Genomic DNA, 57,671 nt, shown 5'->3' on the forward strand with positions numbered 1-57,671 from the left:
CCCCAGGCAAATCCTGGGCTGTCTGAGTATCTATCTTTTTAACCAGGGCATGCGGAACTTGGCTTCTTAATATTTTCGCCTCCAGCATTCCGTGCATCTTTATATCTGCACTAAATAACGTTCGGCCTAATACCTTGTCCACAGCATCCTTACGCCTGAACGGTCTACCCACGACACTCATCTGATCCATCCTGCTCAACTCCTTTTAGGGTTGCTCTGCCTGATCACGTTCTCAACGGCATTGACAATTTTAGTATAGCCGGTACATCTGCACAGATTACCTGAAAGGGAATCAATGATCTCCGCTTTGTCAGGATTAGGATTGTGATCCAAGAGTGCCTTGGCTGATAGAATCATGCCGGGCGTACAAAATCCGCATTGAACCGCCCCCTCTTCAATGAACGCTTCTTGGAGGGGATGAAGGTGGTCATGGTCTCCCAATCCTTCAATCGTGGTGATTTCTGTGCCGTCAACCTGGGCAGCCAAAACTAAACAGGAATTTGCAGTCTGACCGTTGATGATCACCGTACAGGCTCCACATTCCCCTTCACCGCAGCCAAGCTTGACCCCTGTGAGTCCTAAGTCGTCACGCAGTAAATCGACCAGGCGCCTGTTTGAATCAACTTCAACCGCTTTCTCTTGTCCGTTTAGAACAAAGTTTATGGCTACTTTATTCATGTTCTCACCCCAAGAAAGATGCTTTGTTCCAAGCTTCTTCAACCGCCCTTTTAACTAATTCCCCGGCTACGCCCCGGCGATATTCAGCTTTTGAACGGATATCGTCAATGGGTTTAATTTCACTCGCAACCGCACTCGCTACGTCTTTGAGCAGGGCCGGTGAGAGAATCTTACCCAGTAAAAGATTTTCAGCTGTTTTAATGCGAATTGGAGTCGGGGCCACTGAACCTAAAACAATTTTGGCTTCATTTATTGCTCTCGTTTTGGGATCCACCTCGATAAAAACTCCCGTATTGACAACGGAAATGGCCAGGGCTTTGCGCTTTCCAAGCTTTTCAAAGCCGGAACCTTGATTAGGTCTCAGCGCCTTAAATAAAATCTTGGTAAGGATTTCTCCCGTTTGTAATACCGTGCGCCCAGGACCCAGAAATAGATCCTCAAGGGGAATAACTCTTACCTGCTTTTCATTGGCCAGCTCAACTTGAGCACCCAGAGCGATAAGAGCCGGTACGGCATCAGCCGCAGGAGAAGCATTGCAAATATTTCCTCCGATGGTGCCCCTGTTACGAATTTGCGGCGAACCGACCATGCTTGAAGCCTTAACCAAAGCAGGAGCAAATTTTTGAAGAATTTTCGAATCCATAACCTGGGTATGTGTGACTAAGGAACCGATCGTTACTTGACCATTGTCTTCGAAATGAATTTCTCGCATGTCTTTGATCAAGCTTAAATCAAGCACAACCTTCGGATTCATGATTTTTTCATTCATTTTAACTAATAAATCAGTGCCCCCCGCTAAAAGGGTGTAGTTTGCTTTGTCCCTCATCAAATCAAACGCTTCAACTAAAGTGGCGGCTCTGTAATAATCGAAGGTATTCATTTGTTGCACCCCAGCTTCATACTTGCCAGTTCAAAACCTTGTGAAAAGAGTTAATATAGTTACATTTCTGAATATATTGGACGTACATTTCATTTAAATTGGATGAATCAGATCTGAAGGAAATTGACGCATTTCTCCTTGCAGGAAGAGCGCAGCCCCATAAATTATTTTTCTCTCCACCAGCTCCCGGGCCTTCATTAGTCCGTGCTCAAGGGCTTCTTGCTTTAAGCTCTGCGGCAGCGAAGGGACAGCGCATGTCACCAGGAGTTCAGGGATATCTGTTGCCGGATCGAGATCCCTGGCTACTTTTCTCTCAATGAAAGGGGAGTCCACGTTAACTGCATTGCCCAAAACAGTTGCACAAGCGTCTGCGATGGAGGAAGTGGCCGCAATCGCTACGGCGGCATCGGCAATTCCTAAGGTAAAACTGCGCCCCCCTCTTCCACTCGTTGCTATTCCACCGATCTTTTTTCCCTCAACATCCAGGTAATGAGATGGCTTGACCCCAAGTCGGGGAACTATACCGACCCTGGTTTTCTCGCCCGACCCGAGGTGCATGGCAATATCGCCACCGTTATTGACCAATACCTTGCTTGCTCCCCGTTTCGCCAGGTGTTCACAGACCAGCTCTGATATCGAACCTGCCACGGCAGCCATGGGTGTTAAGTTAAGCTCTCCGGCCAAACTTACTGCGCTTAACATCTTACTTAAGATTTTTGGATATTCAATGTCATCCGGGAGTTCTGGCCACGCCTTTTTAGCGAAGGGAAGATAGCGCCTTAAATCATCAAGCCAGTTGTTCACCAGTTCTTCCAGCTTGCGTAATTCTCGGGCTATTGGCTCACCCCTCCGTTCAGCGGTTACACTCATCTGTACAGGTCCGGAATCTATTACTACTTGGTACGGATTTACTAATGTAAGCATAGCCAACCTACTCAAGAACTTCTGCAAGTTGACGTATCTGAGCAATGTGACCTCCAATTCGCTCGTAGGTACTACGGAGCATTGTGTACTCAACTGGGGCCACCGTTGCCGGAGTCGGCACCCAAGAGAAGGCGTTGAAAGCAATCACCTTTTCCACGTCAGCCATAAAGTTTATGCCACCGCCCGGCAAAAGCATAGCAGGAGCTCCTCCGATGGTTAAGCGGACTTCGCCACGATGGACCGCACGCGTAAGTTCTATTGGAAGCATGGTTACCCCCGCTCTGGCAGAGCCTCCAGTACCACCAGTGTAAAGAGCGGAAACTCGTGCCGGTTCACAATTATTGTGAATTAACGCTACAACTTGTTTTACTGGCTCAGTCAAGTCTATTTCGCACACATCACCATTAGGCAACACTTCAAAGAGAGCTGCTTGCCGCGCTGTGGTCTCCGTTACTAGGATTTTCATCCCCGGTTTGGCCAAATTCATATCTACGGCTTTTATCGCTTGACGAGGCTCTATAATGTCAGTTCCTCCCCAGCCGTGTCCGTGTTCGCCAAAGTAACGGCCCCGCGTACTTTTACGCCCGTTTGGAATGACACCACTATAAGTCATACCCACTTCCTGTCCGGCCCGGTGTTCAGATAAGAGCCCGATAACATGGTGATCCAAAATAATAGCCTCATCAACTACGTCTTTCAAATGGTGGGCGAAAAGTCCTACCGTGGCACTGCCACACCCTACCCTCATCGTTATGTCTGTCTGCCCGTCTATAACAGGATGATGCCCAACCTGTAATTCCAATTCACTGCCGCTGTCAATTTTTAATGAAACTCTTTGCCTGTTAGCAATATCTACAATTGTACGGGCTACGATAAAGCCGGTTTTCCCGGTAAGAAGGTTAGCCCCCCCAAGGCTTAAAATTTTAGAACCGTACTCTTCGGTATCTACTATACCAACCACGCGCCCGTCGCGTCGGACCTTAGTTCCTTCTTCCCCGATATGAAAATTAGTGTCTATTTTTACCTTTACTCCGCTATAACTTAACGGAGCTTCCGTGACAACGGTCACAACTTCGATTCCTCCCCTGTTGCCTTGCACGATATAGGGAGCAGGCCGCGGGTCAGGATACTCCGTTCCTGCCCCTATAGCCGTAATTAAGGGCCAACTTATTTCGGGTGGCTGTTTTACGGGCTCCGGCACGTCAGACACCAGGGATCGATTGCGTATTAATTTTCCGTTTTCATTAGTATACCTGCGACAGGCTCCGGTAAATCCCTCTTGAATTTCACATTGAACAGGGCAGGAGCCGCAAGTTACGACTCCAACTACCTGTTGTTCCACTTTTTTAGCCGCTGTACGGGGACAGACTTGAGTGCAAACCCCACAGGATGAACATCCTTCTCCGATAACGGCCTTCTTTTCTTGCAACGTAATGCATTGCAGAGGGCAGTCCTTGATACAGAGACCGCAGCCGGAACACAATTCTGATTCAATCTGTACCATCGAACTAAGCCTCCAGACAATTATATTTTTTACCTGATCCCGGTGAAAAAGTCCTACAGCATTCGGTATTTGCAAGCGAATCCCTTCGCAACGAGAATTAAGGAATTTTTTTACCGAACACTATTTAATAACCGGCTTATGTGTCGGGGGAGGAGTATTTCTGCTAATTCCGGCTTTGATCTCTCCATCAACAATTACCATAGCCACACCAGGAATATCCCCAACCTTTAATCCTTCGAGTGCATCCTGCCCGAATGAACCCATGGGAGCATCCACTAAGACTAAATCTGCTTCCCTGCCAATTTCGATGATCCCTGTATTCAAGCCGAAAACTCTGGCCGTATTTCCGGTAGCGGCGGCAATCGCTTGGGCAGGGTCTAAACCCCCGACGGAAGCAAGAAGAGCCAAATTCCTTAACATTCCCAACGGAATTACTCCTGTTCCTGAGGGAGCATCATTGCCCATAATTAACCTTGAGAGTTCGTTGCGCTCAGACAAGATTTCCACAGCTTGCAGAGCAGCTTTGGGATTACCACACTGCACAACTTCAATCGCAAAATCACTGAGCTCAATGATCTTTCTCACTTCCGCTGGAGCAACAGCGGTTGTTCCGCCGTTAATATGGGATACCACATCTGGCTTAATCGCCAGGACATCATCAGCAGTCACGGTTGAACTACCGGGGATTGAAGTTCCACCCGTATGCATCGCTACTTTGAATCCGTACTTGTGTGCCCAAGCCACCATCGGTGCGGCATCTTCCGGTTTGCGGACGCTGCCGAGCCCAACCTCACCGACTAACCAAACTCCCCCTGCTTTCAGTTCAGCGAAATCTTCTTCTTTTAATCCCTGTTCGAGAATCAGCGCGCCCGCATGCACTTTCACTCCCCCAGGACGAGCATTCCGGAAAGAACGGGATGCTAGAATGGCCAGCGCTTTAACTCCCACTGGATCTTTGGGACGTCCCGGAAGATGAGGTTCCCCTGCTGAGATCATGGTCGTGACCCCGCCATGCAAAGAGCTATCGATATAATCCATCATTTTTTGACGAGGAGTAAAATCCCCGAAGACCGGGTGAACGTGAGAATCAAGCATTCCAGGCATAAGGGTGATCCCCTGAGCATCAACTGTTCTGTCAATAGCTTCACCGCTTAGGATACCGGCATCCCCTATCGCAGCAATTTTCCCATCCCGTACAAGCACGGTATTTCCTGATAGTACCGGATTCTTAATATCACCGCTCACAATTGTTCCAATGTTGGTTATCGCTAAATTAGCCATTAAAATCCCTCCCCGACCTGCTATTAACGAAGACCGTCTTCCCCTTTAATCTCTTCTTTCTGAAGTCCACCAATTCGAGGTAATGGCCTTCCTGAGTCAGTCACCACCAAAACAACTAAGATTTCGTCAGAACGGGGCGCATCTGGGACCCGGACCTCCATCGCGTCATAATGTGTCCGTACAAAAGCCGCATCCTTGTAATGAAGAGGCACATCGATACCAGTACCAAGTCCACCCATTTTTTTAGCCGAGGGTATAATAGCCTTGCCTCCGCCCACTGCTTCGCGGAAAGGTTTGCCCAGCTTGGGGTGAAGAATAGCCGCTGCGTGTTCGAGTTCACCGGCTGCTCCGACAACAGCTGCTTTTCCGTAGCTCTCAATTAGACTTTTATCGCCCCCCAGTGCTGCAACTGCCCTGTTTCCGAGAATTTCACCCAGCTTTTCACCAACATCCGTCAGTTCGCTTAAGTCTTCTTGGTACTTTCCGGCAAAAGGGTTCTTAATCACGGCAATAGCCGCCGCCTTGCGCGTGCGCTTTGGTAAGTCCTGCCCCGCCTCTTGGAGAGTCTCTTCAACCACAGTCAATAGTTTGCGGATTTTCATTCTTTCCCCTCCTTAAAAATTACCAGTTAACAGGAACACCTGTACTTTTGCCTGCTTCTTTAACTTTACGCTTCAACCACCGCGTAACGACTACTTTCTTATCTGTATAGAAATCGATAGCATCATTGGCGCGTCCGCGAGTCGAACCATACATCGAGAGTTTACGTCCACCTACCGGATAAAAAGCAATTGGTGCCGGAGTTCCGACATTGACGCCCACTTGCCCCACTTCACATTGTTGGATGAAGTCTCTGGCGTATGCGCCGGTCTCAGTGTAAATCACTGCGGTATGCCCATAACGACTTTGGTTAATAATCTCTATCGCTTCATCAAGGTCTTTTACCTTCTTAAGGCATCGTACCGGGCCAAAAAGCTCTTCCTGGAAAATGTGCATCTCAGGTTCTGCCTCAAAGACAGTCGGTCCTAAGAAATACCCATTGGGATAACCCTCTACTTTCACTCCTCGCCCGTCAAGAAGTAACTTTCCACCTTCTTTGACCCCGGTTTCAATCTCTTCAAGCAACTTGTTCAGATGCTTTCTACTGACTACAGGCCCTAAATTAGTTGTTTCGTCTGTTCCGGGACCGACTTTTAGGGCTTTAGTCGCTGCCAAGAACTTTTCTTTGAATTCGTCATAAACAGCTTCCGCCACCAGAACATTGGAAACTGCGAAACATCTTTCACCGATATGTCCAAAGCAGGAACTGACAACATTTTTTATCGTCTCGTCCATCACAGCGTCATCCATGACCAAGGCATGATTCTTTGCGCCGCCTTGCACCTGAGCCCTTTTGCCGTGAGCAGTAGCGCCCTTGTAGATCTCCAAGCCCACTTGAGAAGAACCGACAAAGCTTACCCCGACAATGTCCGGATGGCTGATAAGGTAATTGCCCATTTCGCTGCCGCTCCCGTGAATTAAGTTCAAAACTCCTTTAGGCAAACCCGTTTCCTGAACGAGTTCGACAATTTTCTGAACTGTCATCGGGCAAATACTACTGGATTTAATGACAACAGGATTTCCTGCTGCTACGGCCCACACAAAATAAGTAGGAATCATGGCCGGGAAATTGAACGGAGGAAGAACTAAGAATACCCCCAGAGGCTCCCGGACAAAATACTCATCAACTCCATGGGCAATATCCTCGGTATAGGCTCCTTTCATCAGTTGGGGCATCGCACATGCATCTTCTACATACTGCAAAGTACGGGTCAGCTCATCCAACCCTTCTTTATAAGTCTTACCATGCTCGGCGCTAATGATCTTGGCCAGTTCACTCTTGTTTTCTTCCATCTTTTGTTTAAGGGCAAACATGTACTCTATCCTCTCGGGAATAGGGGTAGTACGCCATTCCCAGAAAGCATCTTTTCCCGCCTGAACCGCTTGATCTGCGTCAGATTGCAAAGACATCGGACACAGGGCAATTACTTCGTCCGTTGCTGAATTTCTTACTTCTGCAAACTCCTGAGTTCTAGACTCTATCCATTCTCCGTTAATAAAGTTCTTCAATACCATAGCCTTTTCTGCCAATGTAAGTCACTCCTCTTTTTCGATTAATTAGTTTTTTTAGCCCATTGGGTCTATTGCCATTTTTCTGATTATTCTTGTCTTAGCTTCACCCCTTTCATAAATCAACATCCCGCTGTTTTATGACCGTACTGGCTACCTCCCACGATTTTTGTATATGAAGGGTAGCAGCAGTTCGGGCTTCCTCAGGTTTCCGCCTTTCAATAGCATCTATTATTGCTTGATGCTCATGGTGAGTGTTTACCGGGCGGCGTGGTATAGTCCAGGTAGAGACGCGCAGGACGGAAATACATCCATGGAGATTCAGGAGCATTTCGGCCAACATGGTGTTGTGATGGCCGGTTGCAATAATGGCATGAAAATCATTATTAAGTTGAGCCACCCTTCCTAGGTCTTCTTCACTTAGAGCCTGCCCTGCAAGAGCAAATGTTTGCTTTAGTTTTTCAAGTATTTCCGGGCTGGATGTCTCAGCAAGCAGATAAGCACCCAACCCTTCCAGCACAGCCCTAACTTGATAAATGTTTTCCGCTTCCTGATAAGTAAACTTCCGGACCATAACCCCCTTATAAGGGTCTTTTCTTAAGAAACCCTCTCGTTCCAGACGGCGTAAGGCTTCTCTCACTGGAGTCCGGCTAATTCCCAGTTTGTCACCAAGCTCTTGCTCCCGCAAACGCTCTCCGGCCTTAAAATACCCGCTTACAATAGCACCTCGAATTTTTTTGTAGGCAACCTCATCAGAAGTAATAGACTCTTTTAATCCGAGATCCATTGAACCGTACCCCCAAATTGTGTTTATCAACGAGACGAAGAATTTAGTATACTAAATCGTATACAATTTTATGATTGATAATATTCTCCGTTTTAACGCAAAATCCTCCTACTTTTAAGAAAATTTTTTCTCCATATTCCTGGGTCTTACCGACCGTATTGGTTCCGACTGGATACCCTCGCTTATATGCACATAAAAATTGCTGACAAATCAATATGGGTAGTTTGTCAGCAACCAGTTATCCATCTATTTAATTGCGGTTCACTATTCAGGTATTCAGAATTCAGGAGTCAGAATTCATAAAGAAGTGTCCAAATCTATTATTTAATGCCCGTTCTTATCCTCTGCGAGGAGAATAACTCTGGGAAAATATATACGCCCATTGACGAATTAAGATAATGTCATTACTATCCTGTTGTTTTCTTATTCTGACTCCTGTCTACTGACTACTGACTCCTGAATAGTTACAATCCCTCTTCTTGCTACGCCATAACCCAGCCACCATCAACATTGATCACTGCCCCGGTAATATAAGATGCCTTATCACTGACTAAAAACTCAATCACCCCAGCAACATCTTCCACTTCTCCAAACTTACCGGAAGCTATTTGGATTAAAATAGATTCATTATCTTTTGAACTTACCCCTTCCATCATTTCAGTTCTTATTCTTCCCGGGGCAATGGCATTGACAGTTATCCCATACGGAGCCAACTCTCCTGCCGAGGCTTTCGTCAGCCCGATTAACCCCGCTTTTGTTGCTGCATAGTGACTCCCTGTAACATCGATATAGCTTTTTGCAGCAATTGAGGACATGTTAATAATACGCCCAAATTTTTGTTCAATCATGAGTGGGGAAACTAACCTCGTCATATAGAACGCCCCATTCAGGTTAATCTCTACAACGCGTTGCCACTCACTCGGGTCCATCTCATATATTGGAACTTTATTCCCCATTTTTTTCGGAGATATCCCCGCATTATTCACGACTATATCAATCTGACCGTAAATTGTCTTCACATCTGAAATAAACCTAGAAACCAAATTATAATCAGAAACATCACATACATAGTAAGAAGAAGATTGTCCAATCTCATCTACAGCCTGCCGTGCCAGGTTTTCATCGAAGTCATTAACAATAACATGGATCCCCTGTCTAACTAACCCTTTAGCGATTGCTTTGCCAATGCCTCTGCCAGCGCCCGTAACAATCGCTATCGAATTTCTCATTGGCATATCCCCCCACAGAATCAAATCCTATTCTAAGGTAAATCCTTTGTCTTCTAAGAATTTCTTCATATGCATTCTTCTGTTTTCGCTATAAAAATCTGCCATAGTTTGAGACCAACTGCTATTCTTGTTATTGCTTAAGCGAGACTTATAATATTGCTCCATTATTTCATCATATTTGTTAATAATGACTGGATATTGTTTCTCATCATATTCGTCTACTTGAAAAACACCTTCAATTGGTAACCTGGGTTTTACGATCTGTTCTTCGGCCGGTATGCCTAAAGCCATACCGAATACCGGGAACACTTTATCTGGGAGACCGACAATCTCGCTGATTAATTCAGGATTATTGCGCACTCCACCAATATAGCAACCTCCATAACCCAAAGATTCAGCAGCTGTCAAAACATTTTGGGCAATCAAAGATACGTCAATGATACCTACAATAAAATTTTCCATCGTATCATATCGCATCTCGACACCTTGCTTAGCACATGCGACTTCCAATCTCTTCATATCAACACAGAAAAGCAAAAACACTGCACTCCCGATAATAGGATCGAGATTATTTGACAAAGCCCCGACTTTTTGCTTTTTATCTTCATTGGTGATTTGAATTACTGAATACGCTTGGACGAAATTCGATGAAGGCGCTCCTTGACCGGCCTTGACTATTTCCAACAAATGTTTTGCCGGAATTGGATCTTTTGTAAACTTTCTAATTGAACGATGACTCTGCATTATTTTTATTGTCTCTGAAATGTAATGACTGTCCAAGACTTCCACCTCAACTTTAGTAATCTAAAACACCAGAATAGGCTTAAGCACTTTCTGTTCCATTGCATCTTCAAAGGCGTCTTTAGCATTAGGCAATTGATAAGGGGATATAATATTTTCCAGCTGCGAACTGAACATGTTTAAGATCTCAAATGCCCGTGTATAATCCTCTGGCTTTGAACCATAACTTGTAAGTAACGCCCATTCATTCCGTACCGCTTTCGTTAGGAAAAGGTCAGTGGAACTTTCATATAACGCTACAAACACCGCCTTTCCTCCTTTTTTCAGACTCTGTAATCCGAGATTTACTGCTTTTGAAGATCCCGAACATTCAAACAGAATGTCCGCTTGTTCTCTGAGATTTTCGCCCTCATCTACTATAATTGTCTCAATTCGAAAATCTCTCGCATAGCTTAAGCGGGCTTCGTAATCTCGTTTCAGTCCAGACAATATCACTTTTGCCCCCAGGGCTTTAGAAACTAATGCCACAAAGAAACCAATAATACCCGGTCCCTGTACGAGCACAACATCTCCTTGGTTAACCATACCGACAGCTTCTACTGCATGCACAGCAATCGTCATTGGCTCAGTAAGCACTGCAATCGAATCCGACATATTGGCCGGAATTTCTTTTAAGTATTTGATTTTGCACTTCACATATTCGGCCATACCCCCGTCAAAGTGCAATCCCATAACTTCAGTGTGCTCGCATATATTTGTTCGCTTCTCTTGGCAACATTTGCACATTCCACAATGTTGGATTGATTCTGCCACTACTTTCTTGTTTAAAAAAAGACTTGAATCCTCTCCTACGGCAGCGACAACTGTCCCGACGATTTCATGACCTAAGATACGAGGCATTTCCACAAATTCATATCCAGGGGCGTGATTGTATGCATGCAAATCACTTCCACAAACCCCGCAGTACTCAACTTTTATCAGGGCTTCCCCTAGAGCCGGCTTAGGCAATGCTACATCCTTGATTATTAATTCCTTAACATTTTTTGTTTTAACTAGTGCCTGCATGCTATGACCTACTTTCCTAAATAAGCCTGTTGCAAATGCGGATCGTTTAGTAGATCTGACGCTTTTCCGGATAAAGCAAGACGGCCATTTTTTAGAACAAAGGCTGAGTCTGAAATAGCAAGGGAGTGCTTGACATTTTGCTCTACGAGCAAAATGGTAATTCCTCTTTGCGAGATCTGTTTTAATACTTCAAACAATTGCTTAACTACCATTGGTGCTAAACCCAATGACAGTTCATCTATCATTAAAAACTTGGGATTTCCCATTAAACCCCTGGCAACAGCACACATTTGTTGTTGCCCACCACTCATTGAACCTGCCAGTTGTTTTCTTCTTTCTTTTAAGATCGGGAAAAGTTCAAAAACCGTCTCTAAATTCTTCTTAAAACTTGCCCTCGCCCTTTTGGAATAGGCACCTAACTCTAAATTTTCTTCAATTGTCATATAAGAAAATAATTTTCGTCCCTCTGGAACCTGAATGATTCCCATCTCAACGATTTCATGGGGGTCTTTTTTTTGTATTTCAGTTCCTTCAAAGAGAATCTTGCCGGATGATATTTTTTCGAGTCCCGAAATTGCATTGATTGTGGTTGACTTCCCCGCTGCATTGGCTCCCAAGAGTGCTACTATTTCCCCTTGTTTTACCTCAAGATCGACATCCCAGAGCGCTTGAACTTCACCATAGAATAAATTAACCAATTTACACTTAAGCAATGGTTATCTCCTCCCCGAGGTAAGCTTCGATTACTCTCTTATCATTTATAACTTCCGTTGGAGTTCCTTCGGCAATCTTTTCTCCATGCTGAATAACAATGACTCGATGAGACAATTGAATAATTACTTCCATAATGTGCTCAATTACAATTAACGTAATTCCTTCCCCCGCCAAGCTTCTGATTAAGGGAATTATCTCTTGAATTTCGCTAGGATTAAGGCCTGCCATCACTTCGTCTAATAGAAGAAGCTCTGGTTTTGTTGCCAATGCCCTAGCAACTTCTAATCTCTTCTTATCTGCGATAGTTAGACTTCTTGCGGTAACATCCTTTCGGTGGATTAACTTGACTTTTTCCAAAACGTGTTCTGCGAATTCTCTGGCTTCTTTCCTTTTAGAAAGACGATTATAAGCTCCGGTCTGAACATTTTCCAAGACGCTAATATTTCCGAAAGGTTTAACCTCTTGAAATGTCCTGCCAACCCCTTTCTTACAGATTAGATCAGGCTTTTGACTCGTAATATCCTCACCCTTAAATAATATCTTGCCGGCAGAGAGAGGAAGGGCACCGGAAATGAGATTAAACAGTGTGGTTTTTCCTGCTCCGTTAGGTCCTATGATGCCAACGATTTCTTGCTGTTTCACGTCGAAACTAACATTATTAACAGCAGTAACTCCTCCAAAATCTTTTCTAGCACTGTTAACTTGCAGAATCAATTTTCGGCCCCCTTTCTGTCTGTGTTCACTTTTAATCGGCGTCTTTTGACCTGATCAGTGATTGTCGGCAGAATACCGTTTGGCATCCATGAAACAACGACTATTAATACGATACCGTAGATAAAAAAGTTTAGTCCATTTAAACCGGAAAATGTTGACCTGACGATTTCATTTAATGGAACTAAAAGTACCGCTCCCACAATAGGCCCAAATATCGTGCCCATGCCACCGATTATAGACATCAAGGCGATTTGGCTTGAAAAGTTGATGTTAAATACAGCTTCCGGCTCGATAAACAGAATATATTGAGCATAAAAAACACCGGTCATCGCTGCTAAACCAGAGCTGATCAGTATGGCATATAGCTTGTAACGAGTTATAGGAATACCCAGAACTTCAGCTGCATCTTCATTTTCCCGGATTGCTATAAAATATGATCCGACTTTTGAACGATCGATTAAATACGTGATTATAATAATTAGTAGCAACATCCCCAGAGCTATGAAATAGTAAGGTTCTTTCGTACGAAACATCATCGTAGATAAACCTGGCTTAAACGGTATGTTGATACCCATTGCTCCGTTAGTCAACTCTTTCCAAAAAGAGGCTACATAACGAATGACTTCCGAAAAAGCGAGAGTCGCCAGCGTAAAGAACGGCCCCTTCAATCTAAAAGCGGGATAACCGATAAGAGCACCAATGCCCATGCTTACTATTAAAGCAACAAATAGTCCTAACCAAGGTGAGACTCCCATTTTTACTAACAACAAGGTGGATGTATATGCACCTAAACCGAAGAAAATTGTATGGCCTAAAGATAATTGACCGGCATAACCCGCTAAAATGTTCCAAGAGCTACTGAGTGCAGCATAAAAAATCACCATAATTACAATATTCATATAAAACTTATTCTTGAGAAAACTAGGTAGAGCTAATGCTGCAATTAGTAAGATAAAGAGAAAGATTGACTTTTTAGATAATAACTCTCTCATTTCAACCCTACCTCCTCTGAACCTTTCCCTAAGCTAAATAACCCTGAGGGTCGAAACAGAAGGACTAAAATAAAGATAATAAAATACACTGCCTCTTTGAGCCCCGGAGCAATTAGAACGCCTGCTACTGCTTCTACCAGACCAATGATTAACCCTCCGAGAAATGCTCCTAACATGCTGCCCATTCCACCTAAGACAACGACAACAAACGATATTAAGACAAACAAAGTTCCGACTGTTGGGAAAACATAGTAAATCGGTATTAATAAAGCGCCAGCTAAGCCTACGATTGCAGAACCTAGGCCAAAAGCAAGCAGATAAATTCTCTTTACATTTATGCCCATTAATGCTGCCGCTCTTTTTTCCATTGCTACAGCCCGAATGGCTTTTCCAACCAGTGTTTTATTCAAAAACAGATACATTCCGACTGCAACTAAAATAGCCACGACAAACGCGATTAACCTAGGTATGCTAATTGCCACTGACCCTACATTAATTACTGCAGTCTGATACGCCGTATGCACACTGCGAAAATCAGCACGCCAGAGCATTAACGCAAAGTTTTGTAAAGTTATTGAGAGTCCCAGGGTGACGAAAATCTTGACGGTTGCTGAAGTATTTAAAATAGGCTGGATTACAATTCTCTGGATAAGCAATCCGAAAACAAATAAAATAAGCGCCACGAGTAGGGCAGACACATAAGGATCAAGACCCCAAACACTATATAGGAAGAAACTAATGTACATCGCCAACATCAAGAATTCTCCATGAGCAAAATTGATAATTCTTACTACTCCTAGAATAAGATTTAGGCCCATGCTAATTAGCGCATAAATGCCCCCAACCAGGATGCCGGAAATTACAACTTGTATAATCTGGTCCATCTTATACCTCCCTTTATGATGTCCTTGTTGTGATGGAGACTTTAATTTTTAGTGCGGAACTAACTGCTTACCAATATCTACTCTCCTTGTCCAGGAAATGCTTTTAGCAGACAGGGGAGGGCTACTCCCCTGTCTTAGTTGAAAACACTATTTTCTTTCGCTCCATTTTAGCAACGGAAGTTTGGACTCTTGTACTGCCGCTTCTTTCGGCCATACCGTGACAAGTTTTCCGTCAACCCATTGCGTAACATAAGCCTTACCTAATTTGTTCTGGCCCTTGTCGTTAAATTCTACTCCCCACCCGGTTTCAGATTTTCCGGGTTCCAATTTGTAATTCTTGGCTGCTTCCTGAATTTTGTTAGGATCTAAACTTCCAACCTTGTCTATGATATTTAAGAGAACATTCATACCCATGAAGTTGGTGACTGAGTGACCAGAACGGGGTGCTGTTCCATAAGTATCTTTATATAACTTTATAAACTCATCAAGCCCAGGAGTAAAGGATTTATTAATTTCATACTGCGGGAAGTCAGCATCAAGTATGCCATTGGCATCCGCGCCTAGTGCTTTCTGGAAGTCTGTCATTGTGTGACCTCCACCCGATCCGATAAACACGGGAACATCAAAACCTAACTCCTTTGACTGCCGTGTCAACAATATAGCATCATTAAGATAAGAAACGGCGATCAATACGTCCGGTTGAGCTTTCTTTAGGTTCAGTACTACAGAAGAAAGGTCAACAGAATTCATGTTATAAGCCTGATTAGTAACAACATTTAACTTTTCTTCTTTAGCATACTTTTCAATAAATCCTGCAACAGTTGTGCCATAGAGTGAATCTTCATGAGCTAGGGCTATCTTTAAATCGCTAAGATTCTTACCTAGCTTTGCCGGTAAAACTTCTTTAATGTAATCGATTTCTGAGCGTGCGAATTGTGAAGATGTGGGATTTGTTCTGAATACATATTTATATCCCCGGTCTGTAATGGGGTCAGATATAGCCCCAAGCTCCCAGTATACAACTCCGTTTCTTTCGGCCACCTCACTTGCAGACATGGAAATAGCACTTGAATAGGAGCCAATAATTAATTGTATGTTTTCCTGAGAAATTAAGCGATTAGCTTGGGACTGCGCAGCGTTGGCATCAGGTGCATCAGCTTTACTTAACTCAATCGTTTTTCCGCCAGCTACGCCACCTTTTTGATTCCTTAGTTTTACCGCAAGTTCGGCACCCCGAAAGCTTTCATCTCCCAGAAGGGCGGCCCCTCCTGTAAAGGGGTAGATCGCGCCAATTTTTAGCTTTTCCCCCGCTCCGTTTGATGCCTGCGATCCGCCGCTTGAACACCCGCTAACGAAAACCAAGGCACCTACCAACGCCAGAGCCAACATTTTTTTAATTTTTTTCATTAATATTCCCCCTCTTTTATTTATGGATAAGCTGTCTTTAGGAAGCCAGCCAACCACCATCAACATAAATTGTTTGACCTGTGATATAGTCCGAGGCATTTGATGCCAAAAAGATGGAAACTCCAGCCAGATCATGGTCTTCACCCGTTCTGCGCATAGGTATTCTTGATATAAGCCACTGCCTTCTGGCCTCATCGTCGAATACGGGCTTAGTCATGTTGGTGCTGAAGTAGCCGGGACCGATTGCATTCACTTGAATGCCGGCCTCTGCGAATTCAACAGCCATTGCTTTCGTAATTTGGGCTACTCCGCCTTTACTTGCTCCGTAAATCGCCATGTCTTTTAATCCGATTTGACTTGTTAACGAAGCAAAGTTTATGATTTTTCCTTTCCCCATCTTGACCATATGCGGCATCACAAGTTGACTGGTTAATAACACACTCCTCAAGTTGATGTCCATCACAAAGTCCCAATCTTCCGCTGTAATCTCCAAAAACGGGCGGCGTATATTTACCCCTGCAGCATTTACAAGAATATCAATGTGTCCCTGTTCCTCCACGATTCGTTCTACGAACGATCTCATAGAATTAGCATCTCTGACATCAAGTTCCTGGTAAAAACTCCTTCTTGAGAAACTTTCTATTTCCTTGCTAACGACCTTAAGTTCCTCTTCTGTACGGCTGGTTACGGCTACATCTGCACCCGCTTCCGCTAGGGCAAGCGCAATCCCGCGGCCTAAACCCCGACCTCCCCCGGTAACCAGGGCTGTTTTACCTGTTAAATCAAATATCTTCACTATTTCTATCTCCCCTACATCGCACGTTCATATAACTTGATGATATCTTCGATCTGGGTCTTTCTCGGGTTCACGGCTATGTTCCCGCTCTTCATAGCGTCACGCGCCATTTCTTCAATTCTGTTACGCTCGACCTTGGAATCAGAGAGACGCTGTGGAATGCCCACGTCGATCGAAAGTTGTTTGAAAGACTCTACCGCCTTCCATGCTTGCTCGATCACTGTTAAATTCCCAACAACTTCTCCCATGTCTTCCGCAATGTCTGCAAATAATTCGGGAACTGACAAGGCATTGAATTCCATGATGTGCGGCATAAGAATCGAATTTGCAACCCCATGGGGCACTCCGAACATAGCGCTGACAGGATGGCTCATAGCATGGCAATTGCCCAGTCTTGTATTGCTAAATGCCAAGCCTGCCAGCAAGCTTCCCATCAGCATATTGTCCCTAGCCTCTAGGTTATCCCCGTTGTATACCGCTTGGCGTAAATTGGCACTGATACGGCGAATGGCTTCTCTGGCTAAGGCTTTTGAAAGGGGAAAGGCCATTTGCGATGTATATGATTCAATTGCATGAACTAACGCATCCAGTCCGGTTGATGCGGTTACTTGTTTAGGCATGGTGGTTGTCATTAACGGATCGACCAATGCCCACCGGGGAGCCAGCTTATATCCTGCAACCGTAAGCTTATATTCTCTGTCTACGTCAGTAATCACAGTGAAAACAGTCACTTCACTGGCCGTGCCGGCTGTCGTAGGAATAGCAATTAATGGAAGTATCGGCTGAGCAAACTTGTCAGCACCCTCATACTCCGCTATGTTACCCCCGTTTGTTGCCAACACTCCTACTGCTTTTGCTACATCAATTGCACTTCCACCGCCAACTGCAACAATGGCTTCAGCCTTGATCCCTTTAAGCACCGCTAAAGCCTTTTCGCACGTTGCGATTGAGGGATTTGCTTCAACTTGATCATACACTGCAATTTCCAAGCCCTCTGGTATCCGTTTTTTTACTTCCTCCAGAAGTCCTGCTTTAAGAATCCCTGGGTCAGTTATAATCATGATCCGTTTGAATCCCTGTTGAGTGATAATCGAAGTTAATTGATTAACCGCATTAAATCCGTAAATTACTTCTGTTGGATTTTTAAATGATGCTAAAGAAAATGCCATTTTTTCCAACACTCCTTCTACTTTTTATAGATATTTGTAAGAACGACTCGTGTCCTGCCCAACCGCCTCACGAAAACTTATCACGGGCGTTTCCCAGAGTGCAATATCAATATGAATAACTGATGAATTATCGTCCTTCTTCGCGTTTGCTAAGGCATCGGCCAGTTCTGCTTTGTTTCTGACATGATATCCCTTCAAGCCAAATCCTTCAGCTATTTTGGCAAATTCGATTGCCGGTAAACCGAAATACTCCTTCTGATAATTTAACTTATTTAACCACTCGATCCAGCCCCAACTCCTGTTGTCCAGAACAAAAGTAATTACTTTCAATCCGTATTGTTTCAAGGTAGCAAGCTCGCCGATACTGTATCCAAATCCACCATCGCCGGCCAACAAGTATACTTCTCCGTTTTTGGCTGCAGCCGCGGCTCCAATGGCTGCCGGTAATCCAAACCCTAACCCGGCAAGACCTCTGGGTGCCAGAACTTTCCTCCCGGTTGATTTCAGATTGTAATAGACTGCTCCCCAGCCGCTGGAGAAACTCGCATCACACACTAAAATATCTTCTTGACCTGATACCTGATTTAGAACATCAATGACTTGTTGAGGTTTAAGTTCTGAATTATTCTCAGTCAGTTCTTTTTGGATGAAGCTCGCCCAATCTTTTTTCGCATTTTGAATCCACTGCTCACGGTCCTGATGCGGGGGACGCTCAAACTTTTCCTTAGCGAGCTTAGTCATCTCCGCCAGCGTTGTCTTGACATCTCCAACCAGCCCTACCTCAGCATGAAACGCTCTGCCAATCTCCGACTCGTCAAGATCCAAATGAATTACATGTTGGCCATCGTTAGGAAGCTTCCAGTTAAACGTAGAGTTTTGACTGGATTTAAAACCTGCAAAAAAGATGACATCCGCTTCTTCTATAAGCTTTTTAGCAGATAATGTCCCCACACCGCCCATCATCCCAATGCCTAGCGGATGATCATCCGGAATAACTCCTCTTCCCGTAAACGTTTGCAACACCGGCATTGTCATGTGTTCCGCCAAGGCTGTAACTTCCGCTTCGGCTTGCGATAACATCGCTCCGCCGCCTACAACCAAAACAGGCCTTTTTGCTCGCACTAATAATGTTAAGGCTTTTTCAATTTGTTCCCTAGAAGCAACTGTGCGATAACGGGGAAACATTGAAAGATCAGCGGGCATCTGCGGCAACTCTCCTGCCCATTCCTCCTGAAAAACATCTTCAGGTATGGATAAGGCAGTCGGACCAGGCCGACCCGACACTGCTTTGATAAATGCGTTGCGAAGCATATCCGGAAGAGCTTTTTGAGTTGTTACACTTCCAGTCCATTTGGTAAATGGCTTTACCATATCCAGTTGGTAGAAACCTTGCGAAGCGTTCCCATGATCTCTTAAATGCTCCCAACCCAGCGGCAAATCACTAAACAACGCAAATATCGGAGTAGAGGAATTATACGCCTCTCCTAATCCGGACGTAAATTCAGCAGCTCCTGGCCCCACAGTTGCATCACAAACTCCAACCCTATTCATCACCCTTGCATACGCGACAGCAGCATAAGCTGCACTTCTCTCTGCTCTTAAAGTGATATGCTTAATTTTCCCTGCAGTATTATCTATGCCATCATAAAATGGAAGAGTTTGGGCACCAGGGACTCCAAACACTGTGTCTACTCCCATTTGTTGCAGCAAATTTACCAATAAATCGCCTACATGCACTTTTCACGCCTCCATTTATTTGCGAAATTTTGATTGCTTTCAATATCCTAACTGGAGTTATCTTTTAACATCTACTGGCCTCCTTAAAAAATCTATCCACCATCCATTGCCGGGTAAACCGCGATCCGGTCCCCTTGTTTAAGCATAGTATCTGCGTCAATTCCCTTGCCATTAAGAACAAACATATATTCGCCAACGGTATGGACACCTATACTCCTGAGTAATTCCCTAACTGTAGTCCCTGCCCTTATTGCGATACGTTCAGTTTTATTCCAACCTGGGATTTTCTCCCTTAACTCTGAGTACAATTGTACTTCGATCAAAATGGTCGCCATTAATACTTAGTCACTCCTGCTTCCTGCCAAGGGTTCCTTAAGCGATGAATATTTCCATCTCATCCCCATCAGCTACCAAATGCCCCCAGCTGACAACATTACCATTAATTCTGACTTTGGTTTTGTTATTAGCCTCAACCCCGATTAGTTCAAAAATATCCAAAACAGTTTTTCCTACATTAACCACAAGGGAAAAGTCCTTTGGGTAGTGGTACCAAGATACAGATTTGTGCATCTTAATTGAAATAAACATTATAACTCTATCCTTTTACCCCCAATTTCTTAGACATTAAACATCACGTCTAAGATTATCCAACTTGATATCAATTTCCTCATATGGTACATCAAAAATGAGATCATTAGGCGAGAGTTGTTCATTGCTCATATACAAGGGCAATGTGTCTTGAGCTGAAGTAAATCCGGCTTTTTTGTTAAAGGCCCATTCTACGTGCAATACGCTTTTTCCCAAGTCGGTAATATAATCAGAAGGTAATTCCGAGCCGATTTTGGCCATTACAAGCTGCCTAACATAATCTAATTTCTGATTAAGAACAGCTCCAAGGAAAATACATAAACCCAAGCTATCATACGCAGCCATTAATATCTGCGCGTTTAACGAATTTTCCACCTGTCCTTCCGCTAAATGTTGATTTTTTCCCCGCACAAGATTGCCGGCAGTATGATCTGCACCCATTGGAGATGTAGCATAAGTTACACCATTACCTTTTATTCCGCGCGGGTCATAGGAAGGCATTGCTTGACCTTTTACGGCGGGAATTCTACTTATACCAAGAATACGACCGGTTAAAGCTGCACCATTCCCCAACAAACGCCCTAACACTGTTCCCTGCGAAATTTCCTCAACAACCTTTTCAGCCCTTTTCGCATCTCCAAAAGGAATCAGACCTGCTTCCATTGCTACGCCTAATGCAGCTCCAATTTCAATCGTGTCGATTCCCTGATCGTTGCAGAGATAGTTAAGGCGAGCGATTGCATCGAGATCATCAATCTCACAATTAGAACCTAACAGCCCGATAGTTTCGTATTCCAAAGGAGCTACAACTACCTCTCCCTTCTCATCCGGATATACATTGGAACATTTGATTAAGCATCCAGGCATACAGGCATGTGTAGGTTTTCCTTTGCCACCTCTTTGGGTAATTGTTTGGTATAATGCCTCGCCGTTGATTTTCGCCGCACCGTCAAAACGTCCTTGGCTAAAGTTTTTTGTCGGTAAAGCGCCCAACTCATTAACCAGATCAAGCAGTCCGGCAGTACCATATTTGCCGTAGCCTTGAATGGTTGTATTTCCCTTTAATTCATTATGAATTTCACGGGCAAGCTGCGTAAATTTTTCTTCATCTTCGAGCGGAGGTTTACGCCCGCCTCCATCATTGATAATTACCGCTTTAAGTCCTTTTGACCCCATAACAGCGCCTAACCCACCACGTCCACTAAAACGACTTGGTTCCCCGTCCATGTCGGTTACTGCTACACCGGCAGCAGCAAGCCCCAACTCTCCTGCCGGCCCAATTGAAATGATCCCTGTTTTATCACCATACTGACCACGAAGGTTTTTAATAAGCTGGTAATTGCCTAGACCTTTTAAGTCATTAGCTTGAACAAGTTTGATTTCCTCATGGTTAATAATCAAAATGAAAATATTCCCATTGTCCGGGCGTTGCTCAACCGTAATCGCCGCAATATCTAAACGAGCCAGTTTGGCAGCCGCATTTCCTCCAGCGTTACTCTCTTTTATACCGCCGGTCAAAGGACTCTTCGCACCTACCGAAAGCCTTCCTGAACTCGAAAGACTTGTCCCCCCGAGTATCCCAGGTGCCATGATCAATTTATTGAGCGGGCCGAGCGGATCACAATCGGGAGGAACCTCGTCAAATATGATTTTGGAAGTGAGCCCCCTTCCACCTAGCCCTATGTAGCTCTCCGGTAAAGGTCTTTCTGTTATCTCTTGCGTTTTCATATTTACCCGTACTAACTTAGCCATACACGCACCTCCACCCACGTTATCCTTATTAGCAGTTATGCAACATTGAGTAATTTCCTCAAATTGCTTCCAACTTGCCTGCCATAGAACAATGCAAAAATCGTTCCAAGTCTAAAATACGTATCAAAACAACTTTTTAGCCAATATTCAGATAATAATGGCATATTTTGTTAATATTTTCTGAACATTAATTCATTTCTAAATTGCGAATAAAAAATAAGCTCGATTAACCCTGATCAAGCTTAGTACAAGTGTTTAATTCATTTATGAATTGTTATTATCCGAGATGAATTAATCTACTTCTTTATCTGTTACATACTGCCTTATTTTTCTATAAGCCGTAGGCTGACTTATGCCTAGCACCTCAGCAACTTTATACGTATTGCCGTATCTCTGGAAAGCTAACGTTACTAAATTTTTTTCTACTTCTTCTAAAGCATTCTTAAGCGGTATCAGATCCGGGATAATTATTTGGGTAAGGTCTGTATTAAAATTTTTAATATTATCGGGTAAATTCTCTTCTGTAATAACGTTTTGCGTTGGCGTCACTAACATTCTTTCCACTATGTGTTCCAATTCTCTAACATTACCGGGCCAGTTATATTTCTTAAATATTTCTAAGACTTCATGTGAAAAACTCTTTTTAACACCATAACGATCAGCAAATTTGTTTAGAAAATGCTGCAACAGGGGAATGATATCCTCTTTTCTGTCTCTCAGTGGTGGAATCAGAATTGGCACGACATTTAGACGGTAATATAAATCTTCTCTAAACTTACCTTCTGCAACAAACTTTTTAATATCTCTGTTTGTTGCAGAAATTATACGAACGTCCACTTTGATCGTCTTCGTCCCACCAACCCGTATGAACTCTTTTTCTTGTAGTGCCTGCAATAATTTTACCTGTAAACCCAACGGCAGTTCACTAATCTCATCAAGGAATATTGTACCTCGATGTGCTAACTCAAACATACCTGGTTTACCTTGTTTTTTGGCACCACTAAATGCGCCCTCTTCGTAACCAAATAATTCTGATTCTAATAAAGCTTCAGGAATAGCGCCACAATTAACTTTAACGAACGGTTCATCGTGCCTGAAACTAAGATAGTGGATAGCCTTGGCAATTTCCCCTTTACCCACTCCCGATTCACCTAACATAAGAACTGTCGCATCGACACTGGCTACCGCCTTAACTAAATCCAATAGTTCTTTCATCTTGGGACTTTGAGTAATAAATTCCGGAAGTTTTGAACGTTCCGTTCGTAAAAGTTCCACTTCTCTTTGATAGCGCTCAGTAAGGGCAGTCTTCTCTTTCAACTGCTCCTTTAATAAATGAACCTCCGTTATATCACGAACATTGAATACAATTTTGGCAATCTCTCCCGTTTTATTTAAAACAGGGCTACCGATAAGAATAGCACTCTGCCCATTTTTATAATGTTGAACCACTGCCACAGGTCCTTTGGCTTCAATAACACGGTCAGTCAAGTACTCGGACAGTACTCCTTGTGCTACTAAATCTTTTCCTCTCTTGCCGACTATCTCATGTTTCTTGATTCCGGTAATTCTTTCATATGATGCATTGACTCTTTCGATTGTGCCGTCCTTTCTAGCAATCACAATGCCATCATACGAAGACTCAATTACAAATCTTAATTCATCAATTTCATCTGAACCGAGGGAATAGCTCATAATTCCACCTCAATATTCCGATTATTAAGAAGGTTCAAGTCGGCTTACCTGAAGGTCTCGGATATTACGTTAACCCTATTATAAGATTTTTTTTGTCATTATGTAAGGAAGTAATCGACTAGATTTAATAAAAAAGCTTAAGGCAAATTACGAAGGAACCCTGTAAGATCGCAAAGAGCAGGAAGATAAAATTCAAATCTTTAGCATGGATAAAAGCGTCAGAAATGCAGAAAATACTTTAGCGAAAAATTTTAAAAGGAGATGTGAGAAATGGCTTTAGGTGAACAAGTTTTCGGTTACTTCATGCCCGCCATAAATTTAATGGGCATAGGAGCATCAAAAGAGATTACCAATCAGGTAAAAAACTTAGGAGGGACCAAAGTTCTAATCGTCACTGATAAAGGATTGGTTTTAGGCGGGATAGCTGATCAAATTTCCAAACTAGTAATTGGTGCCGGAGCACAGGTTTTCCTTTTCGATAAGGTACAGCCCAACCCTACTGATAAGAATGTTGAGGACGGACTAAAAGCCTACCAAGAAAATTCCTGCGACATGATTATTTCCCTAGGGGGAGGTAGTTCGCACGATTGCGGTAAAGGGATAGGCATCGTAGCTGCCAATGGTGGAAATATCCGCAACTATGAGGGGATCGATAAGTCGACCAAGCCAATGCCGCCATTTATTGCTGTGAATACCACTGCAGGAACTGCCAGTGAAATGACCCGTTTCTGCATAATAACGGATACTGCCCGCCATGTTAAGATGGCAATCGTCGATTGGCGTGTCACTCCCAATATTGCGATTAACGATCCGGTGCTGATGGCAGGAATGCCTCCGGCTCTGACCGCAGCCACCGGAATGGATGCCCTAACTCACGCCGTTGAAGCCTATGTTTCTACGATTGCGACTCCGGTTACGGATTCAGCTGCTTTAATGGCCATTGAGCTTATCTCCGACAACTTGAGAAACGCTGTCGCCAACGGCCATAATATGGAGGCCAGGGACAACATGGCTTATGCCGAGTTTTTAGCAGGGATGGCTTTTAACAATGCCAGTTTGGGATATGTACATGCAATGGCTCACCAGTTGGGAGGATTTTATGACCTGCCACATGGTGTTTGCAACGCAATTTTGCTCCCTCATATAGAAAACTATAATATAATTGCAAACCCCCAACGTTTTGCCGATATTGCGAGAGTTATGGGGGAAGATCTTCAAGGTCTTTCTGTGCGGGAGGCGGCAGATGTTGCGATCGACGCGATTCAAAACCTGGCAATGGATGTCGGAATTCCTTCCGGGCTGCGAGAGCTGGGTGTTAAAGAAGAGGACTTTGAAGTCATGGCCCAGAATGCTATGAAAGATGCAACTTCTTTTACAAACCCCAGAATATTGACTTTACAAGAGGTCATTGAGCTCTACCGTCAGGCAATGTAACTTCTATCCCCTGACCGTATATTACCCAGAATCAAAAAGAGTTGCCTAGGGCTAAAACCCTGACAACTCTTTTATTTCGTAAATAATACACTCCCGTTAATCCATTGCACAAACTCTTGCAGCTCTTGTAACTCTTACTCCACATACTCCCGCGGTACCCGTTTGGAAAGGTCGCATACTATCTCATAGTTAATCGTGTTAAGCCATTCGGCCATCTCCGTCGCATCAATCTGTTCCTGGCCATCTTGCCCCAGGAGAGTGACCACATCCCCGACCTCGACTCCGGGAATTTTCGTTACTTCGAGCATCGTCTGGTCCATGCACACCCGCCCAATGATCGTAGAGCGCTCCCCGCGCACCAAGGCCTCGCCGCAGTTGGACAGAGCCCGCCTCAGCCCGTCCGCATACCCGACAGGAATGGTCGCCACTCTGGTCTGATAAGCTGCCCGGAAAGTACGGCCATAGCTCACAGTCTCCCCAGCTTCGATCGTCTTAACATGCGTTACTCTGGCTTTCCAGGACATTACCGGTTCCAGACCCGAATCCTTGCCAACGTGCTGGGAAGGGGGCAAACCATACAGAATTATCCCCGGGCGCACCAGATTAAAGTGGGCTTCCGGAAAATGGAGAATAGCCGCACTGTTAGCCGCATGTTTGAAAGGAATTTGCAGGCCTTTCCTTTCCAGCTTGTCAATTACTTGTTGGAAGAACTCCAACTGCTTACGGGCGAAAGTAAGGTCCGCATGGTCTGCAGTGGCAAAATGGGTATAAACCCCTTCTACCATCACATTAGGCAGTTCCGCGATCTTAAGGATTTCTTTCCATTCATCAGGTCGAACCCCAATCCGGCCCATACCTGTGTCTACCTTAACGTGCAGGCGCGCAGTCTTCCCTTGCTCAACACCAGCCTTGGACAAGGCCTGAGCCTGACTTAGGCGGAAAATACCCGGGATTATGTTTTCCCGGACAATCGTGTCGGAATGTTCCTCCGGGGAAGCCCCGATCACCATCAGCTCAAGATCCGGAAATTCTTGCTTTATCTCTAAGGCTTCCTCCAAGAGCGCGACCCCAAATCGCTTGGCACCCAATTCCTTAAGCGCACGCACGACCGGTATAGCCCCATGTCCGTAAGCATCCGCCTTAACGATGGGCATAAGTTCACTCTGTGTATAAGACTGAATGCGGGCATAGTTTCTTTTAAGCGCTCCCAGATCAACTTCAGCCCACACCGGGCGAAATCTTTCCATTCTCACCGGCCCTCTTTCCTTAATACGTCCTTAAAAAGTCTCTCTCCTAAATAATAATCCTATGCAGGAGTACAGTAAACATTAGCGGACACAAAGCGAACCCAGCGCTCCTATTTCACCCCTGTCTCGAGTTTCTGCCGCACAAACGGAATCATCATCGCCACTTCGGATGCCTTAAACCCCGCCTGGCCGTAAGCGCGGGCAAGCTCATCCGCCGCAAGTCCGTGCAAGTACACGCCCAAACAGGCAGCAGCCACCGGTTCTACTCCTTGAGCCAAAAAGCCCAGGATGCTTCCGGTAAGGACATCCCCTGTACCTCCTGTCCCCAAGCCGGGGTTGCCGGTCGGATTGAGAAAAGCCCTGCCGTCCGGAGTCGCAACAATCGTGACCGCTCCTTTTAAGACCACAACCGCTTCCCATTCCACCGCTTTGCTCACAACCAGTTCTAACCGGTTTTCCTGAACTTCGGCAGAGGTGCATTCGCACAAACGCGCCATTTCCCCCGGATGGGGCGTGAAAATCAAAGGCCCCCTCCCTTGCCGCCAGCCCAGAATGCCTGGATCAAGTGCAACCAGATTAAGCGCATCGGCATCAAGCACCACCGGCAACGGCACGGTCCGCAGAATCTCTTCCAAGACCGGCGCAAAATCAGGGTTTTGCCCTAACCCCGGGCCCACAGCCAGAGCCTGTGCTCCCTCACACCTCGCGCCAATCACAGACCATGCTTCCTGCCCTAGGCTGTTCTCCCCCGGCGCAGGCCAGACCGTAGCTTCTGTAACAGCTTGATCAAGCAGATTGGCCAAGGCTATAGGGGTAACGATTTGCAAAAGCCCAAGCCCGCTGCGCAATGCCCCTTCGCCTGCTAAAACCGCCGCTCCGCTCATTCCCTGAGAACCGGCCACTAAAACTCCGCGCCCATGGGTTCCTTTATGTCCCTGCCACTGCCTTTTTGGCAAAATACTTCTTATGTAATCCTCAGTGAGGATAAAATTCGCAATCCTTTCAGTTACCAGATAGCGTGCCGGAATTGAGATTGGATCAACCACTACCCGTCCCGCATACTCCGGCCCTGCACCTAAAAAATGTCCGAGCTTGGGCAGGCCAAAAGTCACGGTGGTGTGAGCCCTTACTGCCACGCGGTAAACCTTGCCTGTATCAGCTTCCAAGCCGCTCGGAATATCGGCCGCCACGATCCAGGCCTTAGAAGCATTAACCTCATCGATATACTCTTCCACCAGGCTCGGGAGCGCCCCGCGCAGCCCTGTTCCATAGATGGCGTCGATCACCACTTCTGCTTGGTTTAAAGCAAAGCGGGCCACCCGCTTTTTGTTTTCCCCGTCCACAATAAAGTACTTGCCCTCGGTCCCCAGATACAGCTTCAAGTTTAGAGCAGCATCTCCTTTGAATTCCTCCGGCTTAGCAAACAAAATAACTGTTACGTCCATGCCTAGGATTAGCAGGTGCCTGGCCACTGCCAGTCCATCCCCGCCGTTGTTCCCCTTTCCGGCAAGCACCACCGCTTTGTACCCTTTAAGCTCGGAAATCCCCTCGTTCATAAAATGCTGCCTGATCTCCTGCACCACAGCCAAGGCAGCGTTTTCCATAAGAATGATACTGGGAATCCCGTAATCGTTGATCGCTGCCTGCTCAATCGTGCGCATCTGCTCAGCAGTCACAACTCTCATCATACACCATCCCCGTCCACTCAGGATAAGATCGCCATCGCCACCGCCTGGCTCGTATTATGGGCAAGGCTTAAGCGCATCCTGGTTCCCCCGCGTGCGTGCATTAGAACAGAAGCCCGTTCACTGCACACAACGACAGGCTCCCCGCTATTTTCCGTGAGAATCTCAATATCATGCCAGGACAAACCGCTCAGACCCGTTCCCAGAGCTTTGAAGACTGCCTCTTTGCCGGCAAAACGGGCGGCCCAGCTTTGTACTCCCTTGCCTTGTAACCGTTCCCGCTCGCGCGCGGTAAATAGGCGCTCATAAAGGCGGGGCCTGCGTGCGCAGGCCTGGCGGAAACGCTCGATCTCAATAATATCGACACCGGGAAACATTCGTAGTCACCTTCCAACTCATGTCTATCGAACAATTAAAAGTCTAATGCTGAAATGCGTCTATCCTATTTTACCCTGAGAGATTTACACCTCAGCTGCTCCTCCACTTCCACTTCGACTTCGATATCCTTATCCGCTGCGGGTGTAAAGAAAAACCCTCCAGCCGGAGCTCCGGTGGCTGCCACCTCCTCACGTACGCTGTTTAACGGAATACGCATCAGAACCGTAGTACCCACCTTAGGTTCGCTCTGGATTTTCAGCCCATACTCTTCCCCATACAGCCCGCGCAGCCGTTCATGCACATTGGCTAAGCCCACGCCGTTGCCGGAACCCACGCCGGGCCTGAACACATCGCGCGAGCGGTCTAACGGGATCCCGACCCCATCATCATGCACCGTAATATGCAACTCCGTATCGATCTCCTCAGCCCGGATCAAAACGGTTCCTTTATCCATCTTGGGCGTAATCCCGTGTTTGACCGCATTTTCCACTAAGGGCTGAATACTAAGGCGCGGAATCATAACATCCCAAAGGTCAGGCGAAATCTCTTCCTTGACAGCAAGCTTGCGGCCAAAACGCGCTTTCTCCAGAATAAGATAGGTATTAACAACCTCCATCTCTTCCCTGAGTGAGATAACCGTACCTTTGGATTTAAGGGCGTGGCGGAAAAACTCGGCCAAATGGATCAGGAGCCTGCGGGTACGGTTGGGGTTGGAACGGCTGGTGGCAATAATTGTATTAATAACATTAAAGAAAAAGTGCGGATTGATCTGAGCCTGCAGTGCGTCCAACTTAGCTTCCGCAACCAATTTTGCCTGGTGGTCAAGCTCTGAGAGTTCAATCTGGATACCGAGGAGCTGAGCCATACCCAGGGCCAGGCGGATAACATCAGGTGAAAGCTGCCCGTCTTTGGTTTCATAGAGCTTAACTGACCCTACTATTTCTCCATGAGCCCTCAAGGGCACGATCACGGCCGCCGCCAAGGGGCAATTGCAAATATCTTTGCGCGCGCAGTTCAACTGTTTCTGCGTCCGTACAACTTTATACTGACCGGTGCGGATCACTTCGCGCGTTGCTTCTGTGAGGATGCGATCGCCTGGGTGATGTTGATCGCAGCCCGTACCCAGGAAAGCTAAAACACGTTCGCGGTCCGTAATCGCCACCGCCGGAACCTGCCCCATCTCCTGAATAATGCTGGCAATATCCTCCGCATTGTGCTCATTAAGCCCGCGTCTAAGATAGGGCAAGGTCTCGTGCGCAATCTTCACACTCAAATCTACATTACGCTGGTCTTGCAGTTCTAAAGAAAGCTTGTGCTGTTTTTCAAGCTTCCAGAACAGAAAAACCGTGTTAATAACTAGAAACGCAGTCAGGAGCTCTGGTCTTCTGAGCCAGACTCCCAGCAAAATCTGTCCCGCTAATATCAAAACATACTGCCATTTCATATTGCCATCCCTCGTTAAAATATTATTTACCTAAATATTTCGACATCAGGAGGCTAACTTCCTTTAAGCCTTCACATAATGCTTTTTAACAAATGTCCTGGATTAATCGTGAATTCACTTAATTAACTCCTGTAGCTTATCCTGGCCCTCACTGTTCCCCACAGCCAAGAGGACATCCCCTGCCTGCAGAACAAAGTCAGCCGGAGGGGAGAACTGCTCAAACCCATTGCGCACGACTGCTACGATCGTAGTTCCAGTGCACTCCCTAATCTCCAGATCGCGCAAAGTTTTGCCGATTGCCGATGAGCCTCTGCTCACTTCAATCTCCCCAACGTCCAGCCAGCGGGACATCATGCGGTCAGCATAGGCAAGAACCTTATTCAAGTGGTTTTCAATTTGCTGATCAACTTCACGCCGCTGATCCATCAGTTTATTAATATCTTCGAGAAAAACATGTATTTCCCCTTTTTGGTCAAACGAGCGCAAAAACTTCTCTGCCTGAGCCTTTGAAGTCACAATAATCCCTACACCCTGGCTCACCATCACAACTCCGGAATTCTGGAGAATAGCGATAGCCCGTCTGATCGTCTCCGGGGAAACATTATACCGCCCAGCCAACGTCGAACGGCCGTGAATTTTTTCGCCCTCGCGGTATTCTCCCATCATAATCGAATGGGCAATATCGAGAGCTATTTCTTGATAGCGCGCATGATCCATGTTTTCAACTCCAATAGTTAATTTCTAACCACACGGTAATTATAACATCTTTACCCTGTTATTGCCCTGCCGGCTGTTTTTGCCCTGCCAGCTCTCTCTGCGCTCCAACTCTGCATCAATGGCATTAAGCACTTCCCACTTTTTGCGGCTCCAAAGCGGAGCTATTAGCTGGTCAGGAGGTCCATCCCCGGTCAGGCGGTGAATGATTATTTCCGGAGGCAGGATTTCCAGGATATCCGCTACCAGAGAAACATATTCATCCTTAGCCAACAGCGGAAACCTCTCCCTCTCATACATTAAGGCCAACGGAGTTCCGCTTAATACATGCAGGAGATGGATTTTAACCCCTTGAACCGGCAATTCTGCCAAGGCTTTCGCGGTCTCAAGCATATCGCCATGCGTTTCTCCGGGCAAGCCCAGAATAATATGGGCGCACACCTTGATCTCTCGCTCCCTCAGTTTCTTAAATCCCGCGAGGAACTCACGATAGGTATGCCCTCGCCGAATCCACTCCAAAGTGCGGTCGTGCATGCTCTGAAGACCTAGTTCAACCCAAAGGTAAGTGCGCCTGTTTAGTTCCTCCAGGAAAGAAAGCACATCAGGCGGGAGACAGTCCGGCCTGGTCGCAAGCGCCAGACCGATCACATTTTCTTCCCCTAAGGCCTGCTCATAAACCTCCCGCAGCCGTGCCACCGGAGCATACGTATTGCTATAGGCTTGAAAATAGGCTAAATATTTAGCCTGCGGCCATTTTTGGTGCATCCGTTCTTTGACTTGGGCAAACTGTTGTGCAATCGAGAGAGTATGTTCTCCGGCAAAATCCCCGGAGCCCCGCTCACTGCAATAGACACACCCTCCCAACCCCCTGGTGCCGTCGCGGTTGGGGCAGGTAAAACCGGCATCAAGGGAAACCTTGATAATCTTCTCACCAAACTTCTGGCGCAAATGATAATTAAAAGTATGATAGCGTTTATCTCCCCATCTATTCGTCACCATTGCTTGCCCCTTTGTAATGCAACCGAACGCAAATTCCTAGCTAAGAATAGCAAATAATTATAGTGTAAACAATGTCCCGCACGATAATACTTGAGAAAACTCCGCCTAGACATGCCAACGGTGCACATATAAACCCTAATTTTTGCAAAAACTTACCTTTGACTTTAATAAAGGGGTGAGTATGGATTGAACGAAACGATCTTAGAAAAAACTGAAGGCCGCGTGAGCTACCATGATTCTGTTGAGGAAATGCTTACACGGATCAGGGAAGACGGAATGTCCAATGTATTTGACCGGTATAAAGCCCAGGAACAGATCCGCTGTAAATTTTGTCTTCAGGGCTTAAGCTGCCAGTTGTGTTCCAATGGTCCGTGCCGCATTAACGAGAAAGGGGCACAGGACAGAGGAGTATGCGGAATCGGCCCGGACGCCATGGCCATGCGCAAATTGCTCCTCACCAATATCATGGGGGCCGGTACATATAGCCATCACGCCTATGAGGCTTTCCGCACCTTAAAAGCCACCGGCGAAGGAAAAACGCCATTTAAGATTACGGATGTCAATAAACTCAAATGGATGTGTGAAAAACTCGGGATCAACACCAACCAGGACATTAACCAAATGGCCATTCAATTGGCTGACCTCCTCAACGAGCAAATGAATATCGGGGTGGAGGAACCCAACCTGATGGTGGAAGCCTTTGCACCGAAGAAAAGGAAGGAAGTCTGGCGCAAGCTTCATATCTATCCGGCCGGAGTGGTGCACGAAGAGCAAAATTCTGTGGCCAGTTGCCTGACCAATGTGGATGGAGACCATGTGTCCTTAGCCGTCAAGGCCCTGCGCTTAGGTCTGGCTACGATCTATAACGCCCAGATCGGACTGGAAATGGTGCAGGACATCTTGTTTGGCACCCCCACTCCGCATGAAGTCAATGTCGACTTAGGAATAATGGACCCTGATTATGTCAATGTTGTTTTTAACGGCCACCAACCTTGGGCCGGGGTCGCAACCATGAACAAAGCCAAAACAGCGGCAGTCCAGGATAGAGCCAAAGCGGTTGGTGCTAAGGGCCTGCGCATCGTGGGCTCGATTGAAACAGGACAGGAACTCTTGCAACGTTTCCCCGTGGATGACGTCTTTGTCGGGCTGATGGGGAACTGGCTCGCACTTGAACCCCTGCTCGCTACCGGCACTGTAGATGTCTTGGCCATGGATGAAAACTGTTCCCCGCCGGCGATTGATATGTACGCCGAAAAGTACCAAGCCACCTTAGTCAGCATCAGTACCATCATCGGCATCCCCGGTCTCCAGCATAAAATTCCGTATCACCCGGCTGAAGTGGAAGCAATGGCTGATAAGCTCATCGAATTGGGGATTGAAAACTTTAAGAAACGGAAAGGAAAAATTACCCCAAAAGTTCCCCGGATTACGCAGAAAGCGATCGCCGGATTCTCGACGGAAGCCGTCTTACAGGCTCTGGGCAATAAACTTGATCCTCTAGTGGACGTCATTGTCGGCGGTAAAATTAAGGGTATCGTCGCCTTGGCCAACTGCTCCACTTTAAGGAATGGCCCTCAAGATTGGAACACCGTCAATCTGACCAAAGAATTAATCAAACGCGACATCCTGGTTGTCGCCGGGGGCTGTGGCAACCATGCCCTGGAAGTCGCAGGGCTGTGCAGCCTGGACGCTAATAACATGGCCGGGAAGGGATTGAAGGCCGTTTGCGGTCTCTTAAATATTCCGCCGGTCTTAAGCTTTGGTACGTGCACCGATACCGGAAGAATATCCATGCTGGTCACAGCTTTGGCCGACCATTTGGATGTGGACATCCCTCAACTGCCGATCGCAGTTACCGCTCCGGAATGGATGGAACAAAAAGCCACCATTGACGGAGTATTTGCCGTGGCCTACGGAGCATACACACATTTATCCCCCACTCCCTTTGTCACCGGCGCACCCCAACTGGTCAAATTACTAACCGAAGATGTGGAAGGATTGACCGGAGGGAAAATAGCCCTTGGGGATGATCCGGTCGAAGTAGCCAATGCAATCGAAGCGCATATTATTAGCAAACGCAAGGGGTTAGGATTACAATAGGTCAGACCAAGGCATTCAGGCCTTGGGAAAATAAAAAGACCTTCTCCGCGTGTTCACCACGCGCTCGAGGTCTTTTTTTAGCATTAATTGGCCTATTATTGAAAAGTTTGCTGGCAAATTTGCAAGCGTCCCCGTAAATCTCAGTTACCTGCATTTGCCCTTAGCATTGCACCTAGATAACGCACCGCTTTGTCATCGTCATAGTCTGAATCATTCTTGCTATCCGTAATTAAGGAACGGGCATTTACGACTAAGGCACACAGCCCTTTGTCACTGGTGTTCACCGTGATTCCGTTTCGCTCCAGAAGCACCAAAGCGGCCAAAACGGCAACTCCTCCGTTGTAGTCCGAAAATACCTCGTTCTTAATAATCAGCCAGAGCATGTGAGCGGCTTTATCATAGAGATCGGGAAAGCGCTCAACCCCAAACATGGGGTACTGCTGGTCAATAACGCGCTCAACCTTTTCCACCCAGCCATATGGACAGGCACAACCAACATCAAGCGGGCGTGTGAGGTGGTAAAAATATTCGATGTCCGCATTGCCCAAGAGCCATGGCTCCTCTTTAGGACCCTCGACCCCTAAGACTTGGACCTGTTCTTCTGCGTGGTCCTGGGGATGGTCAAATTTCACCTGGTCTTGAGCCTTATCTTCCCCTGCCTGCACCCAGGTAAAAAAATCCGGATATTTCTTTCTCATCTCCTTAGCCACCGCAGCCGTTTCCGCTTCCAGACCGAGCGGCCTTGGCACCTCACTTAAAAAACTGAAATCCACTGCAACCTTCCCCCCCTGCTCTATCTTAATCTCCACTGGAGACTGACGTTTGGAAAAGCTCAAGTTTCTCACCCGATGGCCCGCGGAAAAAGAAATTATACCTGCCTTCTCCGAGAGACATAGGCTCGGGAGTGATGAATTCAGCTCCCTGCTTCTTAAGCAGTTCTACCGCCGCAAAAATATCGGAAACCTTAAGGGCAACATGATTGACAACTCCATCCTCATAACGGCTGCCGTCAATCACTTCTACCAACTCAACCACAGTCGAGCCGAGCTGTAAAAAGACTAACTCCACATCCCCCGGCTTCATCCGATGCAAGAGAGTAAACCCTAGAACCTCCGTATAAAACCTGACCGCTTGCTCCAGATCATAAGCTTTAATACCGATGTGGTCCACATCCACAAACAGACTTTTCATATTCTCCACTTTTTCCATTTTCCTTCACTCCCTCAAAAAATATTATTTCTACTCTCTCCACTCTCCGTTACCTGTTCTTCCCCCTGGCCGCCACTCCCCAAATCTCGCGCTCAGCACCGTTCCATACTTCAACCTCATCAAAAAGATTTACCACGGTGCACGCATGATTGGGCACGATTTCTACCACATCCCCTACCTTTAAGGAAGATTCTCCCTCAGCCACCCCATGCTCTTCTGACAGGCGCACTATCCTAAGCTTGGGCTGGCCAATAATGATCCCGTGCCCCTCAACCCCGCTATGCCCGTGAGCCCCTTTATCCAGAGAAAGCGCTTTACTGCCCGCATCCAGAACCCAACGGTTGGGAGCAGGATGACTGATCACGGTGCTGTACACCCTTAGAGAACAATATTTAATAGAAGGAATAACTCCCAGTGCTAACTGCATGGCATCATAAAACACATAGTTCCCCGGCCTGATCTCTGTCACCCCGGGCACGAAAGCCGAGATGGCAACCGTCGGAGTAGCCCCCACGCTAACAACCTCAATATCTATACCCTCTTGACGCAGGTCACGGGCGATCTCAACCATGACTTCCCCTTCGGCAAGGGCTATTTTCTCCAGCTCAGTCCTGTCCGCCGCTCCGTAAGAGTGCCCGGCATGCGTAAAGATCCCGCGCAGGCGCAGATTCTCTAGCCGACTAATTTCTTTTGCCAAACGCACAACTTCCCTACCCGGCTCCACCCCGCAACGTTTAAGACCGGAATCCACTTCAATCAAAACATCAAGAGTGCCATTTTCGCGCATGCCATTATTATCGCGGATGCCATGCACACGAATCCCCTGAGCCAGAGCCTTTGCACCCTCAGGGCTGTCCACTCCCACTGCAAGTTTAATGCGGCGCGCCAAAGCAGAAAGCCGTTCAAACTTCTCTGATCCCATCACTTCATTGGCAATGAAAATGTCTTTTATTCCATGCTCAGCCATGACTTCCGCTTCCCCAAGTTTTGCCACCGTAATCCCGCAGGCTCCGACAGCCAGCTGCTTGTGCGCAAGCTGCGGCAGTTTATGGGACTTAATATGAGGCCTGAGCGCAACTCCTGCTTTCCTGGCCATGACCGCCATATCTTTTATGTTGGCTTCAAGCCGCTGTTCATCAATCACAATCCGCGGTGTGTCCAAACTAACCCTCCGTTCCTTTCCTCTATGCTTAACAATTCCCGCTTTAAGTCCAGCCCTCCCCCATACCCGGTTAAACTTCCGTTTTTCCCTATTACCCGGTGGCAGGGCACTACGACCGCGATCGGGTTTTGGTGGTTAGCCATACCTACTGCCCTCTGCCCTTGGGAAATGCCCACGCGCGCGGCGACCTCGGCATAACTTAAAGTTTTGCCATAAGGTATATTAAGCAGTTCCTGCCACACTTTTAACTGAAAAAGAGTACCCTCCTGATGCAGAGGGACGCTAAACTCGCGTCTTTTCCCCTCTAAGTAGTCCTGTATTTGCCGTAAAATCTCGGCCATCGGCTCACGCTTCCGTGTCAGGGTGGAACCAGGCAGCCAGCGCTTGGCCCACCACTTAAAGGCCCGTTCTTCCTGCTCCCCTTGACCCAGGCTTAGCCAACATAAACCCAGTGACGTGACCGCAGCCGTGATGTCATAAGCATCTCGACCGATCTGAACCTGCTCTGTCCAATAATAGACCTCTTCCGCGGGAAAGTCCCCACGCTGCGCTTTCATCCCTCCAACTTCTCCTCTCGTACCATTGAAACTTAAATTAGATTATTCCTCTCCGAAAGCTATAGTTGTAGCTTACCCCTTTTTAAGTTTTCAAGCAAGGATTTACCTTGGAATGCCTAGAGGCCGTATCAGTTGAACGAATGAACTGACACAGCCCCCCTGCTAGGTAAATATTATTTGAATCAACCTAGTCTCGGCTTTCCTGTACTTGCGGCCAGTACGGGCTTTCGGTTAAGAGTTCCCCGCCCACTCCCATATTACTAAACTCATGCTCATCTAACACAACATTGAAAGCGGCCATCGGAATCCCGAGAGCTTGAGAAGCAGCCTGTGTCATCCCGTGCACTAAACTACGCTTCTGATCAACTGACAACACCGGCCCGTCAAAATGAATGGTTGGCATAATTTGCACCTCCAACAGAAATTTAACGGTTTATTTAACCTTCCCCTAAAATTCCCGGTTAAGGCTTAATTCATGTACGTTGAGAAATTTCACTAGACTCGATATGCAATATTCTGTATAGTCATAGTAGGATGGTGAGCAACGATGCGTATTGTAATTCGTTTATACGGTCCGCTGGCTAAATACGGCCAGCAGGCAGACCTGCACGAACTAAATATTTCCGCAAACCTCTCTCTTAACGGTTTAATCGAATTTCTTAATATCCCCTCTTCTGCTATTGCCTTCATGGTAGTCAACGGGGTCAAAACAAACATAAACTACCTGCTGCAGGAAAACGATACCGTAAAAGTCTTTCCCTGGGTGGCAGGAGGGTAACGGTCAGACAATTCAATTATTCCCCTTACCCTCTGTCTTAATAAGAGAAAAGTATTCGCTGTTAGGTTTTGGCAAAAGGCCTTCAGCCTTGATTAAGGTCCACCGCCTGATAAGATTTACCTCAGTCTTTCCGTCAAAAAAGCTGTGAGCATCTGGAGCTCATCAAAACTCAGTTCTTCAAGGTATTGGACAAATAACCCGACCAATTCAGTCATTTGAGGCCCCATCTCATCTCCCACCGTATGAATGACAATTCCAATGACCGTACCGACAAACATCGTTAACTCAATTTCCGGTCGAATCGAAACTTTCAATAGATGTCTGATCATCTCTTTTCGTGCCTGACCGATAGAATCGAGGTACACGAGAAAGAGTGCCAGAATATACAGACAAAACTCGACCCGCGTCTCAACCCGGGACAGAATCTGGATGATTCTTCCCACCGTATCTTTCAGATCCGCTGACCTTAGCCCATGAACAAACTTAGCTACTTTCTCTTTGTGCACACGGAGTTCGTCCTGATTATTAACCCGCTTCCTTGTTTGGGCGAATAATTCTTGAGCTCTCCTCGTAGGAGTGAAAACAATGACAGAACGTCCTGGTTCTTTCGAATTCACTTCATAACCGCGCTTAAGAAGACCATTTTTCTCAAGCTCCTTGAACATATCATAAGCTGTCCATTTGCTTACCCCAATAATTTCGGCTAAGGTAACGTAATGCACGGGCAGTCCGGTTTTTTTATAAAGCGCAATAATTTGGCTTAAAAATTCTTTGCGGCGTTCCGTTAATTTCATAAAGATTTGTTCTCCTTAACCAAGATATAGCAATCGCCCAATTTGCCCTTGGGTGCTCATTGACAGACTTATGAGATGTGTTATCATTATTACGAACTTATTCTTTGGTCTTTTGGGATCATTTTAGTTTATTTTTTACCCCAGTGCAAGGAACCCATGAGCAAAGGCAGGGCGCATATATTCCAAGATAATGCCTGCTTTATTTTTGGGTCTTTTGGGGAAACGAAGGAGTAAGATGAAGCATGAACGTCGAAACTCTCCCGTATTTGTCTACTACAATTCTCTTTTTCGCGCTCTATTCTTTTCTGGGCTGGGTATTGGAATTCATTTATCGCTCCCTGACTCAAAAAGAAGTGGTCAATCCGGGATTTCTGAGCGGCCCTTTCTTACCGATTTACGGCACATTTGCCTTGTTGGTCCTTCTCTGCCGTTCCATTCTAGCTGAGCTTCCGCTCGTCTGGCAATTTCTAATCCTCACCATGCTCAGCACCGGTATTGAGTACGGTGCCGGTTATCTCCTGGAATCTGTTTTCCACTTGCAGCTTTGGAGTTACCGGCATACGCCCCTAAACTACAAGGGACGCATTGCCCTTCCCTATGCCCTCTTATGGGGGATGCTTGGGCTCTTCTTTCTCCACTACATTCATCCATACTTTGAGACTTTGACTGCTGGAATACCTCCTACGCCAAGGATATTATGCACTCTTCTTTTTTTAATTTACTTTTTTTGGGACATCTCAAAATCGAGTCTCTTATTGCTCCGGCTGGAACGTTTTCTCCAAGAATACAGAGAGAAAGAGCTCAATAAAAGCGATCTCTTGGCTGCCCTGCGTCCGTTTCGCCGCCTGTTGGCCACTTATCCGAAGATGCGCCATACCCTCAGTGAAGCCATGGCTCAGATCCGGCACAAGCAGGAATACGTCGCTCTTTTTCTAAGCAGGCAGCGTCAAAAGCTTTACCACCGGTTGCACACCGACCAGGAGCCAAGAGCCCAAAGAGCAAACCAGGAACAGCATGAAGGTGAAAACAAATGAAATTTTCCAGCCTTGTTAAGGATATCTTAGGCCATCCGGAGTTTAGACAACTGGACAACTTCCCTCACCACCGTCCCTTTAGCATCCTTGATCATTCCATCCATGTGGCATACCTAACCTTCCGCTGGTCCACACGCCTGAAGCGTACACTTCACATCGACGTTCGTTCAGCCACTCGGGCAGCCTTGCTTCACGATTTCTACCTGTATGACTGGCATGTGCCGAGGCCGGACGGCACACGGTGGCACGGTTTTCGGCATCCGGCGCTTGCCTGTCAGAATGCCAAACGCTGCTTTGCTCTTGATGAGAAAGAACAGAACATTATCTTAAGCCACATGTGGCCGTTAACTCACCGCTGGCCCGGCAGCCGGGAGGCTTGGTTGGTCACATTGGCTGACAAAACGGTTACTATGTACGAGTTCCGGATGAAGTTAAGCGATCTGCTGGCTCGTAAGCGGCCCCAACCGAAATAAAAAAACGAATTCCAGCTTATTTGCGCTCTGTTTTTTGGTCTTTTTGGTCTATTGTGCAAAGCCCGTCGGCCTTGGTTATTCCACATTCAGCGCTTTTTCGGTGGGATGGCAAGGATTATGTCATGACCGAATTGTGATTGAAGGGGCAGGGGAACTGGCCGAGGGAGTGGAAGTGGGAAATTAGTTTTATCGATTTTTATTCGCAATTAAGTTGACAACCAAGCATATTATTTCGTATAATTGCCATATACCAAAATAATATTTTCATTAACCTGGTTTAGTTCCACAGCCGCCAAAAGTATAGGTGCGCGGAATGTTCCAAAATTTTCATTGTCATAAAGGAGTCTATCATTATGTCTTTGGCCTTTGATAGTTGTGATAAAGAAATAATCGATATTCTTCAAAGTGATTCATCAATATCCAATATAGAATTATCAAAGAAGATCGGATTGTCGCCCTCTGCTTGCCTCAGTCGGACAAAGCGTCTTAAAGAACTGGGTGTAATAAAACAATTTGCTACTATCATCGATGAAAAAAAAGTTGGGTTGGAAATCGTTGCGTTTACTTTTGTCAATTTATCTCCACATAATAGAAATACGGCAAACGCCTTTCTATTAAAAGTTAAGGAAACGCCTGAAATTTTAGAGTGTTATAACATTACAGGCAGCTGGGATTATTTATTAAAGATAGTATCCCATGATATTGCTTCTTATCGTAATTTTGTTATGGATTCGCTCTTGCAATTTCCAGGAGTAAACAAGATCGATACAAACATCGTTTTGGGTACTGATAAGCAAAGCTTCCGTTTACCTATTGACCAGGTATAAAATTTATCAGCCAGAGGAGGATTTAGAGATGGAAAATTATATTTTGTTAAAAGCAGCTCTGCTTACGGAAGGAATCCGTTCTGACATCGAAAGTTTGACAGCGGTAGGCATAAACTATAAAGAGCAAAATCATGGGTTGTTTGGTTGGGATTTTGAAAATCATGTTGACCTCAAATTCCCTGATGATTTCTGTCTTCCGGATGGAACAGTTGTACAGTTCCGTTTTAATTCGAAATCACAATATCATGTGAAGACGTATGATGATAAATTAAAACTATATCTTAACGATCATGAAATTTGTGAGATCAAATGGATAGAACGGCCTGATTTTTATAACAAGAAAACAACTCAAAATAATGATATGGTTAAGATTGGTCAGATTGGTGGAAGGGACTGCTTGTTTTTCTGTTATCAAAATTACTGCTCCCATTTTAGCAATAACAAGCAATGTTCGTTTTGCAATCTTGTTACAACATCAAAAGTATACGACTCTGTAATTAAGAAAAAGGATATTACTGATATTGGTGAAGTAGCTAAAGCGGCCTGGTCAGAGGGAAATGTTAATCACATATTGCTTACTGGGGGATGTTTTAGTCACGAAAAGGAAGTTGCTTTGGTTTCTGAAATAATAGAATCTATAAAAAAACATACAGGATTTGAAAGAGTTCCCGGAGTAATACTTCCCTCTCCTGCCAAAGGGGATGATATTGAACGTTATTTCGAAACTGGGATCAATGCCATTGGATATAGTATGGAGATATGGGACGAAAAGTTGTATAAAGCAATATGTCCAGGAAAATCAGAAAGCACCTCGCATGCAGAATTTGTTAAATCCATCCAAACAGCAGTTAAAATTTTTGGAGAAGGAAATGTATTTGTTGCTCTGGTAATGGGTTTGGAACCAAAAGAAACATTTTTACAAGGAATTAAGACTTTATCTGCCATGGGTGCCAATATTGTCCCCTTTGTATGGTCGCCTAATCCCGGTTCAAAATTGGAGGGTCACAGAGCACCATCTGCAGAGTGGTATTTTGATGTGATTTCAGAGGCTGCGGAAATTGTATATGATAATAAAGTTCCTTCGGGTATAGAAAACCACTGCTATCAGTGTGATGGAAATTCATTATTGCATGACGCTTTAAGATTAAAAGGCATTGTATAAATTTTACCATATATTAAGGCAGCACCAAAGCCAACACCTCTTCTGGTGTTGGCTTCTGCTGTTTAACCGTTCAAACGGCCAAAGAACCGGCTGCTTTTTTTAATTGGTTGATCCGTTCAGCCTCAATCTTAATATAGGCAGCCGTTATTTGAGCTAATCCTTGATAGTAACTCAAGGTTGTCTCCCGCTGTACATCTTGACAAAATTCAGGCAACCATGCCGCCATATGATCTTGTAGGAATGACTCCTGGATATCCTGCCAATCCGCTGCTCTACGCGCGTCCTTGGCGAGGTATTGCTCCGCCTCCTGAGCGACGAGATAACCCATGAACTCTAATTCTGTGCAATGATAGTCCGGCAGCTGCTTGGTGCCAAGGTCTAAGCCTGCCTGTCGGTAAATTTCCCGCACCTGCAGCGTGGTTTCCCCCATCAAATTGCCAAAACTTCCATCTTCCCGTCGTTCCCGGTAAGCTGACTCATAGGGAGGACAAGGGAACCCACCGGGCCCGATGAATAACCGGGCATATTCCACCCGCCAATCCGTCAAGCCCTTCTCCCTCTCCTCATCCGCGTCCGGGACGCCAACTTCTACCTGTGGGCGTTCACTTGACTCACTTAGCTCCTGGTCGAGAAAACCGGACATGAGCCGAATTCCTTCCTGGAGTTCTGGCAAACGCGGATTCATCCTGTTAAGGCTACGCTGTAATTGGGTCCAGGCACCTCCGTCACCGCAGAAATCAACCAACAATTCTTGGCCTGGTTCATCCCACATTCTGGATAAAGCAGAATACGTAGCCCTCCGGTTAAGAGCCATTTCTTTTAAACCGGCCAAGACCGTATCTGTCAGTTTAGGTGGCACTGACCGCACCTCCCTGCTTAGGCAAAGTTTCTGCAGTCTGCACCGGCGTCAAGAAAAAATAGGTTCCCACAGTGAAGAGGAGCGCGCCGAAAGCACAAACGCCCACCACAATAGCTAATTCCACCCAGGTCGGGGCATAGCTTCCTACAGTGGCCCAGATACCAGGTGTCACCGCTTGGCCAAAAGTCTGCGGCATTTGATAGGCTCCCAGCGTCACCCCAGGAGCCAATCCGATCAAGGGCAACAGCAAAGAGGAAAATAGCAGCCAAATGCGTTTAAACAAAACGCCTACGACCACGAGAGCTGAAGCCAGTATCGTTAGGCTGTTCTTCATTCTATTCTTGGGGAAAACCAGAATCAAGAAGGGAACAACTGCCCCCAGAATGATTTCACCCCAGAAGAAGGGTGCCAGGCTGCCGGAGAGCATCAGCGTCAAATACCCCATTAACTGTTCCTCACCAGGATATAGCGCCGTCAATATCTCCGAGAACACAAAGTAAACGTCCACCGCAATGAATACCGCCAACAACCCGCCCAGGGTGGAGATCAGTTTCTTTTCCACCTTAAATGAGGTGAACGTATTCAGTCCGATCAGCACAAGCAGCAGGAGAGCCAAGCCGGAATCCAGGGCAGAAGCAACAAAGAGAGGGGCCATCAAGGCACTGTGCCAAGTCGGTCTCGCGATCTGCAGGCCAAAGATCCAGGCAGTAACCGAGTGGACCAAAATAGCGACAGGCAAAGCGATTGCAGATAACACCTTGACGTTCCTTTGGTTGGGCTCCGCCCGAGTCATGTTGTAAAGATAAACCAGAGAAGTTACCAAGTAAAGGGTAATCACGACCACGTCCCAAGTGAGCGGTGAATCGAATTGGGGATGGAAAAGCAGGTTCAAGACCCGATCAGGACGCCCGATATCCACAAAGATCAACAGGGTCGCCACAATAATACAGGTAATTGAAAGTAACACTGCAGGTTTAGCCACTGGTTTGAATTGTTTGATGTTAAATACTGTCGCTGAAGAAGAGACAATCAACCCCCCGGCTGAAAGTCCCACAAAAAACATAAAAAACGTGATATAAAGACCCCAGGAAACCATGTTGCGCATCCCGGTGGCAATCAAACCGTTGGTCAGCTGATAAACCCATGCTCCCAAACCAACCAGGGACAAAATCGTCAGGATTATCGTCCAGGGATTCACATATCTTTTGTTAAACACGGCAAATCTGCCTCCTTTCTAGCGCAAAAAATATACCTGTGGCTTAGTTCCTTTATCTTCCAATAGTTGCTCGCCTTTTCTGGAGCGAACGAGCTGCGCAACCTCGCTGCTCGGATCGTTCAGATCGCCGAAATGTCTGGCGCGCGCCGGACAAACCTCCACGCAAAAAGGCTGTTCCCCTTTATTCACCCGTTGTTCGCAGAAGGAACACTTTTCCACAATCCCACGTTTGCGTTTCGGAGTATCCGCTGACCCATAGTCAAAATCAGGGATGCGTACGGGTTCTTGCCAGTTAAAGACCCGGACATTGTAAGGGCAAGCCGCCATACAGTAACGGCAGCCAATACAGCGTTCATAGTCAATCAATACCCTGCCATCTTCAGACTTATAGGTCGCAGCCACCGGGCACACTTTGACGCAGGGTGCATTCTCACAGTGCTGGCAGGCCAGAGGAAGATATCCCCTTTGGACATTAGGATATTCCCCCTTGGGAGTATCCATGTATTTTCCGCCTTCGGTAAGAATCCGGTTCCAATACATGCCCATCGGCACATCATTTTCCAGTTTGCAGGCAATTTCACAGGTGTGGCACCCGATGCATCTTTTTAAATCGATGACCATCCCATACTTCTTGGTCAATGCAATTCACCTCCCGTATATTTCCGAAAGTCCACTCGTACATCAAATAACGAATAATTAAAGATCCCTTCCTTATACTGCGCATGCGTCAACTCCTGATGATGTCCGGCCACGTAGCGCCACCAGCCCTGTTGGATATGGACTATTCCCGGACGAATTGATTCATTGTAACGGCATTTTAGGACGACATGGCCCCTGTCGTTGTATACCTCCACCATCTCCCCATCCGCAATCCCCTTGGCTCGGGCATCTTTGGGATTGAGGTCGGCAACGGGCTCCGGATTTAGTTCTCTCAACCAGGGTTGATTTTCGTATTGCGAGTGGATCCGGAATTTCTCATGTCTGGTCAAGAGGACAAAGGGATATTTCCCGGCCAACTTGCTATCCGGTCCGGCCTCGAGCGGCCACTTAAACACGGGGAGTTCTTCTGCGGTCGCGGCCATTTTCTCCAGATAAAATTCGAGTTTGCCGCTCTCCGTTTTGAATTTCCCGTCCTGCCAGGGAATATAGGGATTCGGCAGAAAACGCACCGCCTGTTCCTGGCGGATTTTATCAAAAGTAATCCCTTGCTGCTTAAGAATGGGCATGTCAAACCATTCTTTGCTCGCCTGCAGCCCTTCCGGGAAATACTGGCCCAATCCCATTTTCCCGGCTATACCCTGATAGATTTCCCAGTCCGGCTTGGCCTCCAGCAAAGGCTCGACCGCCTGGCGCCGGTAGAAGACATAAGGCATATCTCCGGCGAGCACAGGTTCTTCAGTTTCGTAATAATGGGCGGCCGGCAGGATGATATCGGCGAAGTCCATCGTATTATTCATAAACTGATCGACGGCCACCACGAATTCCAGCTTGGGCCACACTTCTTTCAACCACTTGTTGCGGTCCGCGGTCTGTACCAGGAGATTTGAACAGGTAATATAAACGGCTTTAATGGGGTGGGGATCCTGTTTGATAACCGTTTCCTGCAGTCGGATCAGCGGCAGAACAGTTGAAAAGGTTCCCGCCGGGAACAACCAGCCAGCATTATAGATCATGGGATCAAAACCATAAAAAGCAATTCCAATGATATTGCCAGATTTACCAATGTTACCGGTTAAAGCTAACAACGTTATCATGGCCTGACCTAATAGATTTGCATGGTGATAGCGGTCTGCCCCAAAGCCGTACTTGATCCCGCCCGGTTTGTTGGCGGCCAGCAGATGCGCCACTTCCACAACCATGCTGGCCGGAACTTCAGTTAATTCAGCCACTTTCTCCGGGGTATACTCTTTAACCTTGTCCCACAACAGAGAGTAGGCGGTCGTACAGGCCACCCCGTTGACTGGATGTGTTCCTTCCAGTTCGGGGACAATGCCTGAAGAATCATGAGGTTTTGCACTTTGCGAATTCGTATCCCAAACCAGAGGTTTTTTCTCCGCCCTGGCAAACTGTTTGTCATCGCTCCGGACCAGAAAGGGTGCACACGTGTGGTGCAGTACAAAATCTTTGTCCACCATCCCTTGCGCCATGATCTCCCGCATCAGGCCCAAGGCCAAAGCGGTGTCACTCGCTGGACGCAGGTTGACCCAGATATCCGCCTTTTGCGCAGTGGCCGTATAAATGGGATCGATCACGACTAACCGCGCTCCCTTTTCTTTGGCTTCCTGGATAAAGTGCCACTCATTAAGTTGGGTTTCAGCGCAGGCACTACCCCATAGAATAATGGTCTTAGCATTGACCCAGTCTGAAGGCTCATTGGAAAAGGCGTCAAACATTCCCGTTCCAATGGCTGGAGCAAATCCGGCGGGTATAGAATTGTCAACACTGGCTGTCGCATGAACCGCTTCCAAGACGCCGGAAAAACGATACTGTCCCCCGTATCCACCGTTTAACACGCCGTAGTTCCCGGATTGCCCCACAATGGCAATCGATTGCTTGCCGTATTTTCCCTGAAGCTGCGTGAATTTCTCTGCTATTGTATTGAATGCTTCTTCCCAACTGATCTTCTCCCACTTGCCTTCGCCCCGTTCACCCGCTCTTTTCATGGGATATTTAATTCGTTCCGGATGATGAACGCGCTGGAGATGCGTCAGCCCCCGCAGGCAGATGCGGTCATAGGTTCGCTCCGGCATCGGGGCCGGGGCTGATTTCACCACCTTGCCATCACGAACCGTAACCAGATGGTTACAGGTCTGCCAGCAATTTGGCGAGCACACACTCCTGATGAGCTCTTCTTTGGCCCCCGTTTGGGCCTGGGCAGGTTGCAGCCATTTCAGGCCATAGGTCGAAGCTCCTAACAGACCGACCGTTGTTCCTACCGCCGCTGTCCCTTTCAGAAAATTGCGGCGCGAAATGCTGAAACCTTTGCTTTCCTTTTCAGATTGCATCGTCTGACCTCCCTCATTTCAAATCACAAACCCTTTATACAACCAAGTTCCTTGTGAGTATTTTCACCTCCAAGCGTATTACGATTTCTCTGGGTTAATGATCTTGTTAATCAATTCGTCGCCATCAAGATTTGGCCTTTGTAGAACCGTCTAAAATAAAAACCCGGTACTTTGTCGTTTATGACAATAAGTACCGGGTTTAAGTACCGACTTTCAGCTCCAACCTTTTTGGCTAAAAATCCGCAACGCTGTGAATAAGTTGAGCTGTCCATCCAAATTGTTTAAATCGATGCCCAAGAGTTCCTCTACTTTTTTTAATCGGTAACGCAGGGTATTAACATGGACGTAAAGCTTCTCCGCAGTCGTGTTGAGATCGGTATTGCATTGGAAATAAATTTTTAAGGTTTCCAGTAATTGACCCACATTCTTCCGGTCATAATCCAAAATCGGGTCCAGCAGACCGTAACAAAAAGCCTTCAGCTCTAATTCTCCCTTTTTATAGATTAAACTAAGAACCCCTAATTCATCAAAATAAGTCATCTCATCGGACTTGTTAAAGAATCTCCCCAGTTCCAGGGCCGTCTTAGCCTCCTGGTAGCTGCGGAACAGTTCGTCAGCTGCAGGGTACAAGTGGCCAACGCCAACGGAAAAAGAAGTTTTCAGTCTGTTATAGACATTCTGCTTCGCTTGGTGGAACAAGGAATTAAGCTCTCGTTTCAGCTCTGGAAAAGTTAATTGCCTGGCCCAAGGCAGAAAAACGATCAGATAAATTCCGCGTCTGGTAACCACAGGGTTGTCGCCGTGCATTCTAATAGAGGAGTGTAACAAGGATTTCAGCTGCTCAAGGTTTTTTTCCGCTTCTGGGGATTCCTCGTCATCAATCCCGACCACGGCCAGAGCATGGGGATGAGAGAAGTCCAGGCCCAAAGTTTTACCCCGCTGGATCAAAACATCCCTGTTTTCAAAATTGTTATATAATAAATCATGGATAAATTCATCTTTATATTTTAAGTGAATGCGTTGGATTTCTCTTTCCTGCTTCAGGGCCACCAAGACTGCCAGTGCGCCTTGTTCCAGCATCAAGGCCATGGCCGGTGACCAATCGTTCTCCGTGAGGAGAAGAACGATAAACCCCTCCAACTCTGAACGCACCAGAGGAAACGAAGCGTAGGGAACTGTTTTTCCGTCCGGTGTTACCAGCATTCCCCGTTCCGTTTTGGACTCCCAGCGCTTTGATTCGCGCTGCGTGACGGATAGGGGTAAAAAGTCGTCCCAGTGAATATTTTCCCCTCGTTTGGTCTGATAAACGACGATCCTAAAAAATTGATCGGTAATAATCACCGGATTGCCCAAGAAATCTACCATGATTTTCGCTAAAGAAGGCATACCCCCTCCACAGGCTATGGCCTCCATTAGCTGCGTCTGGAGCGTACTTGCGGCCATGATTCACACCTCAACTTTGTATGTGTCAACAAACAGCGGCATCTTGAACTGTATGATACTACAATTCTTTTTGGTTCAACCACTGCTTACGGACTACAGGAGGGTTAAACCGAACCGATGGACGCGTTATTTTGATATCAGGCAAGGTGGGGACAGACTTTAACAGCCCGGTCTCATCGATCCGGTCCAAAAAAATCGCTTTGAGGGCACCGTTGGTGCAGGCTTCTTCACAGACCGGTCTCAGTCCTGCGTCGAGACGGCTCACGCACAGATCACACTTATCCACCTTGCCCGTGTCCGCGTCATATTGCGGAGCGCCATAAGGACAAGCCTTCACGCAGGAACAACACCCATCGCAGAGTCCGGCATCATGAACCACGATTCCGTCCCGCCGCTTCCTGTAGGTGCGATTAGGGCAAACCCGAAAACACTCTGGGCTTTCGCAGTGGTTACAAGCCAAGGAAAGATAAAATAAACCGATTCCATTTTCAGTCTGCCACTCCACTTCTGCGACCCGGCGAAAACGCTGAGTTTCCCCCAGCCCAAAGTAATTCTTGCAGGCCACTTCGCACGCCCGGCAGCCCAAGCATCGGCTCACATCCACCAGAAACCCAACTTGTCGCATCTCAGGCCTCCTTTAAGCAGGACACAGGTTGACAAAGGTATCATGAATGACGATTGCCGGGCGTCCGCTCCCTTTGCTCCCCATATCCGTGGGGCTGCCGTTGACCAAATCGTTCAACTCATGCTCCGCACTGCCTTGCCAACCTTGGAAACATAGCAGCGCATCTTCACTAATCGTTGCGCTAAGCTTCACCGGGAGCACAATTTCGCCCTGCTGGTTATAAACCCTGACTCGGGCGCCATTGCTTAAGCCCAACCTTTTAGCCGTAAGCGGATTAATCCGGAGACAGGGCTCCCCCGTTCCCCAAGTAAGCCAGGGCAAATTCAAAAACTGCGAGTTGTTGCCTGACTGACTGTGAGGTGTAATTAACCGGAAAGGATAGGCCGCCGGAGCAGAGGCCGGTTTGGAATAGACCGGCAATAATGGTAAGCCGTCGCGCGCAGCTGCCAGAGAAGAAATTTCAAATTTCTCCGAGGGAGTTTTAAACTCCATCTCCTCCCAAGCCACCTGGGGCCATTTCAGTTTGCGGGGGCCTTGCAATAATTCTCTGTAATCCTCAATCTCCAAGCGGGAGTATACCTCCTGGTTGAACTCCCCGGCCACCCACTCCTCTTCCTTGCCGGCCGTGGGAAAACTACATATCCCGGGCGACAATTCGTTTAGTTTGCGGGACAATTCCCACGCGATCTGCAGGTCCGATTTGCTCTCGCCCAAAGGCGAGATGGCCGGTTCATTAATCCCGATCCAATGATGCCAATAGCTTGGCAGCACATCCCATTCTTCGAACTGGGTGGTCGTCGGCAAAAAAATATCAGCATAGCGCGAACTCCGGTTTAAAAACTGATCCACTTGCACGATTAATTCCAGATCTTCCAACGCACCTCTAAGACTTCCGGTGTGAGCGTCTTGAAATAGGTCTCTCTGCGCCAACCAGAGCATCTTTACCGGCGGATCCGTTGTTTTTTTCAACTCCGCGCCCAAAAGATTGATATTGATTTTTCTATGCACAACGGGATGTCTGGAAATCACATGGTCTCTGGTGTAAAAAGAAAACAGTTCCCAAAGCGTCATGGAAGGATTATACAAACCCGCACCGGGTCTACCCAAATTACCGGTGAGTGCCGCCAGGGTAAGGATGGCCCTCACATTCTGCCCGCCGTTCGTGTGCCGTTGCAAGCCCATGCCGGTCCAGATGGCGGCCGGGGAGTTCAGCGCGTACAACTCGGCCACTTCTTTAATAGCCTCTACGGGCAAAGCGGTCTCTTGCTCAACCCAATCATAACTGATACTGGTCAAATAAGCAAAAAATGCTTCATAGCCCTCGACATGGTGCGCCAAAAATTCGTGATCGTGCCAAGCATTCTCTACAATATATTTGGCCATTCCCAAAGCCAGGGCCCCATCACTTCCCGCCTTGGGCCGGAGATAAAGATCAGCTTGCGCCGCGGTGGCTGTAAAAACAGGATCGATGACCACCACCTGAGCTCCCCACATTCTGGCTCTGTCGATGAAATGCATTTGGTGCACTGCGGTCCAAGCCGGATTGACGCCCCACAGAACAATCACCTTGCTGTTGACCATGTCCTCGGGATCGAGCTTTGCTATTGACCCCATACTGTAGAGATAAGCATCCACGCCGGCAGACCAGCAGGAATTGCCCTCAGTCACCGTAACCGAACCGAGCCCATCAAACAGAGCATTGGCGGCATCATGCAACAGTCCCATGTTTCCGCCCTGTTTACAGAAACCAACCGGCCTAAAACTATGGTAACGTCCCTTTAATTCCAGAATTTTCCTGGATATGATCTCCAGAGCCTCCTCCCAGGTGATCGGGCACCAGTTCCCCGAACCTCTGGGAAACTGTCGTAAGGGATGAAGAATCCGCTCTGGACTGTAAACCCTTTCCACGTAAGCATAACCCTTGGCACAGAGATTTCCCCGCGTGAATCCATGGGCGGGGTCGCCACTGACCCGCACCAGTTTTCCGTTTTCCACGTAACTTAAGATACTACAGGTACTAAAACAATTGCGCGGGCAAAGATTGCGGAACACTTTTGGCACGGGAAACACCTCCAAGTCCATAGATCCAATATACGGTACGGTCGGGCCGGTAAAAGAAGCCTCAATTGCGGCAAGGTAACGTGCTCTCGCCGATTCCTATGTGTTCACCTCTTTTTCTCCTAGTAATACTATAATGCGAATAACAGCCGTGTACAACATGCTGTGAATACAAAACATCAAAAAGTCTAAGTTATGTTTACCAGGCTCGTACTACTTTGCGCAGATCCTTGATGGACAATCATAGTTATCAATACATAAGAATGGTTCGTTTGGGGATTTACCGTTTTTGTTCCCAAAAATTGTTTACAGAAACGATTGACAACATATTGTAACTGGCTATTCTTACCAATGGAACCTTCAGCGAGGGAGCTACTTTGACAGAAAAGGAACATATAAGTTTTGTAGCCAAAGTTATAGAAACTGCCGCAGGTAGGGTACCTGTTTTCGCCGGTGCCACAACATTGAACACTCGGGATACGCTACATCGAGGGAAGCTCTTTATGGGGTTGGGAGCCTCAGGGTTATTCTTAGGCAGACCGATTTGGTGTGAATGCGATGAAGATACGATTGTGGGATTCTACAGCGATATTGCGATGGCTCTTCCTGATGCACCTTTTATCATTTACGATAACCCTGAGGCGTTTAAGGGAAAACTTTCGCCACGAGTTTACGCCAGACTTGCCAATATACCCAATGTTATAGCCTCTAAGTACATCGGTATAAGTGGTCAGTATCTGAGTGATGTAGAAGCATGCGGAGATAGTATTCGACTCCTTCCTCTTGATTCAGACTGGGATCATGCCAGAAAATGGGTTGGGGGAAAAGCTGCTGCCTGTTGGACCGGCAGCGGGAATTGCGGGATGGCCGTTCTCCGAGCCTTAAAAATGGCTATCGCATCAGGTGATGATTCATATGCTCTCGAAATCACGCAAGACATCAAATGTACCTATAAAACGCTTTTCCCTGAGGGAAGTTTCAGTCTCTTTTCACGATGGTCTGTTCCCGCTAAACTGGACACGTAAAAAGGTATTTTTTCTTTAGATTTCCTAGAATTACGATATCATTTAAATCTGAAGTTGAGTTAATGCCCCCGGCGGCCTTGACATCCACCCCACACGTGGTATGTATCAGGCACCGACGGGGTGGCTCCAGGAAACATGTAATCTATTTGATTCCCTGTCGGAACTAATAGTTTACCACGTGTGAGGCCCCGTCTGACCAAGGCTACCCTTCGGCGCCTTACAACCTCTGGAGTACACCAAGAAACATATTGTAAATACAAACCCGGGCAATTTTATTAAGCTGCCTTTCGCTTACGATACTTCTGCTCATACTCCATCGGTGACATGTTCCCAAGTGAAGAATGCAGTCGTTTGCAGTTGTAGAACGTCTCTATATATTCGATGATGAATAGTTTGGCCGCTTCCCGTGTCTTGAATCTTCTGCCGTACATCTTTTTTCAGTGTTGAAAAAAATGACTCCATACAGGCATTATCATAACAGTTTCCGCTTCTGCTCATGCTTTGAATGATTGCATGCTTTCGTAATGCATCTTGATAATCGTAGGCTGCGTATTGAGAACCTCTGTCCGAATGAAAGATTAAACCCCTTTTTGGCCGTTCCAATCCAACCGCCTGTTCAAGAGCAGCTATGGTCAATTCCTTGGTGATTCGGCTACCAAAAGCCCAACCGACTGCTTTTCGATGAAATAAGTCTTCGATTCATGCCATATACAACCAACCTTCATCTGTTGCAATATAGGTCAAATCGCCCACCCATTTTTCGTTGGGCTTTTCAGTTCTAAAGTTTTGATTTAGCAGGTTGGGGGCAACGGGATAGCTGTGCTTTGAATTAGTGGTTGCTTTGTATTTCCTCCTGAGACGGCTGAATATACCATTTTCTCTCATCAGTTTGGCGACTTTATTTTTTCCAAAGGTTAAGCCATCCTTATCGAGTTGGGCTTTTATTCTACGTATTCCATAGGTTTCATAGGATTCTTGGTGGATTCTCCTGATTTCCTTTATGAGTTTAGTGTCATTCTTTTTATGTTTGCTTTCAGGCCTATTGAGCCAGTCATAATATGAGCTCCTTTTTATATTGAAAACTTGGCACATCTTCTCTACGCGAAACTTGGAGCTATTTTCCTTGATGAATTGGTATTTTATTTCGCGTCCCTGCTGAAGATGCGCATAGCCTTTTTTAGGATTGCATTTTCCTCTTCAAGGTCACGAATCTTTTTTTGCATATCCTTTAATTCTTTATCTTCAGGCCTTAGGTTCCCTTTGCCTGGAAAAGCATCATTGCCATATTCGCCGTATAGTTTAATCCACCGGCGAAATGAAGTGGGGGTAACCCCAATATCATTCGCGACCTCACTTACTTTTTTACCGCGCTCGGTAACCAGTTTTACCATTTCTTTTTTGTATTCTGGTTTTTTGTCTCCCATTACTGAACATCTCCCTATGATTTTTATTATAGCAACTTTCTAGATGTCCAGCGAATCGGGTACAGGTCAAACATAAGGCCATACTGATGGTGGTATATAGCGCCGGTTTGCGTGTAAGTGAAGCCGCAGCGCTCAAAATACAGCATATCGATTCAAAAACCATGCGTGTGTTTGTAGACTGCGGGAAAGGAGGAAAGGATCGCTACACCCTGCTTTCGGAAGCTTGCCTTTGTGTTTTGCGCGAATATTGGAAGACGTACCGCCCGAAACATACCGAAGGCTGGCTTTTTCTTGGTACGTACAATGTATCACATATTACCTCCAGAGACATCGCGTTTGCTTTTGATGAAGCGTTGAAAAGAACCAATATTACAAAAAACGTATCCATCCATACGCTGCGGCATTATGTAGAGCCTCAGATTATGGGGAGTATAACACAATAATCTTCTAAATCAGCTTAATTTATGTGAAAACACTCCCCATAATCTTTTACTCACAAAGTGAATTTAACCATCTCATTAAGTTACCGTCTTCTTCCCAGTTTGGCAGTCCGTCAGGCACTAAATCCGGATATGCATTTTTAATAGCTTTGCGTTTCATCTCGCTGTCTGCCCGGGCATATATTTCTGTTGTTGAACAATCACTATGACCAAGGAAATCCCGGATATATATTAAGTTAACTCCTGATTGAAGCAAATGCATGCTTTTGCTATGCCGAAATATATGGGGTGTGACTGGGAATCGAATAATAAAGTCACTACTTTTTTTTGCTTCTTTTACGTATTTATTGATGATATAAGATATTCCCCAACGAGATAATTTCTGGCGCTTCTGGTTAACAAATAAGAAATTTTCAACATCTGCCATACCTGAGCAGCTTTTTCGAGTATCCAGATAGGAACTAAGCAGTGTTTTGGTGTTACTCATAATTGGAACCTGACGAGTCTTGCTTCCCTTTCCATGCAGAGTGATGACTGCAGGGTCCATAAGGCGGACATCTTTAACTTTTAGATTGATGAGTTCGTCAACTCGTGCCGCTGTATCATAGAGCACAGACAAAAGAACCAAATCGCGGAATCCATCCTTTGTGGAACTATCCGGCTGGGATAGGACAATCCGCATCTCATCGCCAGTTAGATAGGATACCAAGGGCTTTGGGCTTTTCTTGTTTGGAATCACTAGTATCTTTTGGGTTTCATGGAGGTTTTCCGGAAATTCTTTCTGGGTATATCGGCAGAAGGAATGAATAACGGCCAATCGATGATTTCTGGTAGGGATAGAACAGCCTCGCTCTGTCTCAATCCATTCTAAGAAGCCCAGTACAAGTTCCTTAGTAAGCTGGGCCATCGTAATTCTCTCAGGAGCTAGTCCTTTGCAGGTTTCACAGTAGGTGAGGAACAGCTTGAATGTATCTCTGTAGGCAGCAATCGTATGGGGGCTCACATTTTTCTGACCGGGAAGGTACTGAGAGAGGAAACCGGTAAGGTATCTCGGGAAGTCTCTTTCCCTCATAATAGCCGTCCCCCGTTCGGAATAACATATCCAAATTCCGCTTCCGTTCGGCTGATCAGATCGGGATACAAGTCTGCTGTAAGCCTCAGATAATATTGGGTTCCCCGAAAATCGGTATGTCCCATATAGGCTGCTAGATAGGGAAGGACCGTCATAAGTTCCGCACCGGAAAGCACCCATTTTTTCAGACAACAGACAGCGAAGGTATGGCGAAGGAAATCAAAACGTTTGGATTTCCTTCGTTATCCAAACTTAAATAAAATCCAAACCTTTTTCAAATATGCCTGATATTTAAGGATTTTTATGAAAAAAGGTTTGGATATTTTTCTTTACTTTTTCATTAACTTAACACCACAGAATTCTGCCAGTCCACCTTTTACATTTTTCCATTTCTTTGATACCTTTTTGTCGTTCTCATCTTCAAGTGTTGCAAGGGCTTTTAATTCTTGCTCTAAGGTAATGTCAATATATACCATTGTTGTCTGGAGCTGTTCATGTCCTAACAGAAAGGAAATCTGTACGATATTCATGCCGTCATCCAACCAGTGGGAGGCCTTGGCATGCCTCAGCTGATGAGCATGAAGATCCAGTGGTACTTCATTACACATTTCATGTGCTACTCTGGCATGTTTTTTCAGTTGCTTGTTTACTGCAGTCTGACTCATTTTCCCATGTGACCCAGTATTCCTTGAATAAAAAACATAAGCTTCTGGATGCGGATTATCACCATGGAATTCTTTCAGATATTTCTTTAAATGTGCAACTGCCTTAGGTAGAAGATACAGGGTCCTGATTTTGCTTCCCTTACCAATGATGGTGACATTCGGTTTTTCCGCATCCAAATGCAGCTGTCCTGTTTTTAAAGACAGGATTTCATCAATTCTGGCGGCAGTGCTGTATATGATAATCATAAGTGCCAGATCCCTTCGCCCTGCTTTTGTAGATAAATCCGGAACTGATAACAATACCTGTACTGCTTTTTTGCTCATCCCTTTTACTTTTTGGCGTAATTCCTTTTTCCGTGGAATTCTTGTTGCATCCTCAGAAAGGTACAACAGGGAGATTTCTCTACTCCCCAGGTATTTTAGGAACGTCCTTAAGGATGCCAGCCGGTTATTACAGGTTTCTGGGCTGCAGCCACGCTGTTCCATTAGCCATTGCAGCCATTCCTCGATTATTGTCCTGCTGAAACATCCACCACACAGGCTTTCTGCACGGATTCCTTTTTCTGTCTCCAGAAAACCGATGTATAATGCCAGCGCATACTGATAGGATTTCAATGTTTGGCTGCTGCGGCTCTTCTGGGAAGGGACATATTCACTCAAAAAGGCATTGATATGGCGTGCGATTATGACGGATTCATTCGTCGCTTTCTTCATAATCCACCTCCGGCACAATGCTTTCGAAATCCATTCCTGTTTTTTCTTCCAGAATGTCAGCCAGTCCTGGGACAAGGGAATAGTAATACTTTGTGCTTTCCAGTGTGCTGTGTCCCATGCTTTTGCTGAGATAAAGCAGCTTTGCGTCAAATCCAAAGCCTTCATCTGTCCAGTGGTTAATGTTTTCTATGGCATAATGGTGTCTGAGCTCATATGCAGTAGCATGAGAGCTGTTATATTTATTCCACAATTCCCGGAAATTTGTCTGTATCCATTTCCTTTTATGGAAAGAGTTTCTCCTTGCAGGAAAAAAATAAGCCCTGTGAGGGTACTGCTTCCGTATTGCTGCATCATATTTTTTCAAAAGTTCAAGCATGGAATCGTGCAGCACTACATAATGCTGGTCATGCCCTTTGGAATAATGGATGTCCAGAATCCCATGGCACAAGTCGACATCCTCAACCCTCAGCATTCTTGCCTCATTGGTTCGTATTCCACTACTGTAAAGAAGACGGAAGAATACAGGAATGGTTATCTTCCTGTAAAGCTGTTCGGGAGTGCGCGATACGGAAGGCAGACTGTCACAAGCACGGAAAAAATTTTCCAGTTCAGCATCTGTAAAAGAATGGGGAATATACGTGAGTCGCTCTTTCCTTGGAATATCAGGCTCCATAACGTCTGTTTTTCCGCGCTTTCTCAAATATTGTATAAAACTGGCAACAACATAGGTTCTTGATCTGCATGAATTGTTGGTTTCCGTGTCGCGTTTATGGCACCATCCATCCACCATTCCCTGGGACAGAAGAGCAGCTTCCGGATACTGTTTCTTGCAGTACCGGTCAAACAGGAAGAGGTTTGGTTCATAAGAAGCTTCATTCCAATGTCCGGATGCTTTCTGGTAGGAAACATATGCCTGCATGAGCGGTGCAAGAAAAGAAGTGAACTTATTCATGAGAGAACACCTCCTCTGACACAGGAAAATGCTCTATGTTGATAGAGCATTCCTTCAGATGCAGAAAATCTGCACTTAGATATGCCTCAAGGGAATCTGGCGAAGTGTGACCAAGTGTCCTGCTGATGACAGGCTGAGGGACTCCGTTTCCCAAAAGGGCTGTAGCAAGGTGATGGCGGAAGATATGGAATCCTTTCCGGTCGCCTTTGGACTGACGGATGCCTGCAGCTATCATGATCCGGACTGCCACGTTGCCAATGCTTCTGCTTTTCAATCTATCGTATGGTTTATTTTGTGAAACAAAAAGATACCTGCTTTCTGTGTGGGGACGCTCAGAAGTCAGATAGTCATAAATGGCATTACCGACAACTGCTGTTAAAGGAAGTTCAAGAGGAAACTCCGTTTTCTGCTGTCTGATATAGATTAAATCCCTGCCCCAGTCAATGGAGTCAAGTGTCATTCCTGCAATATCGCAGCCACGCAGTCCTGTGTAAAGTGCAAGCATCCCGATAGCTTTATCACAGAGCGTAAGG

At 46.2% G+C, this 57,671-nt stretch carries 55 protein-coding genes and 2 pseudogenes (2 of these 57 cut by a window edge); 9 read left to right on the forward strand and 48 right to left on the reverse strand.

Annotated features, from left to right (window positions below; genetic code table 11):
- The 24 genes from ACYQ2N_RS04150 to ACYQ2N_RS04265 form a co-directional block, all read right to left on the reverse strand.
- A protein-coding gene (locus tag ACYQ2N_RS04150) for a xanthine dehydrogenase family protein molybdopterin-binding subunit (protein ID WP_459997680.1) crosses the window boundary here: on the reverse strand, window positions 1-190 show its 5' end (the start). Its footprint begins 1,079 nt before the window's first position; 190 of the gene's 1,269 nt are visible here — the first part of the coding sequence; it begins with the start codon at window positions 188-190; its stop codon lies off the left edge, out of view.
- 5 nt (window positions 191-195) lie between these two features.
- Window positions 196-678, reverse strand: coding sequence for a (2Fe-2S)-binding protein (locus ACYQ2N_RS04155; protein ID WP_459997681.1), 483 nt, complete (start codon window positions 676-678; stop codon window positions 196-198).
- Between the two features lie 4 nt (window positions 679-682).
- On the reverse strand, window positions 683-1,558 hold the full coding sequence (locus ACYQ2N_RS04160) for an FAD binding domain-containing protein (protein WP_459997682.1): 876 nt from the start codon (window positions 1,556-1,558) through the stop codon (window positions 683-685).
- A gap of 93 nt (window positions 1,559-1,651) precedes the next feature.
- Window positions 1,652-2,482: a UPF0280 family protein gene (locus tag ACYQ2N_RS04165; protein WP_459997684.1), complete on the reverse strand. Its 831-nt coding sequence runs from the start codon at window positions 2,480-2,482 to the stop codon at window positions 1,652-1,654.
- A 7-nt stretch (window positions 2,483-2,489) separates the two neighbouring features.
- Complete coding sequence (locus ACYQ2N_RS04170; protein ID WP_459997686.1) at window positions 2,490-3,986, reverse strand: DUF362 domain-containing protein; 1,497 nt, start codon at window positions 3,984-3,986, stop codon at window positions 2,490-2,492.
- 120 nt (window positions 3,987-4,106) lie between these two features.
- Window positions 4,107-5,267: an amidohydrolase family protein gene (locus ACYQ2N_RS04175; protein ID WP_459997688.1), complete on the reverse strand. Its 1,161-nt coding sequence runs from the start codon at window positions 5,265-5,267 to the stop codon at window positions 4,107-4,109.
- Between the two features lie 23 nt (window positions 5,268-5,290).
- On the reverse strand, window positions 5,291-5,869 hold the full coding sequence (locus ACYQ2N_RS04180; protein ID WP_459997690.1) for an amino acid synthesis family protein: 579 nt from the start codon (window positions 5,867-5,869) through the stop codon (window positions 5,291-5,293).
- 19 nt (window positions 5,870-5,888) lie between these two features.
- A complete protein-coding gene (mmsA, locus tag ACYQ2N_RS04185) occupies window positions 5,889-7,397 on the reverse strand; it encodes a CoA-acylating methylmalonate-semialdehyde dehydrogenase (RefSeq protein ID WP_459997691.1) in 1,509 nt (502 codons plus the stop codon).
- A 94-nt stretch (window positions 7,398-7,491) separates the two neighbouring features.
- The gene (locus tag ACYQ2N_RS04190; RefSeq protein ID WP_459997693.1) at window positions 7,492-8,163 is read right to left on the reverse strand and encodes a GntR family transcriptional regulator; all 672 of its coding nucleotides are present in this window, start codon (window positions 8,161-8,163) and stop codon (window positions 7,492-7,494) included.
- A gap of 482 nt (window positions 8,164-8,645) precedes the next feature.
- Window positions 8,646-9,392, reverse strand: coding sequence for an SDR family oxidoreductase (locus ACYQ2N_RS04195; RefSeq protein ID WP_459997695.1), 747 nt, complete (start codon window positions 9,390-9,392; stop codon window positions 8,646-8,648).
- A 27-nt stretch (window positions 9,393-9,419) separates the two neighbouring features.
- Entirely contained in the window at window positions 9,420-10,172 is a 753-nt protein-coding gene (gene nfsA / locus ACYQ2N_RS04200; RefSeq protein ID WP_459997696.1) for an oxygen-insensitive NADPH nitroreductase, read from the reverse strand.
- Window positions 10,173-10,196: 24 nt separating this feature from the next.
- Window positions 10,197-11,198 (reverse strand): zinc-dependent alcohol dehydrogenase, encoded by a 1,002-nt coding sequence (locus tag ACYQ2N_RS04205; RefSeq protein ID WP_459997697.1) that lies wholly within the window; start codon window positions 11,196-11,198, stop codon window positions 10,197-10,199.
- 8 nt (window positions 11,199-11,206) lie between these two features.
- Window positions 11,207-11,911, reverse strand: coding sequence for an ABC transporter ATP-binding protein (locus ACYQ2N_RS04210; protein WP_459997699.1), 705 nt, complete (start codon window positions 11,909-11,911; stop codon window positions 11,207-11,209).
- Window positions 11,904-12,626 carry an ABC transporter ATP-binding protein gene (locus ACYQ2N_RS04215; protein WP_459997700.1) on the reverse strand — a complete coding sequence of 241 codons (723 nt, stop codon included), beginning with the start codon at window positions 12,624-12,626 and terminating at the stop codon, window positions 11,904-11,906. The genes ACYQ2N_RS04210 and ACYQ2N_RS04215 overlap by 8 nt, the downstream gene beginning before the upstream one ends.
- Window positions 12,623-13,618, reverse strand: coding sequence for a branched-chain amino acid ABC transporter permease (locus ACYQ2N_RS04220; RefSeq protein ID WP_459997702.1), 996 nt, complete (start codon window positions 13,616-13,618; stop codon window positions 12,623-12,625). Before ACYQ2N_RS04220 ends, ACYQ2N_RS04215 begins: the two co-directional genes overlap by 4 nt.
- Window positions 13,615-14,502, reverse strand: a complete 888-nt coding sequence (locus tag ACYQ2N_RS04225) for a branched-chain amino acid ABC transporter permease (protein ID WP_459997703.1) — start codon at window positions 14,500-14,502, stop codon at window positions 13,615-13,617. The genes ACYQ2N_RS04220 and ACYQ2N_RS04225 overlap by 4 nt, the downstream gene beginning before the upstream one ends.
- A 147-nt stretch (window positions 14,503-14,649) precedes the next feature.
- A complete protein-coding gene (locus ACYQ2N_RS04230; protein ID WP_459997704.1) occupies window positions 14,650-15,909 on the reverse strand; it encodes an ABC transporter substrate-binding protein in 1,260 nt (419 codons plus the stop codon).
- 37 nt (window positions 15,910-15,946) lie between these two features.
- Window positions 15,947-16,705: a glucose 1-dehydrogenase gene (locus ACYQ2N_RS04235; RefSeq protein WP_459997705.1), complete on the reverse strand. Its 759-nt coding sequence runs from the start codon at window positions 16,703-16,705 to the stop codon at window positions 15,947-15,949.
- 14 nt (window positions 16,706-16,719) lie between these two features.
- Window positions 16,720-17,874 carry an iron-containing alcohol dehydrogenase gene (locus ACYQ2N_RS04240; protein WP_459997706.1) on the reverse strand — a complete coding sequence of 385 codons (1,155 nt, stop codon included), beginning with the start codon at window positions 17,872-17,874 and terminating at the stop codon, window positions 16,720-16,722.
- 24 nt (window positions 17,875-17,898) lie between these two features.
- Complete coding sequence (locus ACYQ2N_RS04245; protein WP_459997707.1) at window positions 17,899-19,611, reverse strand: thiamine pyrophosphate-binding protein; 1,713 nt, start codon at window positions 19,609-19,611, stop codon at window positions 17,899-17,901.
- Between the two features lie 92 nt (window positions 19,612-19,703).
- Window positions 19,704-19,946, reverse strand: a complete 243-nt coding sequence (locus ACYQ2N_RS04250) for a MoaD/ThiS family protein (protein WP_459997708.1) — start codon at window positions 19,944-19,946, stop codon at window positions 19,704-19,706.
- Between the two features lie 37 nt (window positions 19,947-19,983).
- The gene (locus tag ACYQ2N_RS04255) at window positions 19,984-20,199 is read right to left on the reverse strand and encodes a MoaD/ThiS family protein (RefSeq protein ID WP_459997710.1); all 216 of its coding nucleotides are present in this window, start codon (window positions 20,197-20,199) and stop codon (window positions 19,984-19,986) included.
- Between the two features lie 36 nt (window positions 20,200-20,235).
- Window positions 20,236-21,927 (reverse strand): aldehyde ferredoxin oxidoreductase C-terminal domain-containing protein, encoded by a 1,692-nt coding sequence (locus ACYQ2N_RS04260; protein WP_488199451.1) that lies wholly within the window; start codon window positions 21,925-21,927, stop codon window positions 20,236-20,238.
- A 315-nt stretch (window positions 21,928-22,242) separates the two neighbouring features.
- Window positions 22,243-23,643, reverse strand: a complete 1,401-nt coding sequence (locus ACYQ2N_RS04265; protein ID WP_459997713.1) for a sigma-54 interaction domain-containing protein — start codon at window positions 23,641-23,643, stop codon at window positions 22,243-22,245.
- A gap of 270 nt (window positions 23,644-23,913) precedes the next feature.
- On the opposite strand from ACYQ2N_RS04265, the gene ACYQ2N_RS04270 reads away from it, so the two are divergent.
- Window positions 23,914-25,077, forward strand: coding sequence for an iron-containing alcohol dehydrogenase (locus ACYQ2N_RS04270; RefSeq protein WP_459997715.1), 1,164 nt, complete (start codon window positions 23,914-23,916; stop codon window positions 25,075-25,077).
- Between the two features lie 134 nt (window positions 25,078-25,211).
- Here ACYQ2N_RS04270 and alr read toward each other — a convergent pair whose 3' ends face one another.
- From alr to mnmL, 6 genes are all read right to left on the reverse strand, one after another.
- A complete protein-coding gene (gene alr / locus ACYQ2N_RS04275; protein ID WP_459997716.1) occupies window positions 25,212-26,324 on the reverse strand; it encodes an alanine racemase in 1,113 nt (370 codons plus the stop codon).
- 110 nt (window positions 26,325-26,434) lie between these two features.
- Window positions 26,435-28,009, reverse strand: a complete 1,575-nt coding sequence (locus ACYQ2N_RS04280; RefSeq protein WP_459997769.1) for an NAD(P)H-hydrate dehydratase — start codon at window positions 28,007-28,009, stop codon at window positions 26,435-26,437.
- 20 nt (window positions 28,010-28,029) lie between these two features.
- Window positions 28,030-28,386, reverse strand: a complete 357-nt coding sequence (locus ACYQ2N_RS04285) for a holo-ACP synthase (protein WP_459997717.1) — start codon at window positions 28,384-28,386, stop codon at window positions 28,030-28,032.
- Window positions 28,387-28,451: 65 nt separating this feature from the next.
- Window positions 28,452-29,831: a histidine kinase gene (locus ACYQ2N_RS04290; RefSeq protein WP_459997718.1), complete on the reverse strand. Its 1,380-nt coding sequence runs from the start codon at window positions 29,829-29,831 to the stop codon at window positions 28,452-28,454.
- A gap of 114 nt (window positions 29,832-29,945) precedes the next feature.
- Window positions 29,946-30,548, reverse strand: a complete 603-nt coding sequence (locus tag ACYQ2N_RS04295) for a cation:proton antiporter regulatory subunit (protein WP_459997719.1) — start codon at window positions 30,546-30,548, stop codon at window positions 29,946-29,948.
- 39 nt (window positions 30,549-30,587) lie between these two features.
- Entirely contained in the window at window positions 30,588-31,544 is a 957-nt protein-coding gene (mnmL, locus tag ACYQ2N_RS04300; protein WP_459997720.1) for a tRNA modification radical SAM protein MnmL/YtqA, read from the reverse strand.
- 186 nt (window positions 31,545-31,730) lie between these two features.
- Here mnmL and cooS point away from each other — a divergent pair, with 186 nt between their 5' ends.
- Entirely contained in the window at window positions 31,731-33,644 is a 1,914-nt protein-coding gene (cooS, locus tag ACYQ2N_RS04305) for an anaerobic carbon-monoxide dehydrogenase catalytic subunit (protein WP_459997721.1), read from the forward strand.
- 140 nt (window positions 33,645-33,784) lie between these two features.
- Here cooS and ACYQ2N_RS04310 read toward each other — a convergent pair whose 3' ends face one another.
- The 5 genes from ACYQ2N_RS04310 to ACYQ2N_RS04330 all read right to left on the reverse strand — a co-directional run bounded on the left by ACYQ2N_RS04310 (window position 33,785) and on the right by ACYQ2N_RS04330 (window position 36,975).
- Window positions 33,785-34,417, reverse strand: coding sequence for a hypothetical protein (locus ACYQ2N_RS04310; protein ID WP_459997722.1), 633 nt, complete (start codon window positions 34,415-34,417; stop codon window positions 33,785-33,787).
- A gap of 25 nt (window positions 34,418-34,442) precedes the next feature.
- The gene (locus ACYQ2N_RS04315; protein WP_459997724.1) at window positions 34,443-34,853 is read right to left on the reverse strand and encodes a VOC family protein; all 411 of its coding nucleotides are present in this window, start codon (window positions 34,851-34,853) and stop codon (window positions 34,443-34,445) included.
- A 49-nt stretch (window positions 34,854-34,902) separates the two neighbouring features.
- Window positions 34,903-36,015, reverse strand: coding sequence for an alanine racemase (locus tag ACYQ2N_RS04320; protein ID WP_459997725.1), 1,113 nt, complete (start codon window positions 36,013-36,015; stop codon window positions 34,903-34,905).
- Window positions 35,994-36,572, reverse strand: coding sequence for a methylated-DNA--[protein]-cysteine S-methyltransferase (locus ACYQ2N_RS04325; protein WP_459997727.1), 579 nt, complete (start codon window positions 36,570-36,572; stop codon window positions 35,994-35,996). Before ACYQ2N_RS04325 ends, ACYQ2N_RS04320 begins: the two co-directional genes overlap by 22 nt.
- Window positions 36,573-36,759: 187 nt before the next feature.
- On the reverse strand, window positions 36,760-36,975 hold the full coding sequence (locus tag ACYQ2N_RS04330) for a tautomerase family protein (protein WP_459997729.1): 216 nt from the start codon (window positions 36,973-36,975) through the stop codon (window positions 36,760-36,762).
- A 144-nt stretch (window positions 36,976-37,119) separates the two neighbouring features.
- Here ACYQ2N_RS04330 and ACYQ2N_RS04335 point away from each other — a divergent pair, with 144 nt between their 5' ends.
- Window positions 37,120-37,350, forward strand: a complete 231-nt coding sequence (locus ACYQ2N_RS04335) for a MoaD/ThiS family protein (RefSeq protein ID WP_459997731.1) — start codon at window positions 37,120-37,122, stop codon at window positions 37,348-37,350.
- Between the two features lie 116 nt (window positions 37,351-37,466).
- On the opposite strand, the gene ACYQ2N_RS04340 is transcribed toward ACYQ2N_RS04335, so the two are convergent.
- Window positions 37,467-38,144, reverse strand: coding sequence for a LexA family transcriptional regulator (locus ACYQ2N_RS04340; RefSeq protein WP_459997733.1), 678 nt, complete (start codon window positions 38,142-38,144; stop codon window positions 37,467-37,469).
- A 242-nt stretch (window positions 38,145-38,386) separates the two neighbouring features.
- Between ACYQ2N_RS04340 and ACYQ2N_RS04345 the strand changes: the two genes are divergently transcribed.
- The 4 genes from ACYQ2N_RS04345 (at window position 38,387) to ACYQ2N_RS04360 (ending at window position 41,640) form a co-directional block, all read left to right on the forward strand.
- Window positions 38,387-39,178 carry a putative ABC transporter permease gene (locus ACYQ2N_RS04345; RefSeq protein ID WP_459997734.1) on the forward strand — a complete coding sequence of 264 codons (792 nt, stop codon included), beginning with the start codon at window positions 38,387-38,389 and terminating at the stop codon, window positions 39,176-39,178.
- Window positions 39,175-39,651: an HD domain-containing protein gene (locus ACYQ2N_RS04350; protein ID WP_459997735.1), complete on the forward strand. Its 477-nt coding sequence runs from the start codon at window positions 39,175-39,177 to the stop codon at window positions 39,649-39,651. The genes ACYQ2N_RS04345 and ACYQ2N_RS04350 overlap by 4 nt, the downstream gene beginning before the upstream one ends.
- A 353-nt stretch (window positions 39,652-40,004) precedes the next feature.
- The gene (locus tag ACYQ2N_RS04355; RefSeq protein ID WP_459997736.1) at window positions 40,005-40,478 is read left to right on the forward strand and encodes an Lrp/AsnC family transcriptional regulator; all 474 of its coding nucleotides are present in this window, start codon (window positions 40,005-40,007) and stop codon (window positions 40,476-40,478) included.
- Window positions 40,479-40,506: 28 nt separating this feature from the next.
- Window positions 40,507-41,640: a radical SAM protein gene (locus tag ACYQ2N_RS04360; protein WP_459997737.1), complete on the forward strand. Its 1,134-nt coding sequence runs from the start codon at window positions 40,507-40,509 to the stop codon at window positions 41,638-41,640.
- A 70-nt stretch (window positions 41,641-41,710) separates the two neighbouring features.
- On the opposite strand, the gene ACYQ2N_RS04365 is transcribed toward ACYQ2N_RS04360, so the two are convergent.
- From ACYQ2N_RS04365 to ACYQ2N_RS04395, 7 genes are all read right to left on the reverse strand, one after another.
- The gene (locus tag ACYQ2N_RS04365; RefSeq protein ID WP_459997738.1) at window positions 41,711-42,499 is read right to left on the reverse strand and encodes a TorD/DmsD family molecular chaperone; all 789 of its coding nucleotides are present in this window, start codon (window positions 42,497-42,499) and stop codon (window positions 41,711-41,713) included.
- Window positions 42,489-43,715 carry an NrfD/PsrC family molybdoenzyme membrane anchor subunit gene (gene nrfD, locus ACYQ2N_RS04370; protein ID WP_459997739.1) on the reverse strand — a complete coding sequence of 409 codons (1,227 nt, stop codon included), beginning with the start codon at window positions 43,713-43,715 and terminating at the stop codon, window positions 42,489-42,491. Before nrfD ends, ACYQ2N_RS04365 begins: the two co-directional genes overlap by 11 nt.
- An 18-nt stretch (window positions 43,716-43,733) precedes the next feature.
- Window positions 43,734-44,354, reverse strand: a complete 621-nt coding sequence (dsrO, locus tag ACYQ2N_RS04375) for a sulfate reduction electron transfer complex DsrMKJOP subunit DsrO (RefSeq protein WP_459997741.1) — start codon at window positions 44,352-44,354, stop codon at window positions 43,734-43,736.
- Window positions 44,351-46,720, reverse strand: a complete 2,370-nt coding sequence (locus ACYQ2N_RS04380; RefSeq protein ID WP_459997742.1) for a molybdopterin-dependent oxidoreductase — start codon at window positions 46,718-46,720, stop codon at window positions 44,351-44,353. The genes dsrO and ACYQ2N_RS04380 overlap by 4 nt, the downstream gene beginning before the upstream one ends.
- 213 nt (window positions 46,721-46,933) lie before the next feature.
- A complete protein-coding gene (locus ACYQ2N_RS04385; RefSeq protein WP_459997743.1) occupies window positions 46,934-48,163 on the reverse strand; it encodes a PucR family transcriptional regulator in 1,230 nt (409 codons plus the stop codon).
- 58 nt (window positions 48,164-48,221) lie between these two features.
- Window positions 48,222-48,788 carry a 4Fe-4S dicluster domain-containing protein gene (locus tag ACYQ2N_RS04390; RefSeq protein ID WP_459997744.1) on the reverse strand — a complete coding sequence of 189 codons (567 nt, stop codon included), beginning with the start codon at window positions 48,786-48,788 and terminating at the stop codon, window positions 48,222-48,224.
- 12 nt (window positions 48,789-48,800) lie between these two features.
- On the reverse strand, window positions 48,801-50,849 hold the full coding sequence (locus ACYQ2N_RS04395) for a molybdopterin-dependent oxidoreductase (protein ID WP_459997745.1): 2,049 nt from the start codon (window positions 50,847-50,849) through the stop codon (window positions 48,801-48,803).
- 338 nt (window positions 50,850-51,187) lie between these two features.
- Here ACYQ2N_RS04395 and ACYQ2N_RS04400 point away from each other — a divergent pair, with 338 nt between their 5' ends.
- Window positions 51,188-51,871 (forward strand): dihydrodipicolinate synthase family protein, encoded by a 684-nt coding sequence (locus ACYQ2N_RS04400; RefSeq protein ID WP_459997770.1) that lies wholly within the window; start codon window positions 51,188-51,190, stop codon window positions 51,869-51,871.
- A 275-nt stretch (window positions 51,872-52,146) separates the two neighbouring features.
- Here ACYQ2N_RS04400 and ACYQ2N_RS04405 read toward each other — a convergent pair.
- A pseudogene (locus ACYQ2N_RS04405) lies at window positions 52,147-53,295 on the reverse strand (IS3 family transposase).
- A gap of 68 nt (window positions 53,296-53,363) precedes the next feature.
- Here ACYQ2N_RS04405 and ACYQ2N_RS04410 point away from each other — a divergent pair.
- A pseudogene (locus tag ACYQ2N_RS04410) lies at window positions 53,364-53,738 on the forward strand (tyrosine-type recombinase/integrase); the annotation flags it as partial.
- Window positions 53,739-53,784: 46 nt separating this feature from the next.
- Here the strand turns inward: ACYQ2N_RS04410 and ACYQ2N_RS04415 are convergent.
- The 4 genes from ACYQ2N_RS04415 to ACYQ2N_RS04430 all read right to left on the reverse strand — a co-directional run.
- The gene (locus ACYQ2N_RS04415; RefSeq protein WP_459997746.1) at window positions 53,785-54,807 is read right to left on the reverse strand and encodes a tyrosine-type recombinase/integrase; all 1,023 of its coding nucleotides are present in this window, start codon (window positions 54,805-54,807) and stop codon (window positions 53,785-53,787) included.
- A gap of 329 nt (window positions 54,808-55,136) precedes the next feature.
- Window positions 55,137-56,186, reverse strand: a complete 1,050-nt coding sequence (locus ACYQ2N_RS04420; RefSeq protein ID WP_459997748.1) for a tyrosine-type recombinase/integrase — start codon at window positions 56,184-56,186, stop codon at window positions 55,137-55,139.
- Window positions 56,167-57,138 carry a tyrosine-type recombinase/integrase gene (locus tag ACYQ2N_RS04425; protein ID WP_459997749.1) on the reverse strand — a complete coding sequence of 324 codons (972 nt, stop codon included), beginning with the start codon at window positions 57,136-57,138 and terminating at the stop codon, window positions 56,167-56,169. Before ACYQ2N_RS04425 ends, ACYQ2N_RS04420 begins: the two co-directional genes overlap by 20 nt.
- Window positions 57,131-57,671 carry part of the coding region annotated (locus ACYQ2N_RS04430) for a tyrosine-type recombinase/integrase (protein ID WP_459997751.1) on the reverse strand (this coding region is incomplete at its 5' end). The annotated region continues 520 nt past the right edge of the window, so 541 of the 1,061 annotated nt are shown. The genes ACYQ2N_RS04430 and ACYQ2N_RS04425, both read right to left, overlap by 8 nt.

This window comes from Paradesulfitobacterium aromaticivorans (assembly GCF_054657415.1).

What these genes read in the sequence shown, in the direction of transcription:
- ACYQ2N_RS04155 (WP_459997681.1), bottom strand. Translation starts at nt 678, where the DNA reads ATGAATAAAGTAGCCATAAACTTTGTTCTAAACGGACAAGAGAAAGCG.
- ACYQ2N_RS04160 (WP_459997682.1), bottom strand. Translation starts at nt 1,558, where the DNA reads ATGAATACCTTCGATTATTACAGAGCCGCCACTTTAGTTGAAGCGTTT.
- ACYQ2N_RS04165 (WP_459997684.1), bottom strand. Translation starts at nt 2,482, where the DNA reads ATGCTTACATTAGTAAATCCGTACCAAGTAGTAATAGATTCCGGACCT.
- ACYQ2N_RS04170 (WP_459997686.1), bottom strand. Translation starts at nt 3,986, where the DNA reads ATGGTACAGATTGAATCAGAATTGTGTTCCGGCTGCGGTCTCTGTATC.
- ACYQ2N_RS04175 (WP_459997688.1), bottom strand. Translation starts at nt 5,267, where the DNA reads ATGGCTAATTTAGCGATAACCAACATTGGAACAATTGTGAGCGGTGAT.
- ACYQ2N_RS04180 (WP_459997690.1), bottom strand. Translation starts at nt 5,869, where the DNA reads ATGAAAATCCGCAAACTATTGACTGTGGTTGAAGAGACTCTCCAAGAG.
- ACYQ2N_RS04190 (WP_459997693.1), bottom strand. Translation starts at nt 8,163, where the DNA reads ATGGATCTCGGATTAAAAGAGTCTATTACTTCTGATGAGGTTGCCTAC.
- ACYQ2N_RS04195 (WP_459997695.1), bottom strand. Translation starts at nt 9,392, where the DNA reads ATGAGAAATTCGATAGCGATTGTTACGGGCGCTGGCAGAGGCATTGGC.
- ACYQ2N_RS04205 (WP_459997697.1), bottom strand. Translation starts at nt 11,198, where the DNA reads ATGCAGGCACTAGTTAAAACAAAAAATGTTAAGGAATTAATAATCAAG.
- ACYQ2N_RS04220 (WP_459997702.1), bottom strand. Translation starts at nt 13,618, where the DNA reads ATGAGAGAGTTATTATCTAAAAAGTCAATCTTTCTCTTTATCTTACTA.
- ACYQ2N_RS04225 (WP_459997703.1), bottom strand. Translation starts at nt 14,502, where the DNA reads ATGGACCAGATTATACAAGTTGTAATTTCCGGCATCCTGGTTGGGGGC.
- ACYQ2N_RS04230 (WP_459997704.1), bottom strand. Translation starts at nt 15,909, where the DNA reads ATGAAAAAAATTAAAAAAATGTTGGCTCTGGCGTTGGTAGGTGCCTTG.
- ACYQ2N_RS04240 (WP_459997706.1), bottom strand. Translation starts at nt 17,874, where the DNA reads ATGGCATTTTCTTTAGCATCATTTAAAAATCCAACAGAAGTAATTTAC.
- ACYQ2N_RS04250 (WP_459997708.1), bottom strand. Translation starts at nt 19,946, where the DNA reads ATGGCGACCATTTTGATCGAAGTACAATTGTACTCAGAGTTAAGGGAG.
- ACYQ2N_RS04255 (WP_459997710.1), bottom strand. Translation starts at nt 20,199, where the DNA reads ATGTTTATTTCAATTAAGATGCACAAATCTGTATCTTGGTACCACTAC.
- ACYQ2N_RS04260 (WP_488199451.1), bottom strand. Translation starts at nt 21,927, where the DNA reads ATGAAAACGCAAGAGATAACAGAAAGACCTTTACCGGAGAGCTACATA.
- ACYQ2N_RS04265 (WP_459997713.1), bottom strand. Translation starts at nt 23,643, where the DNA reads ATGAGCTATTCCCTCGGTTCAGATGAAATTGATGAATTAAGATTTGTA.
- ACYQ2N_RS04270 (WP_459997715.1), top strand. Translation starts at nt 23,914, where the DNA reads ATGGCTTTAGGTGAACAAGTTTTCGGTTACTTCATGCCCGCCATAAAT.
- alr (WP_459997716.1), bottom strand. Translation starts at nt 26,324, where the DNA reads ATGGAAAGATTTCGCCCGGTGTGGGCTGAAGTTGATCTGGGAGCGCTT.
- ACYQ2N_RS04280 (WP_459997769.1), bottom strand. Translation starts at nt 28,009, where the DNA reads ATGAGAGTTGTGACTGCTGAGCAGATGCGCACGATTGAGCAGGCAGCG.
- ACYQ2N_RS04285 (WP_459997717.1), bottom strand. Translation starts at nt 28,386, where the DNA reads ATGTTTCCCGGTGTCGATATTATTGAGATCGAGCGTTTCCGCCAGGCC.
- ACYQ2N_RS04290 (WP_459997718.1), bottom strand. Translation starts at nt 29,831, where the DNA reads ATGAAATGGCAGTATGTTTTGATATTAGCGGGACAGATTTTGCTGGGA.
- ACYQ2N_RS04295 (WP_459997719.1), bottom strand. Translation starts at nt 30,548, where the DNA reads ATGGATCATGCGCGCTATCAAGAAATAGCTCTCGATATTGCCCATTCG.
- mnmL (WP_459997720.1), bottom strand. Translation starts at nt 31,544, where the DNA reads ATGGTGACGAATAGATGGGGAGATAAACGCTATCATACTTTTAATTAT.
- ACYQ2N_RS04315 (WP_459997724.1), bottom strand. Translation starts at nt 34,853, where the DNA reads ATGGAAAAAGTGGAGAATATGAAAAGTCTGTTTGTGGATGTGGACCAC.
- ACYQ2N_RS04325 (WP_459997727.1), bottom strand. Translation starts at nt 36,572, where the DNA reads ATGAAAGCGCAGCGTGGGGACTTTCCCGCGGAAGAGGTCTATTATTGG.
- ACYQ2N_RS04330 (WP_459997729.1), bottom strand. Translation starts at nt 36,975, where the DNA reads ATGCCAACCATTCATTTTGACGGGCCGGTGTTGTCAGTTGATCAGAAG.
- ACYQ2N_RS04335 (WP_459997731.1), top strand. Translation starts at nt 37,120, where the DNA reads ATGCGTATTGTAATTCGTTTATACGGTCCGCTGGCTAAATACGGCCAG.
- ACYQ2N_RS04340 (WP_459997733.1), bottom strand. Translation starts at nt 38,144, where the DNA reads ATGAAATTAACGGAACGCCGCAAAGAATTTTTAAGCCAAATTATTGCG.
- ACYQ2N_RS04345 (WP_459997734.1), top strand. Translation starts at nt 38,387, where the DNA reads ATGAACGTCGAAACTCTCCCGTATTTGTCTACTACAATTCTCTTTTTC.
- ACYQ2N_RS04350 (WP_459997735.1), top strand. Translation starts at nt 39,175, where the DNA reads ATGAAATTTTCCAGCCTTGTTAAGGATATCTTAGGCCATCCGGAGTTT.
- ACYQ2N_RS04355 (WP_459997736.1), top strand. Translation starts at nt 40,005, where the DNA reads ATGTCTTTGGCCTTTGATAGTTGTGATAAAGAAATAATCGATATTCTT.
- ACYQ2N_RS04360 (WP_459997737.1), top strand. Translation starts at nt 40,507, where the DNA reads ATGGAAAATTATATTTTGTTAAAAGCAGCTCTGCTTACGGAAGGAATC.
- ACYQ2N_RS04380 (WP_459997742.1), bottom strand. Translation starts at nt 46,720, where the DNA reads ATGCAATCTGAAAAGGAAAGCAAAGGTTTCAGCATTTCGCGCCGCAAT.
- ACYQ2N_RS04385 (WP_459997743.1), bottom strand. Translation starts at nt 48,163, where the DNA reads ATGGCCGCAAGTACGCTCCAGACGCAGCTAATGGAGGCCATAGCCTGT.
- ACYQ2N_RS04390 (WP_459997744.1), bottom strand. Translation starts at nt 48,788, where the DNA reads ATGCGACAAGTTGGGTTTCTGGTGGATGTGAGCCGATGCTTGGGCTGC.
- ACYQ2N_RS04415 (WP_459997746.1), bottom strand. Translation starts at nt 54,807, where the DNA reads ATGAGGGAAAGAGACTTCCCGAGATACCTTACCGGTTTCCTCTCTCAG.
- ACYQ2N_RS04420 (WP_459997748.1), bottom strand. Translation starts at nt 56,186, where the DNA reads ATGAAGAAAGCGACGAATGAATCCGTCATAATCGCACGCCATATCAAT.
- ACYQ2N_RS04425 (WP_459997749.1), bottom strand. Translation starts at nt 57,138, where the DNA reads ATGAATAAGTTCACTTCTTTTCTTGCACCGCTCATGCAGGCATATGTT.